The 55,547-nt window shown below is 61.2% G+C and carries 59 protein-coding genes, 1 tRNA gene, 1 pseudogene and 1 riboswitch (2 of these 62 cut by a window edge); of the genes and pseudogenes, 30 read left to right on the forward strand and 31 right to left on the reverse strand.

Features of this window, described 5'->3' with window-relative positions:
* From ehuA to K3724_RS01590, 7 genes are all read right to left on the reverse strand, one after another.
* Window positions 1-463, reverse strand: the 5' portion of a protein-coding gene (gene ehuA, locus K3724_RS01560) for an ectoine/hydroxyectoine ABC transporter ATP-binding protein EhuA (protein WP_311200194.1). It extends 353 nt beyond the left edge of the window; 463 of the gene's 816 nt are visible here — the first part of the coding sequence; it begins with the start codon at window positions 461-463; its stop codon lies beyond the left edge, outside the window.
* Between the two features lie 2 nt (window positions 464-465).
* Complete coding sequence (gene ehuD, locus K3724_RS01565) at window positions 466-1,131, reverse strand: ectoine/hydroxyectoine ABC transporter permease subunit EhuD (protein ID WP_259989423.1); 666 nt, start codon at window positions 1,129-1,131, stop codon at window positions 466-468.
* A 3-nt stretch (window positions 1,132-1,134) separates the two neighbouring features.
* A complete protein-coding gene (gene ehuC, locus K3724_RS01570; RefSeq protein ID WP_259989425.1) occupies window positions 1,135-1,800 on the reverse strand; it encodes an ectoine/hydroxyectoine ABC transporter permease subunit EhuC in 666 nt (221 codons plus the stop codon).
* A gap of 66 nt (window positions 1,801-1,866) precedes the next feature.
* The gene (locus K3724_RS01575) at window positions 1,867-2,709 is read right to left on the reverse strand and encodes a transporter substrate-binding domain-containing protein (RefSeq protein ID WP_259989427.1); all 843 of its coding nucleotides are present in this window, start codon (window positions 2,707-2,709) and stop codon (window positions 1,867-1,869) included.
* Window positions 2,710-2,873: 164 nt separating this feature from the next.
* The gene (locus K3724_RS01580) at window positions 2,874-5,330 is read right to left on the reverse strand and encodes an FAD-dependent oxidoreductase (RefSeq protein WP_259989429.1); all 2,457 of its coding nucleotides are present in this window, start codon (window positions 5,328-5,330) and stop codon (window positions 2,874-2,876) included.
* Between the two features lie 18 nt (window positions 5,331-5,348).
* Window positions 5,349-6,530, reverse strand: a complete 1,182-nt coding sequence (locus K3724_RS01585) for a Xaa-Pro peptidase family protein (protein WP_259989432.1) — start codon at window positions 6,528-6,530, stop codon at window positions 5,349-5,351.
* Between the two features lies 1 nt (window position 6,531).
* On the reverse strand, window positions 6,532-7,314 hold the full coding sequence (locus tag K3724_RS01590) for an Asp/Glu racemase (RefSeq protein WP_259989434.1): 783 nt from the start codon (window positions 7,312-7,314) through the stop codon (window positions 6,532-6,534).
* A 98-nt stretch (window positions 7,315-7,412) separates the two neighbouring features.
* Between K3724_RS01590 and K3724_RS01595 the strand changes: the two genes are divergently transcribed.
* Window positions 7,413-8,240: a GntR family transcriptional regulator gene (locus tag K3724_RS01595; RefSeq protein WP_259989436.1), complete on the forward strand. Its 828-nt coding sequence runs from the start codon at window positions 7,413-7,415 to the stop codon at window positions 8,238-8,240.
* A 5-nt stretch (window positions 8,241-8,245) separates the two neighbouring features.
* Here the strand turns inward: K3724_RS01595 and K3724_RS01600 are convergent, their stop codons facing one another.
* Together K3724_RS01600 and K3724_RS01605 are read right to left on the reverse strand one after the other, a co-directional pair.
* The gene (locus K3724_RS01600) at window positions 8,246-8,662 is read right to left on the reverse strand and encodes a transposase (protein WP_259989438.1); all 417 of its coding nucleotides are present in this window, start codon (window positions 8,660-8,662) and stop codon (window positions 8,246-8,248) included.
* A gap of 340 nt (window positions 8,663-9,002) precedes the next feature.
* Window positions 9,003-9,530, reverse strand: a complete 528-nt coding sequence (locus K3724_RS01605) for a transposase (RefSeq protein WP_259992537.1) — start codon at window positions 9,528-9,530, stop codon at window positions 9,003-9,005.
* Window positions 9,531-9,847: 317 nt separating this feature from the next.
* Between K3724_RS01605 and K3724_RS23900 the strand changes: the two genes are divergently transcribed.
* The 4 genes and pseudogenes from K3724_RS23900 (at window position 9,848) to K3724_RS23915 (ending at window position 12,418) form a co-directional block, all read left to right on the forward strand.
* Window positions 9,848-10,099, forward strand: coding sequence for a hypothetical protein (locus K3724_RS23900; RefSeq protein ID WP_409201396.1), 252 nt, complete (start codon window positions 9,848-9,850; stop codon window positions 10,097-10,099).
* Between the two features lie 89 nt (window positions 10,100-10,188).
* Window positions 10,189-10,320 carry a hypothetical protein gene (locus tag K3724_RS23905; protein ID WP_409201397.1) on the forward strand — a complete coding sequence of 44 codons (132 nt, stop codon included), beginning with the start codon at window positions 10,189-10,191 and terminating at the stop codon, window positions 10,318-10,320.
* Between the two features lie 317 nt (window positions 10,321-10,637).
* Window positions 10,638-10,823: a hypothetical protein gene (locus K3724_RS23910; protein ID WP_409201398.1), complete on the forward strand. Its 186-nt coding sequence runs from the start codon at window positions 10,638-10,640 to the stop codon at window positions 10,821-10,823.
* Window positions 10,824-11,208: 385 nt separating this feature from the next.
* Window positions 11,209-12,418 (forward strand): annotated as a pseudogene (locus tag K3724_RS23915) (DDE-type integrase/transposase/recombinase).
* 112 nt (window positions 12,419-12,530) lie between these two features.
* Here K3724_RS23915 and K3724_RS01630 read toward each other — a convergent pair.
* The 7 genes from K3724_RS01630 to K3724_RS01660 form a co-directional block, all read right to left on the reverse strand.
* Window positions 12,531-12,935 (reverse strand): ThiF family adenylyltransferase, encoded by a 405-nt coding sequence (locus tag K3724_RS01630; RefSeq protein ID WP_259989444.1) that lies wholly within the window; start codon window positions 12,933-12,935, stop codon window positions 12,531-12,533.
* Window positions 12,936-13,217: 282 nt separating this feature from the next.
* Window positions 13,218-14,138: a LysR family transcriptional regulator gene (locus K3724_RS01635; RefSeq protein ID WP_259989446.1), complete on the reverse strand. Its 921-nt coding sequence runs from the start codon at window positions 14,136-14,138 to the stop codon at window positions 13,218-13,220.
* 14 nt (window positions 14,139-14,152) lie between these two features.
* Entirely contained in the window at window positions 14,153-15,196 is a 1,044-nt protein-coding gene (locus tag K3724_RS01640) for an ABC transporter ATP-binding protein (protein WP_259989447.1), read from the reverse strand.
* A complete protein-coding gene (locus tag K3724_RS01645; RefSeq protein ID WP_259989449.1) occupies window positions 15,193-16,188 on the reverse strand; it encodes an ABC transporter ATP-binding protein in 996 nt (331 codons plus the stop codon). The genes K3724_RS01640 and K3724_RS01645 overlap by 4 nt, the downstream gene beginning before the upstream one ends.
* A 4-nt stretch (window positions 16,189-16,192) precedes the next feature.
* A complete protein-coding gene (locus tag K3724_RS01650) occupies window positions 16,193-17,143 on the reverse strand; it encodes an ABC transporter permease (protein WP_259989451.1) in 951 nt (316 codons plus the stop codon).
* A complete protein-coding gene (locus K3724_RS01655) occupies window positions 17,140-18,120 on the reverse strand; it encodes an ABC transporter permease (RefSeq protein WP_259989453.1) in 981 nt (326 codons plus the stop codon). The genes K3724_RS01650 and K3724_RS01655 overlap by 4 nt, the downstream gene beginning before the upstream one ends.
* A gap of 146 nt (window positions 18,121-18,266) precedes the next feature.
* A complete protein-coding gene (locus tag K3724_RS01660; protein WP_259989455.1) occupies window positions 18,267-19,829 on the reverse strand; it encodes an ABC transporter substrate-binding protein in 1,563 nt (520 codons plus the stop codon).
* A gap of 433 nt (window positions 19,830-20,262) precedes the next feature.
* On the opposite strand from K3724_RS01660, the gene K3724_RS01665 reads away from it, so the two are divergent.
* Window positions 20,263-20,886, forward strand: coding sequence for a hypothetical protein (locus K3724_RS01665; protein ID WP_259989457.1), 624 nt, complete (start codon window positions 20,263-20,265; stop codon window positions 20,884-20,886).
* A gap of 134 nt (window positions 20,887-21,020) precedes the next feature.
* Here K3724_RS01665 and K3724_RS01670 read toward each other — a convergent pair whose 3' ends face one another.
* The 9 genes from K3724_RS01670 to K3724_RS01710 all read right to left on the reverse strand — a co-directional run bounded on the left by K3724_RS01670 (window position 21,021) and on the right by K3724_RS01710 (window position 28,311).
* Window positions 21,021-21,269: a transposase domain-containing protein gene (locus tag K3724_RS01670; protein ID WP_259989459.1), complete on the reverse strand. Its 249-nt coding sequence runs from the start codon at window positions 21,267-21,269 to the stop codon at window positions 21,021-21,023.
* A gap of 300 nt (window positions 21,270-21,569) precedes the next feature.
* Window positions 21,570-21,646 (reverse strand) — tRNA-Pro (locus K3724_RS01675).
* Window positions 21,647-21,830: 184 nt separating this feature from the next.
* The gene (gene leuB / locus K3724_RS01680) at window positions 21,831-22,934 is read right to left on the reverse strand and encodes a 3-isopropylmalate dehydrogenase (RefSeq protein WP_259989460.1); all 1,104 of its coding nucleotides are present in this window, start codon (window positions 22,932-22,934) and stop codon (window positions 21,831-21,833) included.
* Between the two features lie 120 nt (window positions 22,935-23,054).
* Window positions 23,055-24,101: an endonuclease/exonuclease/phosphatase family protein gene (locus tag K3724_RS01685; protein ID WP_259989462.1), complete on the reverse strand. Its 1,047-nt coding sequence runs from the start codon at window positions 24,099-24,101 to the stop codon at window positions 23,055-23,057.
* On the reverse strand, window positions 24,098-24,934 hold the full coding sequence (locus tag K3724_RS01690) for a hypothetical protein (RefSeq protein ID WP_259989464.1): 837 nt from the start codon (window positions 24,932-24,934) through the stop codon (window positions 24,098-24,100). The genes K3724_RS01685 and K3724_RS01690 overlap by 4 nt, the downstream gene beginning before the upstream one ends.
* Before the next feature lie 372 nt (window positions 24,935-25,306).
* Window positions 25,307-25,912, reverse strand: coding sequence for a 3-isopropylmalate dehydratase small subunit (gene leuD / locus K3724_RS01695; protein WP_259989466.1), 606 nt, complete (start codon window positions 25,910-25,912; stop codon window positions 25,307-25,309).
* Complete coding sequence (locus K3724_RS01700) at window positions 25,912-26,739, reverse strand: hypothetical protein (protein ID WP_259989467.1); 828 nt, start codon at window positions 26,737-26,739, stop codon at window positions 25,912-25,914. The genes leuD and K3724_RS01700 overlap by 1 nt, the downstream gene beginning before the upstream one ends.
* Window positions 26,740-26,755: 16 nt before the next feature.
* Entirely contained in the window at window positions 26,756-28,159 is a 1,404-nt protein-coding gene (gene leuC, locus K3724_RS01705) for a 3-isopropylmalate dehydratase large subunit (protein ID WP_259989469.1), read from the reverse strand.
* 53 nt (window positions 28,160-28,212) lie between these two features.
* Complete coding sequence (locus K3724_RS01710; protein WP_245602898.1) at window positions 28,213-28,311, reverse strand: isopropylmalate isomerase; 99 nt, start codon at window positions 28,309-28,311, stop codon at window positions 28,213-28,215.
* Between the two features lie 174 nt (window positions 28,312-28,485).
* On the opposite strand from K3724_RS01710, the gene K3724_RS01715 reads away from it, so the two are divergent.
* The 3 genes from K3724_RS01715 (at window position 28,486) to rlmH (ending at window position 30,942) form a co-directional block, all read left to right on the forward strand.
* On the forward strand, window positions 28,486-29,862 hold the full coding sequence (locus K3724_RS01715; RefSeq protein WP_259989474.1) for a mechanosensitive ion channel family protein: 1,377 nt from the start codon (window positions 28,486-28,488) through the stop codon (window positions 29,860-29,862).
* Between the two features lie 167 nt (window positions 29,863-30,029).
* Entirely contained in the window at window positions 30,030-30,410 is a 381-nt protein-coding gene (gene rsfS, locus K3724_RS01720) for a ribosome silencing factor (RefSeq protein WP_259989476.1), read from the forward strand.
* Window positions 30,411-30,471: 61 nt separating this feature from the next.
* Window positions 30,472-30,942 (forward strand): 23S rRNA (pseudouridine(1915)-N(3))-methyltransferase RlmH, encoded by a 471-nt coding sequence (gene rlmH / locus K3724_RS01725; protein WP_259989479.1) that lies wholly within the window; start codon window positions 30,472-30,474, stop codon window positions 30,940-30,942.
* A gap of 70 nt (window positions 30,943-31,012) precedes the next feature.
* Here rlmH and K3724_RS01730 read toward each other — a convergent pair whose 3' ends face one another.
* Both K3724_RS01730 and K3724_RS01735 read right to left on the reverse strand, forming a co-directional pair.
* Window positions 31,013-31,369, reverse strand: coding sequence for a hypothetical protein (locus K3724_RS01730; protein ID WP_259989481.1), 357 nt, complete (start codon window positions 31,367-31,369; stop codon window positions 31,013-31,015).
* A gap of 36 nt (window positions 31,370-31,405) precedes the next feature.
* A complete protein-coding gene (locus K3724_RS01735) occupies window positions 31,406-32,128 on the reverse strand; it encodes a DUF599 domain-containing protein (RefSeq protein ID WP_259989483.1) in 723 nt (240 codons plus the stop codon).
* A 94-nt stretch (window positions 32,129-32,222) separates the two neighbouring features.
* Between K3724_RS01735 and K3724_RS01740 the strand changes: the two genes are divergently transcribed.
* The 7 genes from K3724_RS01740 (at window position 32,223) to K3724_RS01770 (ending at window position 39,042) form a co-directional block, all read left to right on the forward strand.
* Window positions 32,223-33,671, forward strand: a complete 1,449-nt coding sequence (locus tag K3724_RS01740; RefSeq protein ID WP_259989485.1) for an FAD-linked oxidase C-terminal domain-containing protein — start codon at window positions 32,223-32,225, stop codon at window positions 33,669-33,671.
* Window positions 33,672-33,710: 39 nt separating this feature from the next.
* Window positions 33,711-34,817 (forward strand): FAD-binding protein, encoded by a 1,107-nt coding sequence (locus K3724_RS01745; RefSeq protein WP_409201399.1) that lies wholly within the window; start codon window positions 33,711-33,713, stop codon window positions 34,815-34,817.
* Between the two features lie 4 nt (window positions 34,818-34,821).
* Entirely contained in the window at window positions 34,822-36,144 is a 1,323-nt protein-coding gene (gene glcF / locus K3724_RS01750; RefSeq protein ID WP_259989489.1) for a glycolate oxidase subunit GlcF, read from the forward strand.
* 150 nt (window positions 36,145-36,294) lie between these two features.
* Entirely contained in the window at window positions 36,295-37,053 is a 759-nt protein-coding gene (locus K3724_RS01755; RefSeq protein WP_259992538.1) for a serine protease, read from the forward strand.
* Window positions 37,050-37,865 (forward strand): serine protease, encoded by an 816-nt coding sequence (locus K3724_RS01760; protein WP_259989491.1) that lies wholly within the window; start codon window positions 37,050-37,052, stop codon window positions 37,863-37,865. The genes K3724_RS01755 and K3724_RS01760 overlap by 4 nt, the downstream gene beginning before the upstream one ends.
* A 133-nt stretch (window positions 37,866-37,998) precedes the next feature.
* The gene (locus tag K3724_RS01765; protein ID WP_259989493.1) at window positions 37,999-38,463 is read left to right on the forward strand and encodes an Hsp20 family protein; all 465 of its coding nucleotides are present in this window, start codon (window positions 37,999-38,001) and stop codon (window positions 38,461-38,463) included.
* A gap of 180 nt (window positions 38,464-38,643) precedes the next feature.
* On the forward strand, window positions 38,644-39,042 hold the full coding sequence (locus tag K3724_RS01770; RefSeq protein ID WP_259989495.1) for a globin domain-containing protein: 399 nt from the start codon (window positions 38,644-38,646) through the stop codon (window positions 39,040-39,042).
* Window positions 39,043-39,078: 36 nt separating this feature from the next.
* On the opposite strand, the gene K3724_RS01775 is transcribed toward K3724_RS01770, so the two are convergent.
* The gene (locus tag K3724_RS01775; RefSeq protein WP_259989497.1) at window positions 39,079-40,551 is read right to left on the reverse strand and encodes an NAD-dependent succinate-semialdehyde dehydrogenase; all 1,473 of its coding nucleotides are present in this window, start codon (window positions 40,549-40,551) and stop codon (window positions 39,079-39,081) included.
* 196 nt (window positions 40,552-40,747) lie between these two features.
* On the opposite strand from K3724_RS01775, the gene K3724_RS01780 reads away from it, so the two are divergent.
* Together K3724_RS01780 and K3724_RS01785 are read left to right on the forward strand one after the other, a co-directional pair.
* The gene (locus tag K3724_RS01780; RefSeq protein WP_259989499.1) at window positions 40,748-41,533 is read left to right on the forward strand and encodes an alpha/beta hydrolase; all 786 of its coding nucleotides are present in this window, start codon (window positions 40,748-40,750) and stop codon (window positions 41,531-41,533) included.
* A 196-nt stretch (window positions 41,534-41,729) separates the two neighbouring features.
* The gene (locus K3724_RS01785) at window positions 41,730-42,938 is read left to right on the forward strand and encodes an aminopeptidase P family protein (RefSeq protein ID WP_129372141.1); all 1,209 of its coding nucleotides are present in this window, start codon (window positions 41,730-41,732) and stop codon (window positions 42,936-42,938) included.
* Between the two features lie 108 nt (window positions 42,939-43,046).
* On the opposite strand, the gene K3724_RS01790 is transcribed toward K3724_RS01785, so the two are convergent.
* Window positions 43,047-43,541: a heme-binding protein gene (locus tag K3724_RS01790; protein WP_259989501.1), complete on the reverse strand. Its 495-nt coding sequence runs from the start codon at window positions 43,539-43,541 to the stop codon at window positions 43,047-43,049.
* Window positions 43,542-43,621: 80 nt separating this feature from the next.
* On the opposite strand from K3724_RS01790, the gene K3724_RS01795 reads away from it, so the two are divergent.
* The 11 genes from K3724_RS01795 to K3724_RS01845 all read left to right on the forward strand — a co-directional run bounded on the left by K3724_RS01795 (window position 43,622) and on the right by K3724_RS01845 (window position 53,471).
* Window positions 43,622-44,257, forward strand: a complete 636-nt coding sequence (locus tag K3724_RS01795) for a Crp/Fnr family transcriptional regulator (protein WP_259989503.1) — start codon at window positions 43,622-43,624, stop codon at window positions 44,255-44,257.
* 232 nt (window positions 44,258-44,489) lie between these two features.
* A complete protein-coding gene (locus tag K3724_RS01800) occupies window positions 44,490-45,230 on the forward strand; it encodes a phosphatidylcholine/phosphatidylserine synthase (protein WP_259992539.1) in 741 nt (246 codons plus the stop codon).
* 25 nt (window positions 45,231-45,255) lie between these two features.
* The gene (locus tag K3724_RS01805) at window positions 45,256-45,879 is read left to right on the forward strand and encodes a class I SAM-dependent methyltransferase (RefSeq protein WP_259989505.1); all 624 of its coding nucleotides are present in this window, start codon (window positions 45,256-45,258) and stop codon (window positions 45,877-45,879) included.
* Window positions 45,880-46,050: 171 nt separating this feature from the next.
* Window positions 46,051-47,133 carry a hypothetical protein gene (locus K3724_RS01810; protein WP_259989507.1) on the forward strand — a complete coding sequence of 361 codons (1,083 nt, stop codon included), beginning with the start codon at window positions 46,051-46,053 and terminating at the stop codon, window positions 47,131-47,133.
* A complete protein-coding gene (locus K3724_RS01815; RefSeq protein WP_259989509.1) occupies window positions 47,133-47,468 on the forward strand; it encodes a hypothetical protein in 336 nt (111 codons plus the stop codon). Before K3724_RS01810 ends, K3724_RS01815 begins: the two co-directional genes overlap by 1 nt.
* A complete protein-coding gene (locus tag K3724_RS01820; RefSeq protein WP_259989511.1) occupies window positions 47,469-48,590 on the forward strand; it encodes a hypothetical protein in 1,122 nt (373 codons plus the stop codon). It abuts the gene before it with no gap.
* A gap of 103 nt (window positions 48,591-48,693) precedes the next feature.
* On the forward strand, window positions 48,694-50,628 hold the full coding sequence (locus tag K3724_RS01825; RefSeq protein ID WP_259989513.1) for an ATP-binding protein: 1,935 nt from the start codon (window positions 48,694-48,696) through the stop codon (window positions 50,626-50,628).
* A 3-nt stretch (window positions 50,629-50,631) separates the two neighbouring features.
* Window positions 50,632-50,994 carry a hypothetical protein gene (locus K3724_RS01830; protein WP_259989515.1) on the forward strand — a complete coding sequence of 121 codons (363 nt, stop codon included), beginning with the start codon at window positions 50,632-50,634 and terminating at the stop codon, window positions 50,992-50,994.
* 193 nt (window positions 50,995-51,187) lie between these two features.
* Entirely contained in the window at window positions 51,188-52,549 is a 1,362-nt protein-coding gene (locus K3724_RS01835; protein ID WP_259989517.1) for a DUF6638 family protein, read from the forward strand.
* Window positions 52,550-52,816, forward strand: a complete 267-nt coding sequence (locus K3724_RS01840; protein WP_259989519.1) for a hypothetical protein — start codon at window positions 52,550-52,552, stop codon at window positions 52,814-52,816.
* A gap of 10 nt (window positions 52,817-52,826) precedes the next feature.
* On the forward strand, window positions 52,827-53,471 hold the full coding sequence (locus K3724_RS01845) for a DUF1523 family protein (RefSeq protein WP_129372130.1): 645 nt from the start codon (window positions 52,827-52,829) through the stop codon (window positions 53,469-53,471).
* A 73-nt stretch (window positions 53,472-53,544) separates the two neighbouring features.
* On the opposite strand, the gene K3724_RS01850 is transcribed toward K3724_RS01845, so the two are convergent.
* Entirely contained in the window at window positions 53,545-54,084 is a 540-nt protein-coding gene (locus K3724_RS01850) for a TetR/AcrR family transcriptional regulator (protein WP_259989522.1), read from the reverse strand.
* Window positions 54,085-54,099: 15 nt separating this feature from the next.
* Window positions 54,100-54,636: a dihydrofolate reductase family protein gene (locus tag K3724_RS01855; protein ID WP_259989524.1), complete on the reverse strand. Its 537-nt coding sequence runs from the start codon at window positions 54,634-54,636 to the stop codon at window positions 54,100-54,102.
* Between the two features lie 271 nt (window positions 54,637-54,907).
* A riboswitch (cobalamin riboswitch) is annotated at window positions 54,908-55,108 on the forward strand.
* 104 nt (window positions 55,109-55,212) lie between these two features.
* Between K3724_RS01855 and K3724_RS01860 the strand changes: the two genes are divergently transcribed.
* On the forward strand, window positions 55,213-55,547 hold the start of the coding sequence (locus K3724_RS01860; protein ID WP_259992540.1) for an SRPBCC family protein. It continues 901 nt past the right edge of the window; the window shows 335 of its 1,236 coding nt (coding positions 1-335); the start codon lies at window positions 55,213-55,215; its stop codon lies off the right edge, out of view.

A 55,547-nucleotide genomic window follows, 5' to 3' on the forward strand; every position in this document is an offset into this window, starting at 1 on the left:
AGATCATGCCGACCAGTTCCAGCAATTCTTCTGAACGATCACGTGCCTCGGCCTTGGACAGGCCCAGGACCTGCACCGGCCCTTCCATGCAGTTTTCCAACGCTGTCATATGCGGGAACAGGTTGAAGTGCTGAAAGCACATGCCGATGTCGGCGCGGCGGCTGCGCAGGTGGCGTTCGCTGGCAGGCACCAGCTGGCCGCCCTTGGGCATTTGCGTCAGCGGCTTGCCGTCCACATAGATCACCCCGCCGTTGATCTGCTCAAGCGTCATCAGCATCCGCAGCACGGTGGTCTTGCCCGAGCCGGAGGGACCGATGATCGAGACCATTTCCCCTGCCGCGACGTCGAGATCGAGGTCGTCCAGCACAGTGAGCGCCCCATAGGATTTGTTCACCTTGCGAAAGCTCACCATCGGCGTGTCTTCACCGGTGATTTCAAGCGGAAAGCCAGTATTGTCCAGCATCGTTACAGTCCCAGTTTGCGGCGCACATACCCTTCGAACAGCCGGATCAGGCCCGCTGCCGGCAGGGAGATTGCCAGAAAGATGATGCCGACCATCGTGTAAGGCTCCAGAAAGCGGTAGTTTTCCGAACCGATGGCATTGGCGGTATGGATAAGCTCGGCAACCCCGATCACCGACAGCATCGGCGTGTCCTTGAAGATGCCAACCAGGTAGTTGCCCATGCCCGACAGAGCGGGCGGGATGGCCTGCGGAATAATTACCCGGCGGTACTTCTGCGCGGTGGACATGTTGAGCGCGATTGCCGCCTCCCACTGGCCTTTCGGCACGCTTTCAATACCGCCGCGAAAGACCTCAGACAGGTAGCAGGCATAATGCAGGCCGATGGCGATCATGCCGGACATCCACGGGCTGAGCCGGATGCCGAACTGCGGTCCTACATAGAACACAAAGAAGATCTGCAGGATCAGCGGGGTAGAGCGGATGAACTCGACGAATTCCCGCACCGCAAAGGTCACCGCTTTGGAGGGGGTCCGCTGCGCCAGTGCCAGGGCCATGCCCAGCACTACCGCAATCGCATAGCCCGCGAGGGCCGCAACCAGCGTGTTGCCGGTGGCAGTGATCAGGCGGGGTAGAATCTCCCAGGTGAAATCCCATTGCCAGTCAAACATGGCTTACGCCCTCCCCATCTTGCGCGCCATGTGGCGTTCCAGCCAGCGCATGAACGGCGTCACGAAAAAGCGGGCCAGGATGTAATAGATGACCAGTGCCGCGCCAAAGACTTGCGCCGACAGGAAGGTCGAGGCGTTGATCTGGCGGGATTCGAACATAAGGTCGGCAACCGAGATCAGCGAGACCAGCGCGGTGCCTTTCAACAGCTCGATCATCAGGTTGCCCCAGGGCGGCAGCATGCTGACAAGCGCCTGCGGCAGGATAATCCGCCGCATCCGCTGCGCCGGGCTCATGTTAATGGCAAGCGCCGCCTCCCACTGGCCCTTAGGTACCGACAGGATGCCGCCGCGCACCAGTTCCGCCCCGTAAGCGCCGATGTTCATGCCCACCGCCAGATAGCCGGCAGTGAATTTTTCAATCGTCAGGCCGAACAACGGCAGGACAAAGAAGATCCAGTAGAGCTGGACCACAAGCGAGGTGCCGCGGAAGATTTCGATATAGGTGACAGCTGCACCATGCAGCAACCGGTTCTGCGAAAGCTTCATCAGGCCCATGCAGAGCGAGATCGCGATGCCGATTGCAGCAGCAAGCAGGAACTGTACCAAAGTAACGCCCGTTCCAGACAGGAGCCGCGGCCAGTACTGGACCAGGAATTCGTAAAAACCCATCAGTAATCCGTATTGCACGAGGAGAATTTCAGGCGGCGGCACCCAAGGCGCCGCCGCACAGCCGGATCAGCGGTTCGCGCAGGTCCATTCGGTGGTCTTGTCACCGGGCAGGGTGCTTTCGGTGTAGCCGTACTTAGCGACGGTCTGCATCATCTCCTCGGAACCGATGTAGCCTGCCAGCGCTTTGTTGAACTCGGCCAGGAAATCACTATCCGCATCACGGAAGCCAACGCCGACCCAGTTCAGCGTCCATTCCGGCAGCGCGCTGGGATCGGTCACATCGACGGCCTCGTCGCTATCGGCCAGATGCGCGGCTTCGAAATAGGTCATGCCGGCAGCATCCGCGCGGCCGGCCTTAACGGCTGCGAGCATTTCAGTGGGCCCTGGCACCTGCATGATCATCGCGTCGGTCAGTCCTTCCTTCTTGGCGGCCTCCACGGTGTTGTAGCCGGATCCGGCAGCCAGCACCGCTTCGGCGGACAGGATATCCTGATAGGTCTGGATCCCCTTGGGATTGCCGGCCGGAACGATGAAGGCGTCACCGGATTGTGCAATCGGCTCGGAGAAGGCAATGTTCTCGCAGCGGCTGTTGAGGATATAAAGACCGCCGGTGATCATGTCATAGCGGTTCGCCTGCAAGCCAGGGATCAGACCGCCCCAGTCGGTGACGGTGGCCTCGACGTTGTCGTGACCCATCTTTTCCAGGATGCCGACGGCAATCTCGTTCACAAACCCCTTGGCGTCGCCGTTCTCGTCCGGGTAGCCCCAGATTGGGATATTGGAGAAGCCGATGCGGAGCGGCTCACCCGCAGCAATCCGGTCATCAATCGGCCCGGCCAACGCCGCAATCGAGCTGACCACGGTTGCAACTGCCGCTGCGCCCAGAGTGTTGAGTAGTTTGTAAGTCATGGTTTCCTCCCAGAATTTAACCTGTCTTCGATATGGAACCCGCGCCTGTTGTTTGGCTGGGGCGGCATCTCCATTGCCACGGTCCTGAGCTTTAGCCGGTGATGAGAGCGGGACACCGGGGATGTGCATCAGGACCGTGAACTCCTCCTTGGTGCCGGGCGCCCTTAGGCGCCGGACAGCATCCGTTTGCTTTGCGGGTCATAGAACGGGGTCAGGCTGACATCAGCCTCGATGCTTTCGCCCTCCACCAGGACCGTGAATTGGCCGTTCTCCACCGCTGCCTTGTCTGTTTCGCCGTCCGGCAGGTTCAGCAGGCACAGGCCGACAGCCGCCCCGACCGTCTGTCCCCAGGCGCCGGCGGTCACGTAGCCCGCAATCTTGCCGTCCCGTAGAACAGGTTCGTTGTGATGCAGCAGCGGTCCGGGATCGCGCAGTTTGACCGAGCACAGGAACGGCCCCTTGTTTTCCGCCTTGCGCGCCAGATAGGCATCGCGGCCGATAAACGGGATGGGCTTCTTGGCCTTGCAGACAAATTCCATGCCCATCTGATGCGGTGCTTCGGTATAGGCCATATCGTGGCCCCAGTGGACAAAGCCCTTTTCCAGCCGCAGCGCATTCAGCGCCTCGCCGCCGATCAGGCGGAGGCCGAACTGTTCACCGGCCTGCATCAGAACTTCGAACACATGCTCAGCGAAATCCGGGGTGATGAAGATTTCCCAGCCCAACTCGCCGGAATAGGACAGACGCTGCGCAAACACCGACGCGTGGCCAATGTGGAAATGCTGCGAGCTGTTGAACGGGAACGCTTCGTGCGACACGTCGGCATCGCTGACGGCCTGCAGCAGTTCGCGGCTCTTCGGTCCCATGATCCCCAGCACGCCATAGGCAGTTGTCGCATCGCGCAGGCGCACATCTTCGTCCGGCTGGATCAGGTCGCGCAGATGCAGATAGTCGCGCCGGGTGTGCGAGATTGAGCTCATCACCATAAAGCTGTCGCCGCCATGACGCGCAACCGTGACATCGCTTTCGATGCCGCCGCGTTCGTTCAGCATAAGCGTATAGGCAACCCGGCCATTGGCCATTGCCATGTTGTTGGTGCAGACCCGCTGCAGGAAGTTTTCGGCGTCGCGGCCCTCGACCATCAGCTTGCCCAGCATGGTGTAGTCGATCATCGCAACCGCTTCACGCGCGGCTTTCTGTTCCTCCTGCACATGCGGGAACCAGTTCTGGCGTCCAAAGCTGTATTCGTACTTCGGCTCAACCCCTTCGGGCGCGAACCAGCCGGGGCGTTCCCAGCCCTGGGCCTCGGTGAAACAGGCGCCGCGGGCCTTCATCGGGTGATAGAACGGCGTGCGGCGCAGGTTGCGGACGGTCTCGCGCTGGCGGTTCGGCCAATGCATCGCATAGGTCAGCACCAGCGTTTCCGGGCAGCGTTCCTGCAGATAAGGGTCACGCGCCTGGAACTCCTCGCAGCGCTTGGGGTCCATTTCGCTGAGGTCGATCGGCGGATGCCCGTCGATGATCCATTGCGCCAAGGCCCGGCCCGCGCCGGAACCCGACTGGATCCCGGTGGAGTTCACCCCGCCCAGCACAAAATAGTTCGGGATGTCCGGTGCCTGCCCCAGGATGAAACGGCCGTCATAGGAATAGCTTTCCGGCCCGTTAAAGAAGGTGCGGATACCGGTTTCCTGCAGCAGCGGCACCCGGTTCATTGCCAGTTCCAGCACCTCCATCACATCGTCCTCGACAAACGGCAGGCTGTCGAACTCGAAGTCCTCGGAAATGCCTTTCATGCCCCAGGGTTTGGCCTGGAAATGGGCAAAGCCGAACAGCAGCTTGCCGGCGTCTTCCTTCCAATATGTGCCGTCACAGTAGGAGCGCAGCACCGGCAGGTCGCTGGGCAGGTTTTCAATTGCTTCGGTTACCAGATAGTAATGCTCGCAGGCGTGCAGCGGCACGCCAACACCGTTCTGCCGGCCCAATTCCCGCGCCCACATGCCGCCGCAGTTCACCACGTAATCGGCGCTGGTCGTGCCCTGATCGGTGCGCACGCCAACGGCCTTGCTGTCACGGGTCAGAACTTCTTCGACTTTGATGTTCTCAAAGATCTTGGCACCGCGCATCCGCGCGCCCTTGGCCAGCGCCGTGGTCAGATCCACCGGGTTGGCAGAGCCGTCGCTGGGCATATAGATACCGCCCAGCACGCCGTCGGGGTTCATCAGCGGCCAGCGTTCCAGGATTTCGGCGGTTTCCAGATACTGCGCCTCGATCCCGAACAGCGCCGCAAAATCCGCCTTGCGCTTCAGCTCGGCCATCCGTTCATCGTTCACCGCAACCGAGATTGAGCCCGACCGCCGGTAGCCCGGGTTCTGACCGGTTTCCGCCTCGATCTCTTCCAGCAGCTCAATACCGTATTTGGCAAAGGCGGTGGTGGCATGGCTGCCCTGCAGCTGCCCCACAAGGCCAGCTGCGTGCCAAGTGGTGCCGCTGGTCAGCTGCTTGCGCTCCAGCAGCACAACATCGGTCAGCCCCTGTTTGGCCAGATGATAGGCCACCGAGCAGCCGTGAATGCCGCCGCCGATGATGACAACCTGCGCGTGGGACGGGAGTTGTTTGGTCATTCTGGTGAAACCTGTGGCTTATGTGATGATCGGAAGCTCGCGCGCAGCACGGCGCGACAGCAGTTCGGCGCCATCCTCATGGATGACAATGTTTTCCTCGTGCAGCATCATCTTGTTGCCGCCAAAGGCGAAACCGGGCTCAAGCGTCAGCACCATGCCCGCTTCGATAACGGTATCGTCGCCGGGCATCAGCGAGGGCCATTCGGTCACCTGCATCCCCAGCCCGTGGCCCATCCGGCCGATCTGATGGCCGCTGCAGCCGCCCGCCTCCAGCACCTTGGCCATCGCGCCCCACAGATCCGCGGTGGTGATGCCGGGGCGCGCCGCCTGCAGGCCGGCCTCGGTTGCGCGCCAAGCCAGATCATAGGCGGATTTGGCCGCGTCCGAGGCATGGCCAAAGGCATAATTCCGGTCAAAGTCGCAGCTGTAGCCACCCCAAAGGGAACCGGTATCCAGCAGCAGCATGTCGCCGTCTGCGATCACCCGGTCGGTGGGCCGGTTGATCACGTCCGAGAACCCGCCGGGGCCGGAGCTGCCGACCAGATACGGCACGTCATCGGCGCCTTGCTGGAGCAGATCGATCTTGAACTTGGCAAAGGCCTGGCGTTCGGTATCGCCTGCCCGGATATGGTTCCGCAGATCTTCAAAGGCCGAGGAGGCAATACTGCAGATGCGCGCAATCTTGGCGATTTCAGAGGGTGATTTCACCATCCGCAGGCTGCGCACCACATCCGCGCCGTCAGCAATCGAAATGCCGTCCAGCCTGCCCAGTAGCCGCTGAAAGTCAGCGGCGGGCATCCGCACATGGGTTTCATGCCCCATCGGCAGACCCAGGGTGCCGCCGCCGGGCATCACCTCGCGCAGGGTATCGGCCAGCAGGGAAATGCCGTCATCTTCCGGCTGCGGTGCCAGCCAGGTGCGGATATCGGAAACCCAGGTCAGCGACATGCTGGGACCGCCGATTTCCGGGATCACCGCAATGGGTGCGCCGCTGGCCGGGATCACCACAAACCAGGGCCGTGTCGGGCTGAGCCAGAAAATCGTATCGAACCCAGTGAAATAGCGCACTTCCGGCTCGGTGGTCAGCAGCAGCGCATCCAGCCCAAGGCCCGCCATGATCTTCTGGGCGGCTTGCGTGCGCTGTTCGAATTCGCTGGTAGAGAAGCCGCGTTCGGCGGCGGGATGCACATCCGTCATCATTTTAATCCTGAGGCTTCAATTGGGTGTGAAAAAGCATGCCCGCACCGGCGACGCTGTCGCGCAGCCCTGCCAGCCGGGCAAGGTGCCAGGCGGTGACTTGATTGCTGGACAGAACCGGCTTGCCCAGGGCTTCTTCGGCTTCAGCGATAATGGGCAGCGCCCGCAGGCTGGTGCAGGACACAAATACGCCATCGCAATCATCGCGCCGGCCGACTTCCTTGACCGCAGCCAGAATGCTGTCCGAGGAAATCCGGGCGACCTTGAAATCATCCGATTGGTTGAAGGTTCCAATCGCATTCACCTCGAACCCTGCCGCAGCCAGATTGTCCCGCATTTCAGTGGTCACCTCGGGGGCGTAGGGGGTGATCAGTGCGATCTTTTTCACCTTCAGGGCTTGAAGCGCGGCCTTGCAGGCCGTCAGCGGATTGGTGATTTTTGCCTTCGGATGCGCTTTGCTCAGTATGCTGTCCACCCGTGCTTCGCCAATCATCGTAGCGCCGGATGTGCAGCAATACCCAATTGCGCCGAATTCAAACGCCGGCGGCAGCAGCTCAGCCGCAGCCGGAAGATCGGCCTCCATCTTGCGCAGCGTGCCACAGGTGACTTCCATCTCGTTCGGGATCCGCGCGTGATAGACAGCAACATCCTTGCGCCGCAGCAGCGTGGCAAACTCATGCTCAAGCGTCTGATCGGATTGCAGCACGATCAGTCCGATCCGCGCCCTTGCGCCCAGACCGCCGTCCGCTGTGAACCCCAGTGTCTGAATATCCGGCACCACGTTCATAAACCTGCCTCTAGAAAAAACGGGCGTCAGCCCTTCCCCCTGCTCCATCGCCTTGCATTCCATGGGCACTCCATGCAGTCAGGAGATGAAACTCTCGCTTGCTGGTATATACCAATGATCTGGTATATACCAAACATAAAGTTGTGGGAACTGGACACATGGGCGCTAATGATCTGACCTCGGAAAAGAAAATGCCTGCCTTTCAGAAGGTTATCGACCACCTGCGAGATCAGATCCGCAGTGGAAAGCTGCCTGAGCATAGCGCGCTGCCCTCTGAAAGAGCCATCGGCGAGCAATTCGGCATCAGCAGGATGACCGCCCGCCGCGCACTTTTAGCGGTTGAACAGGAAGGTCTCGCCTACAGTTCCGGGCGCCGCGGCCGATTCGTCTCTCCGCAGCGGCTGACCTATGACATCAGCAAGACGGTCAGCTTCTTTGCCCATGCAGAAAGCGGCGAACTTGGCCTTAAGATTGAACTGATCTCTAAACAGCTGACCCAAGCCGACGCCGCCCTGGCGGCCAAGCTTGCAGTGGCCGAGGGCGACACCCTTTACAAGTACACACGGCTGTTTCTGCTCAAAGGGCATCCTGCCTTTGTAGAAGAGGAATTTGCCGTCGCGCATTTGTTTCCGGATCTTTTCAGCCACGACCTGCAGCAATCAACAACGCTGCTCATGGAGCGGGAATACGGTATGCCGCCTCATTCCGGCGACATTTCCATCCGAATGCGCGCATTGAATGAGGAGGAGGCAGGATTGCTCGGGTTGCCGACCTATAATGCAGGGATCGAGCTGGAACAGGTGATCTATGATGCGGGTGGCCGGCCGTTCTGCTTTGACCGCCAAATCTGGCGCGGCGAACTGGCCGAATTCACCGCCCATGCAATCGTGCGGGACCGCCATCTTCCAACTCCAGATATAGCTTAAACAATTCATCGCTTCTTGCGAGCACTGAATCGCATCAAAGGTGGGCCCGGAAGGTTATGTTTCCGCTTCCGGTTCGACGCGACATAGGCAACGGTCGCGGCGATTTCACGGGCCTTCTGTCGGGCTCTTTTGTGCTTGGATAGAGAGATCTTTCGAACAATCCGGCAGGGTGTGCATTTGGGCCTTGGCGGGCAAGCGGCACAGTCCTGTTTTCGGGCCTGATAACGTTTGACCCTATCCTTGTCGAATTTTGGCCTGCCTTGCGGGATGTCGCGCCAGTAGGGACGCAGTTCACGGCCGCCGGGGAATTGATAGGCATCTGTGTCTGGATCATAGATGAACTCAGTGTATGGGAAAGCTCCATCCTTGCGGGCGGGTTTATCAAAAACAGGAATTTGCGGCTCGATACTTTGTTCCTTCATCAGCCAACCGGGCATCCCGGCGGTGCCTTAGGCCGTATCCGTTCAGGAAACAGATCGAAGCGCTCCCGCCTGCGCTCCAGCATCTGGCGTACGGAACTTACTTCGGCCTGGCGGATGGGCACCGTGGCCTCAACATCGACGATGACTGCATGATCCAAGTCGACCAGATAGATTGTGCTGTATTTAAAAAAGGGTCAGTCGCCGTTTGCGCTGGTGTAACGTGAAGCGGGATCTGATGGCGAGATCGCATTGGGCTTCACTGGCGTTGCCGCGCCAAAAGCACTGTCATCGAGTGTATCAGGACATTCTTGGGTTGCTCGGGCAACCGCATCCGGGGCAGTTATTCCTTAAAATCAACCTTGCAGTAGCGGCTGGTATCTGCCTTGACGAGCGATGCATCCGCCCCAATTGCTTCACCGCCGACAAGCCCTTCAGCGATACATCGCGCCACCACATCCTCGATCAGATGACGGGGCAGATCACTGTTGCGGAAACGACCATGGCAGTTCTTGGAAAAGGTGGAATGGTCGGGCACACGATCGCTCAGATCCAGGCGGCAAAACCAGTGGCAAGCCAGGTTCAGATGCACCTCATCACAAAGCCGCCTCTCTGACCGGATGCCAAAGCAATAGCCTACGATCAGCATCCGGATCATCAACTCGGGATCGATGGGTGGGCGGCCTGTATGGCTGTAGTGCTCCGAAAGACGTGAGCGGATGCTGGCCAGATCAACAAATGGATCAATTGCGCGCAGCAGGTGATCCCTGGGCACATGATCTTCCAGGGCGAACCCGTAAAACAACGCGCCTTGTGCCTCTTGTCGCTGCCCCATCATCGCCAAATCCCCCGCCCTATGCAGGAATTGCATCAATTACCTGCAGGCAGATCAAGGAAGACTTTTTCAACGCAATCTGCGTGAAGCGGGCGCGCAAGACTGTTCTGGCTGCGCCTGCAGCGAATGACGGCTCCGTCCCGTAACCTGGGAGTTCGGGGGACAGATCTCGCTGCAGCATGCTTGAACGGCTGGTTTTCACGCCGCGTAGCGGCGCTGAAAAGATGCGTTTGCGGCGATTTTCGTGCTGCGATCGCGCGCAGCAGAAAAATCTAAGGTACAAATAATGGGATGTACCGGCTGCTTCACCCAGCAGGTTCGGCTAGGCCTATTTCTGCACATGGAGAATTAGTATGGCGAAGAATGATCTTGATGAGCCGATGTCTGTCGGCATCGATATCGGTAAGGACGTGTTTCATCTGGTTGGTTTCGATCACGATGGTCAGCTTGTTCTCCGCAAGAAGATCAAACGGCTGGCTCTTGTGGCGGCCTTTGAGCAATTGCCACGCTGTATCGTTGGAATGGAAGCCTTTCAACAAGGGTCAAAAGAACGACTACAACGATGCCGAGGCGATTGCAGAGGCCGCATTGCGCCGCAATCTTAAGACGGTTTTCTGAGAAGACGCAGGACCAGCTTGACCTGCAAGCTCTGCATCGCGTCCGGTCTCGCCTTGTGTCGCGGCGGACGGCCGCGATGAACCAGATCCGGGCCTTTCTGATCGAACAGGATATCACCGCCCGGCGCAGCGTGCCTGCCTTGCGCAACTCGCTTGAAGCTATCCTCGGCAATCGCAGCGGCGAGATGTCCCTGCGCATGCGCAACTGATCTTAGGCCTCCGGCAGGGCTGGATCTGGCTGGACAAACGGATCGAGATGACCACGGCTGAAATCATGGAGGTCAGCGAAACTGAGCCGGGTTGCCAGCGGCTTATGACGATCCCAGGTATTTGGCCCGTTGATCTCAACGGCGATGGCTGCTGCCGTTGGCGAGGGCGAGGCCTATGACCGGGGACGCGACTTTGCAGCCTGGCTCGGATTGGTCCCGAGGCAAAGCAGCACCGGCGGGCGCACGATATTGGGGACATCACAAAACGGGGCAGTCGTTATCTGCGCATGCTCTTTGTGCAGGCCGCACAGGTCATCATGATGCGCCCCAAGAACTGGCACAAGTTCAGCTTTGGTCCGTGGCTGGAAGCAGCGTTAATGCGGATGCAGCACAACAAACTTGGTGCGGCACTGGCCAACAAGCTCGCCCGGATCGCCTGGAGCGTCCTCAGCTCCGGCAAGGACTTTGATTGGAAAGGACAAGAGATAGCGGCTGCGGTCTGATCAGGCCAATGCCGCAAACAACGTTCGTAAACCTCAACTGCATGGAACGGAATTAAGACGCACCCAAAGTCTGAGAGTCCAAATGGTCATCAATGATCTGGCAAGTAATGAGACAGCGGCGCGTGCGCACTCCCAACAGGGCCACGGCAAACAATGAAGCCGATACAAAGACCGGATGCATATCAGCGGCTTCCAGAAGACATGCGATTGATCACTTGCGAACAGCAGCCGGTACATACATTGGGCTCAATGCTGACCTCGAATGCGCTGCAGCATCCACGGGCTCCAGATCGCCCGGCTAGGCGCGACCGGCCCAACTAGAGGTGGTCGCGGGAATTCAGACCAGTTGCCAATATGGATCGCATGATGAAAGTGACGATCCAAAATGACGGAACGCAAGAACCCTTCTCCCGCATTCAAAGCCCAAGTTGCGCTTGAGGCGATCCGCGAGGAGAGGGTACTGGCAGAGTTATCGAAGACGTCCGGCGCGCATCCGAACATGGCCAGCGGCTGGAAACGGGCGGCGATCAAGAACATGGCCTGAGCCTTTTCCAAGAGGACCGGCGCTGCGGCTAAATCCAACGGGGCTGAGATCGGCAAGCTGCATTCCAAGACCGGCCAGCCTGTGGCTGAACGCGGTTTTTTGAAACGCGCCCGGGATCGTTAAGCAAGGATCACAGGCGGATGTGCATTGAAAAGGATCATCCGAAGATCAGCGTTCGCCGTCAGTGCCAGATACTGTCGCCGGCCTGTTCGAACCTTGTTCACACGCCAAAGGGCGAGAGCGCCGGGAACCTGCGGTTCATGACAATCATCCGCTGCCCGGCAGGCGGTTTGCTGCCGCAAATCCGCCGGGAGGGACAGGCCATTTCTTGAGACACCGTGGTACGGCTCCCGCCAGATGGCCCGCTATTTGCAGCGGCAGGGCCAATAATGCGGCCGTCACCCTGCGCGCCGCCTGATGCGGCTCATGCGCCTTGCTCCGGTCTGTCAGACGCCGAAGACCAGCAGGAAACACCCGCAGCACAAGATCTGGCCGTAGCTTTTGAAGGCGCTGGCCATCAGCCGCCCCAGCCAGGTCTGGTGCGCCGGTATCAGCTGTATCCCCCTCTCGGCAGATTGCTTTGCAATCGCCTGCCGGGCAGTGGATGCGCTGGGGCTTTCTCGTATCTGGTAGCGGTCATGGGCTGGGTCAGCCGCAAGGTTCTGGCCTGGCGGCTCTCCAGCATGGAGGCTGGCTTCTGTGCCGGGGCTTTGAAAGAGGCGCTGGCCGGATATGGCGCCCGAGATCATGAACAGCGGCCAGGGCAGCCAGTTCACCGGCTTTGAGTGGACGCAGGCACGGAAAGACGCCGATGTCCGTATCTGCCCTCTCGCGCATGTAAACATGCGCTGCCGGACAGTGAATGGATGGCCGGGGCCGTTGGATCGGCAACCGGACGGTTGAGCGGTTGCGGCGGTCCCTGAAGGGCGAATGTGTCTGCCTAAACACTTTTGAAACCGGCTCTGAAGCCCGTGCGGGGATCAGTACACGGATGGCCTGTTACAACGCCGAACGCCGGCATTCGACCCATGGCATCTTGCCCCCCGGATGAGGCCTGTGAAAGCAAAATAGAACCCATGAGAATGGCAGCCTGATGTGAAACCCTGATCCACCTTAAACGGGCTGCAAACAGGTCAAAAAAGCGGGACCACCTCTACTGATCATCACGGCACTGAAAAGCAAGCCAGACATCGATAACAGCAATCCCGTAAAAAACGGGCAAAGCGGTTCAACAACAGCCGCCCGGCGTGATCATCCGTGCAATAAAAAATGACATCGCGTGCTTCCAATGCGTCCCAGGTGCTGGACTCACCAGTCCAAGCATCGAGGTTCACCAACGACATGCCGAGACCGGCTTTCGCTACAGTGCGCGCATGAATTTCGGCCTTTGGTTCTTTGGCTGACACATCGTCGTATCGCGCACCGTGCAGCCTGTTGAGATTTGTATCTTCGACGCGATCTTTCTCGAACATGACAGCTTCGCGAACACCGAGGCGCATTAGAAGGGGTAACGCTGCGCTCCCGGTGGCCCCCCCACCTGCAATGCCGCACCGGAACTTCGTGATCATCGTCTGCTTCAGCCGTCAGCCTCAAACGCGGTCCCATATACAGAATACAGCCGGGAATGTCTTGCTGCCCGGGTAAAGCGCGAGCTGAACTCAACCGAAGTCGTTGATGCACTAACTTTCAATTTGGACCACTCAAGTGGGGACGCTCACTTTTGCCCTGGGCATTGGTTTCGGGAGGCAGGGGCCGGAGGTTCAAACTCTCTCGCTCCGGCCAATATAACAAGGCGCCTTAGGGCGTCTTGTTATATTGAAGCGGTGCTTAATGCTTCCGGGAAATGAGGGTCAAACCGTTTCCAGCGCCGACATCCGCAGCTTTTTCCACAGAACATCCAGCGTAGGCTTGGTGCTGCGCGGATCGCGGTAAAGGCGGATTTCCAGATCTGTCGCCAGCCGGTCGTCCACCACCGCAAAGCGCCCCTGCTTGATTTCCTCACGGCACAGGCTTAGCGGCAGCCAGCCCATGCCAAAGCCCTCTTGGATCATCGCCTTGACGCTGTTTGCCAGCGCGTTCTGGTTGACGACAAAGACTTTCTGGCCGGGCAACAGCTGCGCCAGCGCAAATTCCTGAACCGAGCGCAGCGCCGAGACCGCGCCATAAGACAACAGCGGCACCGCGTCCTTGCCGCCCTTGGGAAAGGAAAATTCCGGCACGCCGTCAGGGGTTGTGCGGGAAGCCGGCACATAACGGTCGGTGGACAGGGTCAGATGCTCGAAGTTGGCGACCTCCAGAGGCCCAAGGAAATCCATCGACGGATGCCAGTAGGTCAGGATCACATCGCAATAGCCCTGCTGCAGCGCGCTGACGAACTGGTCGGCGGCCCAGGAGGTGGAATTTAGGTCGGTATCCACCCCGCCCTCGCTGGCCAGGGGCGCGATCAGCGTCTTGTAATGCGTCATGTAAAGCGACTGCGAGGCGGCAAAGCGGATCACGTTTTCGCCCGCCGCATCAATCGTTTGGCAGCGTTCGATGGTTTCCTCGTAGGTGCGCAGCATGATGCGGGACTGGGACAGGAACACCTCGCCCGCCGGGGTCAGGGTCAGCGGCAGGGTTTCGCGGTTGATCAGCCGCACGCCGATCTCATTCTCCAGCGCCCGGATGCGGCGGGAGAAGGCCGGCTGGCTGACATTGCGCTCCTCGGCCGCGCGCGAGAAATTCTTGCACGCGACCAAAGCCTCGAAATCCTTAAGCCAGATGATGTCCAACTGGGTGTCCCGTCTTAACCGGCGGCCACCGCATCCAGCCTGTCTTCTTCGACAGCATGGCAGGCGACTGTGCTGCCATCGGGCTGGTGAATGGCTTTTGGCTGTTCACTCTTGCATCGTGCGTCCGCAAAGGCGCAGCGGCTTTGGAAGGGACAGCCTTGCGGCAGATTGATCGGCGTCGGGATCTCGCCCTTGAGGCGGATATGGTTCGGCCGGTCATCCTTCAGCTGCGGTACTGCGGACAGCAAGGCCCGAGTATAGGGGTGTTTGGGGCTGGAGAACAGCGTTGCCGTATCCGCAACTTCGCAAACCGAGCCAAGGTACAGAACCGCAACACGGGTGCCGAAATGCTCCACCACGCTCAAATCATGGGTGATGAACAGATAGGTAAGGCCGCGGCTTTCCTTGGCTTCCAGCATCAGGTTCAGCACCTGCGCCTGGATCGACACGTCCAGCGCGCTGATCGGCTCATCAGCGATGATGAATTCCGGGTCCACCGTCAGCGCACGGGCAATCGCGATCCGCTGGCGCTGGCCACCGGAGAATTCATGCGGATAGCGCTTGGCCCAGCTGGGATCGACGCCCACCGACAGCATCACCTCGGTCACCTTGTCGCGCACCTCGGCGGCCGAAGCATTGGGGTTGTGATGGCGCACCGGTTCTTCCAGCGCTTGCCGGATGGTCATGCGCGGGTTGAGCGAGGCATAGGGGTTCTGGAAGATCATTTGGATCTTCTTGCGCAAGGGCTGCATGGCGCCGCGCGACAGATCGTCAATGCGCTGGCCATCATAGTGGATTTCGCCTGCGGTGGGGGTCAGCAACCCCGCCACCAGCCGCGCCACAGTGGATTTACCGCAGCCCGACTCGCCAACCACACACAGCGCCTCGCCGCGGCCTACCTCCAGCGAGACATTGTTCACCGCATGGACCGCACGGCTTTCCCGCACGATCTTGCCCTGTTTGAACTTCAGCGTCTCAAGGAAGCCCTGATCCAGATCGAACCGCTTTTCAAGGTTCTTGATCTGCAGCAGCGGGCGGTCAGTCTTTGCGTCTTTCATGCCCGTGCCTCCTTACGGTCTTCGTCGCTGTGCAGGCGCTGCACCTCGTGGCAGGCCACCGCGACATCGCCGTATTGCACGATGTCCGGCATCCGGCTGCGGCACAGGTCAGTGGCGTATTTGCAACGCGGATTAAAGGCACAGCCTGCGGGTGCATTGGCAAGCCCGGGCATGTTGCCGGGGATCTGCTTCAGCCGCTGGCCTGGCACAGTCTGCTGCGGCAGCGCGTTGATCAGCCCCTGAGTATAGGGGTGTTGCGGATCATTGATGATTTCCCGCGTGCGCCCCGCCTCGATGATGCGGCCGGCATACATGACCAGCGTGCGCTCGGTCATCTGGCTGACCACGCCCAGATCATGGGTGATCAGGATCAGCCCCACCTGGTTCGACTGGCACAGTTCCAGCAGCAGCTCCATGATATCGGCCTGGATGGTCACATCCAGCGCCGTTGTCGGTTCATCCGCGATGATCAGCTGCGGGTCCAGCAGCAGTGCAATGGCAATGATGATCCGCTGGCGCATGCCACCCGACAGTTCGTGCGGGTATTGCTCCAGCCGTTCTTCCGGCGACGGGATATAGACCTCGCGCAGCTTGACGATGGCAATCTGGCGCGCTTCCTCGCGGCTCAGCTTGCGGTGCGCCAGCAGGGTCTCAACCATCTGCTGGCCGATGGTCAGCACCGGGTTCAGCGTCACCATCGGGTCCTGAAAGATCATCGCCATCCGGTTGCCGCGCATGGTGCGCAGGCGCTTGTCGTTCATCTGCACGACGTCCTCGCCATCGAACAGGATCTGGCCGTTATCGATGTAACCGGGGCGGCTGAGCAGGTTCATCAGCGAAAACCCGGTGATCGACTTGCCCGCACCGCTTTCGCCGACAATGCCGAGGCGTTCGCCCTTGGCCAGGTCAAAGGAAATGCCGTTGAGGGCAGTGACCGTCTCGTCGCGCATGGCGAATTTCACGGTCAGGTCGCGAACGGAAAGAAGGCTCATCGCGTCACCCCTTGTAAAGTTTTGGGTTCAGGACGTCGCGCATCCAGTCGCCCAGCAGGTTAATGACCAGGACCAGCACCACCAGCACCACGCCGGGGATGGCGGTGATCCACCAGCTGCCCGAAAAGATGTAATCAAACCCCGAGGAAATCAGCGAGCCCAGCGACGGCTGGCTGGGCGGCATCCCCAGCCCCAGGAAGGACAGCGAGGCCTCGGAAATGATCGCATTGGCGACCTGCACGGTGGAGATCACAAAAATCGGCGACAGCGAATTCGGCAGGATGTGCCGCACCATGATCCGCATCGGGCCAAAGCCCAGCACGCGGGCGCTGTCGACATATTCCTTTTTCTTCTCAGCCAGAACGGTGGCGCGCACGGTGCGGGCATATTGCGGCCATTCCGCGACGCCAATGACGGCAATCAGGAACACGACAGCATAGCGGTTGAAGGTGTCAGTCCCGAACATCGCCTGGGTCACGGCCAGAAAGATGATCGCAACCATCAAGGTCGAGAACGACAGCTGGATATCGGCCAGACGCATCAGCAGACTGTCCAGGCGGCCGCCGACATAGCCGGCCACCAGCCCGATGGAGATGCCCAGAAAGGCCTGCAACGCAACCGCGCAGATGCCGATCAGCAACGACAGCCGGGTGCCATACAGGATGGTCGACCACAGATCGCGGCCCTGATCATCGGTGCCCAGCATGAATTCCGGCAGTGAACCGCTGACCCAGGCCGGCGGATACTCCGAGTTCATGATATCAATGGACCCCGGATCGTATGGGTCAAAGGGCGCGATCAGCGGTGCCAGAAAGGCGGCTCCGGCAATCAGCAGAAAGATGATCATGCTGACCATCGCCACCGGGTTGCGGCGGAAGCTGTAGCCCATGTTGGAATTCCAGGCCTTGGACCAGCGCGACGGTTCGGATTTCGGGGAAAGCGTTTCGGTGCTCATGCGCCCATCCTCGCAATATTCACGGTCGGGTTCACCAGCCCATAGATCAGGTCAACGATGGTGTTGGTGACCACAAAGATAAAGCCGACAACAATCAGGTAGGCCACGATCAGCGGGGTATCGACGCGGTTTACCGCCTCAAGGAACATGAACCCCATGCCCGGCCACTGGAACACCGTCTCGGTCAGGATGGTATAGGCCACCATGGTACCGATCTGCACACCGCCAACAGTGATCACCGGCAGCAGCGTGTTTTTCAGCGCGTGGACAAAATAGATGCGCCACGGGCTGATGCCCTTGGCCTTGGCGTATTTAACGTATTCGGATTGCAGCACTTCCATCATCTCGGCCCGGATCAGGCGGACAAACAGCGGCAGCATGATCGAGGCCAGCGCAATCGACGGCAGGATGATGTGCAGCCATCCGTCAGCAGTGGCAAAGTTGGTCTGCCAATAGCCCCAGACCTGCACGGTATCACCGCGCCCGTAGGAGGGCAGCCAGCCGTATTCCACCGAGAACACAAAGATCATCAGGATCGCGGTCAGGAACACCGGGATCGAAATGCCAATGATCGACAGGCCCATGATTATGCGGCTCAGGATCGAATTGGGCTTGATCGCGGTGTAGACACCCAGCGGCACCGACAGTCCGACGATGATCAGCGTGGCACCGAACACCAGCTCCAGCGTTGCCGGCAGTTTTTTCAGGATCACGTCCAGCGCCGGCTCCTTGAAGAAATAGGAGGTGCCCAGGTCACCCTGCAGCGCATTGCCCGCAAACCGCAGGTATTGCGTCACAAAGCTGTCGTTCAGACCCAGCTCATCGCGCAGCTGCTGACGTACTTCTTCCGAGACCGACTGCCCGACCAGCTCGCGCAGCGGGTCGCCCAGGTTGCCCTGGATGGCAAAGGCAATCAGCGAGATGACGAACATCACGGCAATCGCCTGGATCACTCGCTTGGCGAGATAGGCAAACATCGTCCTGACCTTTGTAGAGTTTGGTTACAGCGTAAAACACCGTGTTCAAGGGAACCGCGGGTTCTGCATACACGGCTTTGGCGGCCGCTTGTTGTATTGGCGGCCCGGGCCGGCCGGAGGAGACCGGCCCGGGTTAGATCAGCGGCTTAGCTGCCGGTTTCGACGATCAGGTCACCGAAATAGGGGAAGTTCAGCGCATTCACGATGTCGCCTGCGTTCATGCCGGACTTGGCGCCCCATGCCAGGTTCTGCCAGTGCAGCGGAATAAAGGCGGCCTCATCATACAGGATGCCTTCCAGCTTCTGCAGCAGTTCCGTACGCTTGGCCGGGTCTGTTTCCGCGTTGGCGGCGTTCATCAGCGCGTCGGCTTCCGGGTTGCAGTAGTTGCCGGAATTGTACTGGCCATTGCCGGTTGCTTCATCCGGGCAGGCGGTCAGGAACTGGTGGAAGTTGGCGGAATCTTCGGTATCCGCGTGCCAGCCGATCATCATCATGTCTGCTGCGCGCTCGTCAAACGTCGGCCAGTACTGCGCCTTGGGCATGGTTTGCAGGTCAACTTTGATGTTGATCTGCGCCAGCATCGAGGCAACAGCCTGGGCGATTTTGTCGTCGTTCACATAGCGGTTGTTCGGCGCCATCATGGTGATCGAGAATCCGTCAGCATAGCCTGCTTCGGCCATCAGCGACTTGGCTTTTTCCAGGTCAAAGCGCGGCGCATAGCCTTCGCTGTAACCCAGATAGCCGGCCGGGCTGGCCTGGCCGCCCACGGTGCCGAAGCCGCGCATGATGCGGTCAACGATACCTGCGTTGTTCACCGCATAGTCGATCGCCTGGCGGACGCGGGCGTCCTTGAAGGCTTCGACACGGTTCTGGTTCATCTGAAAGGTGATGATACGGGTGCCGGGCATGGTGATCAGGTCAACGCCCTGGGCCTCAGCCACGCGCTTCAGGTCGGTCGGCGGAACCGGCGCAATGAAATCAACATCGCCGGACAGCAGCGCGGCCACGCGTGTCGGGTCTTCCTTGATCGGGGTCAGCACGATCTTGTCGACGTTGCCGGCATCAGTATCCCAGTAGTCGGCGTAGCGGTCGAACACCACGCGCACGCCCTGCTCACGCTCGGAGACGATGAAGGGGCCGGTGCCGGATACATTGCGCGAGGCAAAGCTGTCGCCATGCTTGACGATCTCGGCCTTTTCCTTGCCGTCGGCAGTGGTGCCGGAATAATAGGCGCTGTCCATCGGGAAGATGTAAGTCGCGGAGTGCAGGACCAGCGGATAGGGTTCCGATGTCTTAAGGTCGAAAGTCATCTCATCGACAACTTCAACGTCGGTGAATGGCGCGAAAATCGCTTTGAAGTCGTCGCTTTCCTTCAGGCGGTCAAAGGTCCAGTCGACGTCCTTGGCGGTCAGCGCGTTGCCGCTGTGGAAGGTGACGCCGCTGCGCAGCTTGAAGCGCATGGTGGTGCCGTCGATCTGTTCCCAGCTTTCAGCCAGGCGCGGTTCGAACTGCAGGTCCTGGGTCCAGCGCACCAGCGGGTCAAAGACCATGTGCGACAGTTGCAGCGTGCCGCCGGACAGCTGTTCATGCGGATCCAGCGAGACCGGGTCAGCGTCATAGGCAACGCGTACTGTTGTTTCGGCATAGGCAACCGGTGCCATTGCCGCCACAACGGCCGCGGCCGCCAGGCTTCTGACAAATTTCGTCATTAGGCATACTCCCCTGTGATTATGGCGTGAACGCTATCCGGTGGCGCGGCGTCTGTGAAATGCCGATATCGCATAGGGTATGCAGCTTGCACATTGGAGCTATGCGCATTTGGAATATCTGTTCCTTTGCAAACGCTTAAGGTCAGCAATCGGGCAAGGGCGCAGTGGAGGCCAGCACCTCCGGGGTCAGTTTTCAACGAATCTTGCGTGGTATTGCCCGGCGAAAACGCCCCGAAATTGCTCTGCCCAGCCCGAGAGACCCAGCCTGACCGGCAGCTCCACGCTCTGAACCATACTCAAACGGCCAAGGATGCCACGTTGCAGATACGTCCCTTCCATGTGCTGCCTTACCTTAGGCGCATGACCGCCTGGCCCCGCAGAACCTTGTCTGCCGCGGCTTGAAGGTCAGGCAGCCTTCCATATAACCCGCGCCATGCCTGCACAGATTTTTTCAATGGAGGCGCGGGAGAACGGCGGTGCCCGGCTCGCGCTCAATTACAAGCATATTGGCCGTAGCGGCATCCAGCGCATTTCCTGCGACCTGCCGCAGGCCGGCCTTCTGCAGCTTGTGCTGTTCGCCGAAGCGCTCAGTCTGCGCAAACGCTTCGGGCGCCTAATTGCATCGGATGTGTCAATCGACGGGCTCAAAATATCCTATGACCCGGCGCGGCGGGATCTCCACGTCGAGCGGCAGGCTGGCTACTCCAGGCAGACTGCTGGTTTGCCGATTGCGGATTTTCACTTCGAGATGGCCGGCATGACCGACATCTGCATTGCCTGGGCCGAGGTGACAAAGAATGGACCGGCTCTGAAACGCCTGCTGGCCGAATGCGCCGCGCCGGCTGAGCTTGAAGGGTTGCTGGGGCGGGACGAGGCTGATCTGGCCATGCATCAGCTGCGGGAAATTGCCCTGTTGCTGTTAGCGCAGGAAACCTCAACCCGTGGTTCAGCGCTGGCCCGCAAGCTGCGCGGGAAGAAATCCCAGGACCAAGCCCGGGAAGCGGTTAGCGGGTTTGTACTGGAGCTTGCCGCTGAACTCGTTCCGGTTTCTGCCTAATCCCGAACAGGTCGGCGCAGGGCACCACGGATTAAGGCTATGAAGACTGGCACGTTTCACTCAGAGACTGTCCGGACACGGTTCCGGCTGTGTGAAAATGCTCACCGCCCGGTTTTCGGGGCGGTGATAGCCTGTCAGCCGTCGATCCGGCTGACCGGGCCGTGCCAGGGCATCAGCCGACCATAGTCGATCTCGCCGCGGTTGCGCTCGATTTCCAGCACCACCCAATTCAGATAGCTGCGCGGGTTGATCTTGTTCAGGCGCGCGCTTTCGATGAGCGAAGAGTAGGTTGCCCAGACTTCAGCCGCCTCATGGGACCCGGCGAAAAGGGAGTTCTTCTTCGTCCGAGCGATGCCGCGAATGCCGCGTGCGACTGCGTACAATCGATCTCAAGCCGGCCATCGAACACGAACTGCTGCAGCCCGTCAAAGGCGTTGGGCGTTCATGCGGGGCATGACGCTGGAGGATGCGACAGCTTGCTTCGCTACCTCGCGCGAGACCCTGGAGAATGTCTGCCGATGCTGCAGTCCGGGTGCGCTGAAGAACGCCGCCGGGATCATGGGGTGGAAAATTTGACGTGTCTCGGCAACAAAATATGCACATCCACCGCATGAAACGCCGCGAATAGCGTTGCGGCCGATATGCTGAAAATAAAAAAGACGCCCTAAGGCGCCTTGTTTTATTGGTCGGAGCGAGAGGATTCGAACCTCCGGCCCCTGCCTCCCGAAGACAGTGCTCTACCAGGCTGAGCTACGCTCCGACCGTGGAGGGCGAAATAGCTCAGGGGGCGGGGTTTGACAAGGGCGATTCCGTAGAAAGCTGTGGTTTTCAGGAATTCTTTTTGCGGGCGCCGAAGGGGCCAGCGCGGTCATAGGAGGGGCACAAAAAAGCCCCGCGCTGACAGTCAGGCGGGGCTTTGAAATTTGCTTTGACCTGCCTCAATATCAGAGGCTTGCCTCCAAGGCGGCAAGCACGGCATCGCCCATCTGGCTGGTGGAAACCGGCTCCACGCCGTCTTCGCCCAGCAGGTCAGCAGTGCGCACGCCATCGGCCAGGACCTTCTCAACCGCAGCTTCCAGGCGGTCGGCCTCGGCGCCCTGATCAAAGCTGTAGCGCAACGCCATCGCAAAGCTCAGGATGCAGGCGATCGGGTTGGCCTTGCCCTGGCCGGTGATGTCGGGGGCGGAGCCGTGCACCGGTTCGTACAGCGCCTTGGGGCGGCCGTTTTCCATCGGTGCGCCCAGGCTGGCGGAGGGCAGCATGCCCAAGCTGCCGGTCAGCATCGCCGCACAGTCGGACAGGATGTCGCCGAACAGGTTGTCGGTCAGGATCACGTCGAACTGTTTGGGCGCGCGCACCAGCTGCATCGCACCGTTGTCGGCATACATATGGCTCAGCTCAACCTCGGGGTAGTCAGCCGAGACACGGGTCACCACTTCACGCCACAGAATGCCGGATTCCATCACATTGGCCTTCTCCATCGAGCAGACCTTCTTGTTCCGGCGCATTGCCAGTTCAAACGCGGAGCGGGCGGCGCGTTCGATCTCGCTCTCGGTGTAGCGCTGGGTGTTGATGCCGACGCGCTCGTTGCCTTCTTCAAAAATACCGCGCGGCTCGCCGAAATAGACGCCTGAGGTCAGCTCGCGCACGATCATGATGTCGAGGCCGGCCACGATGTCCTTTTTCAGCGAGGAGAAATCCGCCAGCGCGTCAAAGCACTGCGCCGGGCGCAGGTTGGAATAAAGGTCCATTTCCTTGCGCAGACGCAACAGGCCGCGTTCGGGTTTGACCGAGAAATCCAGGTCGTCATAGGCAGGGCCGCCCACGGCGCCGAGCAGAACAGCGTCGGCTTCCTGGGCCTTGGCCATGGTTTCATCCGCCAGCGGTTTGCCGTGCTTGTCATAGGCCGCGCCGCCGACCAGATCCTCGCTCACATCGAACTGCAGGCCACGCTTGCCGCCGAACCAGGAGATGATCTTGCGCACTTCGGCCATGACTTCGGGGCCGATCCCGTCGCCGGGCAGAATCAAAATCGATGGGTTGGGCATGGGAGTCCTCCTAAAAACAGCTGGCAAGGGCGTAGCGGGACAGCGGGGCAGGGTCAACAATAGGCCCTGAAATTAAAGGGGTTTGGTTGGGATTTGCGCAGGCCGGGCCGGGTCCTGGCCCTAGTCCAGCGCGATATCGGCCCAAACCAGCCGGTGGCGGCTGGCAATGGCGGCTGCTGCACCCGGAGCATCCGGCCAGACAACGCCGCTGCCGGTGACGGTCAGCCCGGCTGAGGGCAGCACATAATCCACCCGCATCCGCCCGGCGCCCTGCCACTCCACGGTTGCGGTTCCGGCTTGCGGGCTAAGCGGCTGCGGGTCCTGCAGCCGGGGATCGCCCAGCAGATGGCGGATGGCGTCCTTGCGGCCTTCACCGCGTTCGGGGTCGAGATTGGCGTCACCGGCAATTACAAAGGGCGCTTGGGGTGCGGCGCCCAGGCGGCCATCCAGCAGCAGCTGCCACAGGCGGATTTCATCGCGGTTGCGCAGCCCGTTGCGGTCTTCCGGCCCGTCAAACACTGGCGGCGTAGCGTGAAATGTCATCACGTTCAGCTGCCCGCCGCCGGGCAAATCCAGCGGCACCAGCCAATGCGCGGTGGCAGGCAGGCGCTGCACGGCCTGCACGGCGCCGGACGGAAACGGGCGCCCGTCCGGGTGCTTGGGCAGCAGCGCGCCGGGCAGGTCCCTCCACAGCAGGGCCGAGAAATCGCGGATCCCGTTACGGTCAACCGGCAGCCGGGACAAAAGCGCAATGCCGCCTTGGCCGCGAAACCGGCCGTAGCCCTGATTGTCACGCGGCCCGCCGGTTCTGCCATTGCCATCCATGTCCAGCAGGGCCGGGGGCGGCAGCCCGGTATTGGGCTGCAGAAAAACACGGTAAGGATAGGCGGCACCGGCCTCTGCCAGCAGCCCGGCCAGGGCGGCAAGGCTGCGGCCTTCATAGTCCCAATCAATCCCCTGCAGTGCCAGCACGTCCGGCTGTGCGGCAGAGATCACCTCCACCACCGCGGCAATTTGCGGATCGCTGCCGCGCTCAATGTCGCGCAGCAGCAGGCCAGGCCCGTCCCGTGACAGCTCTGTGTTGAAGGTCGCGATGCGCAGGGTGCCGGCCTGGCCTGCGCCGGCGGCAAGGATCAGAAGAAGGAGGCTCGCCGCCAGCCGCCTCATGCGGTTTGCAGCGCTTCGTCCGCGGCGCTGCCGGCGGCGCGCCGTTTATGCATGATCAGCCCGGCGATGCGCTGCATTGCCATGCCGCGCATGATCATTGAGGCAGGCACCAGCGCCCAGGCGCTGATCACCCAGATCAGCATATGCGGGGCTGCCAGAATTCCGGGATCGACCAGGCCCGAGGCCATCTTGACCGCGGCGGGCAGGACAAACGGCAGCAGCACGCCGCCGATGATATTGACCCGCGCGTCACGCTGCAGCCGCTGCACCACATCGCCGCCGGTGGTGGGGTCGAACAGCGGCAGGTTGACCCAGACATTAAAAGCGCCGCTGCCGACAGGCCAGTGGCCGACACGGATCACCAGCGCAAAGCCGGCAATCGCGGCGCCCGCGATCGCACAAACCAGCCCGGCGGCATCGCGCACTATCACCATTGTGGCTTCCGGAACCTGCGGCGGCAGCATCAGCACCGTCAGCTGCACCGGCGAATAGGCAAAGTCCAGCTGCCCGCCCAGCCAGCCGCCCAGGCGCTGCACCAGCGCGGTCAGCCCGGTCGGCTCCAGCGGATGCGCCGCCAGCAGGCTCAGCGCGCCGACAGACGCAGCACAGGCGGCAAAACGCATCCGGTTGATCGGCGGCGCATTGCGGAATTCCACAAAGCTGGGGAAGTGCGAGTTGTATTCGGTGAAGGCCAGAGCAGAGCCCAATAGCGCAATGAACAGGATGATTTCCGGAGACTCGGTGGCCGATGCCGGCAGGATCAGCGTCGGCATGGCAAACAGCATAGCCACCAATATGCCGCGGAACGCCGCGCCTGTGATGCGTGCAAACACGTCTCTCAATCCCTTCAAACTGGAACGGGCGTTTTCGCCTCTGGGTCCAGAATTGAAGCCCCCCGGGAATGGCCCAGGGCGCTCTGCCTCATTTTTGCCCCATTGTTGCCGGGCGGCGGCTTTCCGCTCAAGGCCCGGCGGCAGGGCAGGGGCCACTTTCCCCGCGGGACTGGTGCCCGATTGCATCAGGGATTTGGTGAAGAATGAGAGGGGTGGGGGGCGCCTACCAGATGCAGTGGCAGAGCGCGAGGGAAGCACAACGAGACAGCCCGTTCTGAATTGCGGCAGGAATGCGGCGCGAATCTGGCGGGCGAAAATAGAAGAGCCGCCCAGGCCGGGCGACTCTGATGTGGTCTTGGCAGAACGCGGGGGTCAGACCCAGGGACGGGCCTGCGCGGTCTTGTCCTCAAATGTCTTGATGGAGTCCGCTTTCTCCATGGTCAGGCCGATATCGTCCAGACCGTTCAGCAGGCAGTGCTTCTTGAATGCATCCACTTCAAACGCGATCACCTCGCCGTCCGAGGTGGTGATCTCCTGTGCTTCCAGGTCCACGGTCATGCGGGCGTTGGCACCCTTTTCCGCATCGGCCATCAGAATGTCGACCTGCTCCTGCGGCAGCACGATCGGCAGGATGCCGTTCTTGAAGCTGTTGTTGAAGAAGATGTCGGCAAAAGACGTCGACACGATGCATTTGATGCCGAAATCGGCAATTGCCCAGGGCGCGTGCTCGCGCGAGGAACCGCAGCCGAAGTTGTCGCCCGCCACCAGGATCTCGGCCTTGCGGTACTGCGGTTTGTTCAGCACGAAATCCTCAATCTCGGTGCCGTCGCGGTTAAAGCGCATTTCGTCGAACAGGTTCTTGCCGAAGCCGGTGCGCTGAATGGATTTCAGGAACACCTTGGGGATGATCATGTCGGTGTCGATGTTCACCAGCGGCATCGGGGCGGCGATACCCTGCAGTTTCTGGAATTTTTCCATTACTCGTTTCCTTGTTTCTGGTGCTTCAAACCGCTGAGATCAAAGCCGATCTCTTGCGCGTGGCGTGCGATGAAGCTGTGTTTTTCGGGCCGGTGCGTCTTGTGATAGCGGCGCACCATGGATGCGTAGAGATGAACGGCCAGCGTGTTTTCGGTGAGCCAGCCATCTTCCTGGCAGTGGCCGCTGAACAGCACGTCGGTCAGAACTCCGCGGATCGGATAGAACACCTCCGGCTCGCGGACGTGTTCGACCTCGCCGGTCAGGGTCAGCGTGTAGTCCAGCGCCCGGGGGCCAAGCGACGGGCGCTGCAGCTCAAAAGCTGTCAGCAGGCGCTTGCCGGGCGGTGCGGCCTCCACCTCCTTGCGGATCTTGCGGCCCAGCCAGGGCGGCACGAACTCAGGGTCCTCGAACCAATCCAGCAGATGGTTCAGCGCAGCAGAGCCTTTCGGCAGCCGCAGCACCGCGCCGTTGATCGACCGTGTCGGCTCATAGCCGACGTGATAGCCCGCGTCCGGCAACGGCCGGCAGCAGAGCATATCAGTGTCGATCCAGATCATGTCCGTCTGCTTCAGCAGATACAGGCGGAACAGATCAGACAGCATCGAGGCAGGCGCCTCCCCGTGCCCCGCCTGGACCGGGTCCCAGATTTCCGCTGCCGGGCAGGTGCGGACACCTGGCGGCACCGGCGGCGCTGCAGGCCCGGTGTGAAACAGCACAACCTCGTGGCCGCGCTGCACGAAACTGGCCAAAGACAGTTCGTGCAGCCAGTTCAGGCTGTCACCGATCCACAGGCTTGCAACTGCGGGAAGGGAAGGGCTGGATGGCATCGGAGGCCCCTCAGGCTCAGATCAGCTCACGCACATCCGTCAGCCTGCCGGTCAGCGCCGCAGCAGCTGCCATGGCAGGCGACACCAGATGGGTGCGGCCCTTATAGCCCTGGCGGCCCTCGAAATTCCGGTTCGAGGTTGCGGCGCAGCGCTCGCCCTCGGACAGCTGATCGGGGTTCATCGCCAGGCACATGGAGCAACCCGCAAGACGCCACTCGAAACCGGCGGCTTCAAAGATCCCGGCCAGGCCTTCTTCTTCGGCCTGGGCACGTACCAGGCCGGACCCGGGTACGATCATGGCGCGCATGCCGTCCTTGATCTTCTTGCCTTTCACGATCTCGGCCACGGCACGAAGGTCTTCGATGCGGCCGTTGGTGCAGGAGCCGATGAACACGGTGTCGATCTCGATGTCGGTCAGTTTCTGACCGGGGGTCAGGCCCATGTATTCGATCGAACGGCGGGCCGCCTCAACCTTGCCGCCGGTGAAATCCTCAGGTGCAGGCACCACTCCGGTGATCGGCAGCACGTCCTCAGGGCTGGTGCCCCAGGTCACAACCGGCTGGATGTCTTCGCCCTTCAGGGTGACAACCTTGTCGAAATGTGCGCCTTCATCGGTGAACAGGGTCTTCCACCAGGTCAGCGCGGCTTCCCACTGGGCGCCTTTGGGGGCGTGCGGGCGGCCTTTGACATAGTCATAGGTGGTCTGGTCCGGGGCAATCAGGCCGGCGCGGGCGCCGCCTTCGATGGCCATGTTGCAGACCGTCATGCGGCCTTCCATCGTGAGATCCCGGATCGCTTCGCCGCAATACTCAATCACATAGCCGGTGCCGCCGGCGGTGCCGGTCTCGCCGATCACTGCCAGGGTGATGTCCTTGGCGGTCACACCCGGCTTCAGCTTGCCGGTGATTTCCACCTTCATGTTCTTGGATTTCTTCTGGATCAGCGTCTGGGTGGCCAGCACGTGCTCCACCTCCGAGGTGCCGATGCCGTGCGCCAGCGCGCCGAACGCACCGTGGGTGGCAGTGTGGCTGTCGCCGCAGACCACGGTCATGCCGGGCAGGGTCCAGCCCTGTTCCGGGCCGACGATATGCACGATACCCTGGCGGACGTCATCCACCGGGTAGTAATGCACGCCGAATTCGCGGGCGTTTTTGTCAAGCGCTTCGACCTGGATGCGGCTTTCCTCGTTCTCGATGCCTTTGGCACGGTCGAGCGTGGTCGGCACGTTGTGGTCCGGCACCGCGATGGTTTTATCCGGGGCATGCACGCCGCGGCCGGCCATGCGCAGGCCTTCGAACGCCTGCGGGCTGGTCACTTCGTGGACCAGGTGGCGGTCGATATAAAGCAGGCTGGTGCCATCCTCGGCTTCATGCGCAACATGCGCATCCCAGATTTTGTCATAGAGTGTTTTGGGGGACATGGGTCCACTCCCGTATGTATTTGGGTATGCTGGCTTTGGGCTGGGCAACGGCCTTATAGGCGCGCCAGGACCGTGCGGGCGGCGCCATAGAACCGTTCGCGCAGCCGTGCGCGGTCTTGCAGTTCGATCTTTTGCGCCAATACGAGGGTCATGGCTGTCAGATACATCCGCAAGGGCCGGCAATCAAGATTCGTTCTAACGCCGGGGCGAGCGGGTTCTGATCCGGAAATCTCGCGTCCGTCCGCCCCCATGGGCAGGCACTGCCCTTGTCTGTTCTTGATCAAAGCATTCAGGAGCGGCACACTGCCTGAAAAACGGGAGGCTTGATGGAGCCGGAAGAGCAGACCCTGCCAAAAGACGCAATCGCGGAAAGCACCGCAGAGGCGCTGGAGTTCGGGCAGCAGATCTGGGACTTGCTGATGCAGGGGGGCGAGCTTCTGCTCAGGCCCTGGAACGCCTATCAGGTAGGCATTGCGCTGGCGGTGTTCGTGCTGGCTGCGCTGATCGCCAAGCCGTTGGGCAGCGCATTCCATGACTGGCTGCGCGGGCGCGAGGGCTGGCCGCGCTGGCGGATGCGGGTGGGGCTGGTGCTGCACAAGCGGATCCGCGGCATCCTGTTTGTGGTGCTGATCTGGCTGGTGGTGCTGATCATGCAGGAGGCGACCTGGCCCAGCCGCTCGCGGTTGCTCGAGCTGATCGCCAACCTGTCGCTGGCCTGGCTGATTGTCTCTTTTGCGACCAGACTGGTTGGCAATCCCTTGCTGCGGAACCTGGTGAAATACGGCGCCTGGATCTGGATCACCCTGCGTATTCTGGGCATCACCCAAGAGGCAATCCATCTGCTGGACGGCGTCGCCATCGAATTCGGCGACCTTCGGATCTCGCTCTATCTGGTGGTTCAGGCGGCGGTCATTCTTGGCGTCATGCTGACGCTGGCGCGGGTGATTTCATCGGTGGCGGCCAATCGTATCCGCAGCAACGCCGATATCTCCCCGTCTATGCAGGTTCTGGGCGCCAAGATGGCGCAGATCCTGCTGTTCGGCGGCGCCTTCTTCATTGGCCTTAAGGCCATCGGCATCGACCTGACCGGGCTGGCAGTGCTGTCCGGTGCCATCGGTGTGGGTCTTGGTTTCGGCCTGCAAAAAGTGGTGTCGAATCTGGTGTCGGGTCTCATCATCCTGTTGGACAAGTCAATCAAACCCGGCGATGTGATCAGTCTCGGAGACACCTTCGGGTGGATCAATGCGCTGGGTGCGCGCTATGTCTCGGTCGTGACCCGCGACGGCCGGGAATACCTGATTCCAAATGAGGACCTGATCACCTCTCAGGTGGTGAACTGGTCGCATTCCGATAAATTCGTGCGGCTGGATTTGACCTTTGGCACCGGTTACGGCGACGACCCTCACAAGGTGCGCAAGATCGCGATTGACGCCGCATTAGGGGTGAACAGAGTGCTGAGCGCGGGCGGCAAGAAACCGGTCTGCCATATCACCGGTTTTGGCGACAGCAGCGTTGATTATGTTCTCAGAATCTGGATCGACGACCCCACCGGCGGCCTCACCAATATCCGCGGCAATGTCTATCTGGCGCTATGGGATGCGTTCCAGGCTGAAGACATCTCAATCCCCTTCCCGCAGCGCGAGGTGCGGATGCTGAACGACCCGCTGCCGGTCAGGGTTGCACCTGCCGGAAATGAGGGATAAAGCACAGGGCTTGCATCGCCGGAGCGGGGTTTCATTGAAAATTCACCATCTGGTTGCTACATTATTAATAGGCCCGGCGCCGGGGCTTGGCGGCGCGTTGCAAGGAGGACTCTGTCCTGTCACCCGTACCTCAAGCGGCGGATGCCGCTGTCAATGGGGCAGCCGTGATGGCTTCCCAGTCCCAGCCCACCAGCGAACAGCTGCTGGAGCGGATTCTTTCTTCTCTCAGCGATGACAAAGCCGAAGATGTGGTGCAGATCGACCTGCGCGGCAAGACGGCGATTGGCGATTACATGGTGCTGGCCTCGGGCCGTTCCACCCGCCAGGTTGCCGCCATGGCTGAAAAGCTGACCGACCGGCTCAAACAGGAATACCAGCTTGGCTGCAAGGTCGAAGGCAAGGATACCGGCGACTGGGTGCTGATCGACACCGGTGATGTGATTGTCCATATCTTCCGTCCGGAAGTGCGCGAGTTCTATCAGCTCGAGAAGATGTGGATGCCCGCAGGCACCGCGGCAGCCCCGTCAACCCCGGCTGCCGAGGGCTGATCCAAGGCTGATTTGATGCAGGCCCGCGCCTGGGTGCGGGCCGGATTGCTTTTGGAATTTCATGCGACTGCATATCTGTGCGGCCGGCAGGTTGCGGGCTGGCCCTGAAAAATCCCTCATCGACGACTATATTGCCCGGTTCGACCGGACCGGCCGCGCGCTGGGCCTGGGGCCTGCGCGGGTGATAGAGGTCGAGGACAAGAAGAATGGGGGCATGGCGGCGGAGGCCGCGCTTTTGCGCAAAGCACTGCCTAAGGGTGCGGTGATCTGCACCCTGGATGAGCGCGGCAAGGTGATTTCGTCCCCGGATTTCGCGGATAAGCTGGCAGGCTGGCGCGACAGCGGCCGTCAGGATCTGGCGCTGATCATCGGCGGGGCCGACGGGATTGATCCCGGCTTGCGGGCCGAGGCCGATTTCTCGATTTCCTTCGGCAAGATGGTCTGGCCGCATATGCTGGTGCGGGTGATGCTGGCAGAGCAGATCTACCGCGCCGCAACCATCCTGACCGGCAGCCCGTATCACCGGGTGTGAGCCGTCGCGGCAGGTCAGAATGCACCTGCGGCGCATGCCTGCGGCGCGAGTATTTTTTCAAAGAAGAAGATCAGGGCAGGGCGAGGGTGTATGTGTCCTGGCCCCAACCGTCCACAAGGCAGCGGGCCTGGATCTGCACCTGGGTTGTGCCCTCTGGGATCTGCACGCCGTTCAGGGACCGGGTGAAAGGCTGTTCCTGTTCATGCGGATGCGCCAGCACGCGCAGGTCCAGCTCATTGCCCGTCATGTCCAGCACCCGCCAGCCGTCGGCATAGTGATCCCAGCCGGTATCGGGATGGGACAGCGTGACGCTGAAGGTCCAGCTGTTGCCGGATTGGCGGGCGGTGGCGTTTTCGATCACCGGTTCGTCCGCCAGGGCGGGAAGCGCAACGGAGCAGAGTGCGAAAGCGGCAAGGGTCTGTTTCATGGCGCTACCTTAGACGCGTGCCCGCAGGAGGTGCAGTCACGAAACTGTGTCCCCTTTGCTGACTGGCGGAATGCGCAGCAGGATGGTGCGGGAGTGCGAGGCAAATTCCCGCCGGTACAGCACCGCAAAGGTGATCACCGCGGCGCCTGCCAGCGGCAGCGCGCCCGCCAGCCAGGCCACGGCAGCCAGAGCAAAATACGTCGCCCGCATACCGCGGTTGAAGCTGCGCGCGGCGGTGATGCTGATTTCAGCGGCCTGTGCGGCGCGGGGGTAGGCAAGCGGATCCTTGCGGTCATTCGGAACTGCGGCCATCAGCACCGCGCAATAGCCGAACAGCCGGTGCGACCAGACAAATTTCAAAAACGCATTTGACAGAAACAGCAGCACCACCAGGATCTTAACCTCCCAGACAAAGGCCGGGGCGCTGTCCTGGATCAGGTCCTCGGCCACTCCGGCCAACTGCTCGGTATTGCCGATCAGGGCCAGCCCGCCGCCAATCGCAATCATCGCGGCAGAGGCAAAGAAGGCCGTGGCCTGGCGCAGGTTGCCCGCCAGCTGCGCATCAAAGATCCGCGGATCGCGTTCGACCATCTGTTTCATCCAGTCGCGCCGGAAATCCGCCATCAGCCAGGACACCGAAGGCCGCCCCGCGGGCGGGTTCTCGATCCGCCAGCCGATCCACAACCAGCCTGCAATCAGCAGGGCAAGTGCGGCGAGGTCGTATAGTGAAAACTGCGCAAGGCGGGTGGTCCAGATCATGGGCCGACACTAGGCGGCTGATCCTGGCGCGGCAATCCGTCTCTTGCCAGATGGGGAGTATTGGTAATATTACTTTACCAAATAGGAGAGCGCCATGGAGATGCCATCCCCGAACCCCGCCATTTTGGCCCGCAAGGCGCGGCTTGCCGAGCGGCTGCTGGCTGTGCTGCCTGGTGATGCGGTGATCCAGGACGAGGCCGAGACCCGCGTCTATGAATGCGACGCGCTGACGGCCTATAAATGCCCACCGCTGCTGGCGGTGCTGCCGCGCAGCACGCAGGAGGTCTCGGACGTTCTGCGGATCTGCCACGCGGAAGGCGTGCCGGTGGTGCCGCGCGGTGCTGGCACCTCGCTGGCGGGCGGGGCGCTGCCGACAGCGGATTGCGTCATCCTTGGCGTGGCGCGGATGAACGGGGTTCTGGAAACCGATTACGGCAACCGCATCATCCGGGTGCAGACCGGGCGCACCAACCTGAGTGTTTCCGGCGCGGTCGAGGAGGAGGACTTCTTCTATGCGCCCGATCCGTCCTCGCAGCTGGCCTGTGCCATTGCCGGTAATATCGCAATGAACTCGGGCGGGGCGCATTGCCTTAAGTATGGCGTGACGACGAACAACCTGCTGGGCGTCACCATGGTGATGATGGACGGCACGGTGGTGGAAATCGGCGGAGCGCATCTGGATGCCGGGGGCTTGGACCTCCTGGGGGTGATCTGCGGCAGCGAAGGCCAGCTGGGTGTGGTGACCGAGGCCACCCTGCGCATCCTGCGCAAGCCCGAAGGTGCGCGGCCGGTACTGATCGGCTATGACAGCAATGAGGTGGCCGGTGCCTGTGTCTCGGACATCATCAAGGCGGGTGTCTTGCCGGTGGCGATCGAATTCATGGACCGCCCCTGCATCGAGGCCTGCGAGGCCTTTGCCAAGGCCGGCTACCCGATGTGCGAGGCGCTGCTGATCGTCGAGGTGGAGGGCAGTCCCGAGGAAATTGATCACCAGCTGGGGCTGATTATTGAAATCGCCCGGTCCCACAATCCGGTAGAGCTGCGCGAGGCCGGCGATGCGGAAGAGGCCGGCCGGATCTGGCTGGGCCGCAAGTCGGCCTTTGGCGCCATGGGGCAGATCAATGACTACATGTGTCTCGATGGCACAATTCCGGTGTCCTCGCTGCCGTATGTGCTGCGCCGGATCGGCGAGATGAGCCGGGAATTCGGATTGGATGTGGCCAATGTGTTCCATGCCGGGGACGGCAATATGCATCCGCTGATCCTGTTTGATGCCAACAAGCCCGGCGATTTGGAAACCTGCGAGGCTTTCGGGGCAGAGATCCTGAAGCTTTGCGTCGAGGCCGGCGGCTGTTTGACCGGCGAGCACGGGGTCGGGATCGAAAAACGCGATCTGATGCTGCATCAGTACACGGCGGCGGACCTTGAGGCGCAGTTGAAGGTCAAGGATGTGTTTGACCCCAAGTGGCTGCTCAATCCGGCCAAGGTGTTTCCGCTATCGGTGAGCGAGGGCCGCCGGGCGGCGGCATTGGCGGCTGAATGATTGGGGCTTTGCCCCAAATCCCAGAGTACTTTTGGAAAGATGAAAATGCTGACACCTCAGAGCGAGGCCGAACTGGCCGAAATGCTAGCGGGAGCAAGCGGACCGCTGTGCATCCAGGGCAGCGGCACCCGAGGGCTGGCCATTGACGGCGAAGGGCTGAGTACCAGAGGCCTGTCCGGCGTGGAGCTTTATGAGCCCGGTGCGCTGACGCTTGTGGTCAGGGCGGGCACGCCGGTGGCTGAGGTTGCGGCACTGCTGGCCGCGGAAAATCAGCAGCTGGCCTTTGAACCGATGGACCACCGCGGGCTGCTGGGCACCGAGGGCGAACCGACCATTGGCGGGGTGATCGCCGCAGGCGTCTCCGGTCCCCGCCGTATCCAGGCGGGTGCGGCGCGCGATCACCTCTTGGGGGTGCGCTTTGTGGATGGCTCCGGCCAGGTGGTGAAGAACGGCGGCCGGGTGATGAAAAATGTGACCGGATATGATCTGGTCAAACTGATGTGCGGCGCCCATGGCACGTTGGGGGTGCTGAGCGAAGTGTCGCTGAAGGTTCTGCCGCGGGCGGAGGCATGTGCGACGGTTGCCATTGAAGGCGCTGATCTGGCAGATGCAGTGGCGGCGATGTCCGCGGCCCTGGGATCCCCCTATGACGTGACCGGGGCGGCCTATGATCCAGAGAAGCAGACTGCCTTTGTCAGGGTCGAGGGGTTTGCAGATTCAACGGCCTACCGGTGCCGCAAGCTGGTTTCGGAATTGGGTGGCTTTGGCAGTCCGCAGATCGAAAACGAGGACGCCGGCCTGTGGCACGGCATCCGCGATGCCGCGGGTTTTCACGGGCGGGCAGGCGATGTTTGGCGGATTTCGGTAAAGCCTTCCGATGCCGTTGCGCTGGCACCGCGGCTGCAGGCCGAGGCGCTGCAGTTCGACTGGGGCGGCGGGCTGATCTGGGCACTGGTGCCTGCGGGCACCGATCTGCGTGCGCAGATCGGCGTGCGGGGCCATGCCACGCTGGTGCGGGCCGGCGCGGACACCCGCAAGCGGCTTGGCGTGTTCCAGCCGCAGCCCGGCCCCCTTGCAGCAATCTCCGAGGGGCTGCGGCGCCAGTTCGACCCGAAGGGAATCCTCAACCCCGGATTGATGGGATAAGCACATGCAGACCACCTTTACCGATGCGCAGCTGCAGGACCCGGGCACCCGGCGCGCCAACGAGATCCTGCGCTCTTGTGTGCATTGCGGCTTTTGCACGGCGACCTGCCCGACATATCAGGTGCTGGGTGATGAGCTCGACAGCCCGCGGGGCCGCATTTACCTGATCAAGGATATGCTGGAGAACGCGCGGGTGCCGGACGAAAAGACGGTCAAGCACATCGACCGCTGCCTGTCCTGCCTGGCCTGTATGACGACCTGCCCCTCGGGGGTGCATTACATGCATCTGGTCGACCACGCCCGCGCCTATATCGAAAAACACTATGACCGCCCGTGGAGCGACCGTGCCCTGCGCTGGCTGCTGTCCCGGATCCTGCCCTATCCGGGCCGGTTCCGCCTGGCGCTGTTTGGCGCGAAACTGGCTAAGCCTTTGAAGGGGCTGATGCCGGACGCGCGGCTGCGGGCGATGCTGGACATGGCGCCGGGGGTAATCCCGCCGGTCAGCCGCAACGACGATCCGCAAAGCTTTGCCGCTGCCGCGCCGCAGAAGAAGCGCGTGGCGCTGATGACCGGCTGCGCGCAAAAGGCACTGAACACTGATATCAACGACGCCACCATCCGGCTGCTGACCCGGCTGGGCTGCGAGGTGGTGGTGGCCAAAGGCGCGGGCTGCTGCGGGGCGCTGACACATCACATGGGGCGCGAGGATGAAAGCCACGCCACGGCGGCAAAAAACATCCGCGCCTGGGCGGCCGAGATGGACGGTCATGGGCTGGACGCCATCGTGATAAACACCTCGGGCTGCGGCACCACGGTCAAGGACTACGGCCATATGTTCCGCAACAACCCGCTGGCCGCGGATGCTGAGCGGGTGTCGGACCGCACCATGGATATCTCTGAACTGCTGATGCAGCTGGAGTTCCCTGAGGGTGCGGACAAAGGGCTGACCGTCGCCTACCACGCCGCCTGTTCGCTGCAGCATGGCCAGCAGATCAAGACCCACCCCAAGACGCTCTTGAGGCGCGCAGGGTTCACGGTGGTGGAGCCTGCCGACAGCCATCTGTGCTGCGGATCGGCGGGCACTTACAACCTGATGCAACCGGAGATTTCCACCGAACTGAAGGCCCGCAAGGTCAAGACACTGGAAGCCAAGCAGCCCGATCTGATCGCGGCGGGCAATATCGGCTGCATGATGCAGATCGGCTCCGGCACAGAACTGCCTATCGTGCACACGGTGGAACTGCTGGACTGGGCCACCGGCGGCCCGCAGCCGCCTGCACTGACCGCCTCTGGCAAACCTGCGCCGGACGTGCCGGTCCTGCGTTAAAGCGCGTAAAAGGAATCGGGCTGCATATACTGCGCATTTGCCCTAATTTTGCCTGAACGGACCCGTAATCTCCCAACTGGCGGATAAGAGGAGAGACATGTGAGGCAATGGATTCTGGCGGTTCTGGCAGCCGTGCTGCCGGCGGCGGTGATGGCGCAGGACAGCCTTTTGCAGCGGATGGACACAATGGATGCGGGCCGCAAATGGGAAGCGGTCGGGCGCCTTGATGTGAACGGCGAGGGGTTTTGCACCGGTGCGCTGATTGCGCCGGATCTGGTGCTGACCGCGGCCCATTGCCTCTATGACAGCCAGACCAAGGCGCGCATCGACCCTGCCACCATCGAATTCCTGGCCGGCTGGCGCAACGGGCGCGCCTCGGCTTACCGCAGCGTGCGGCGGGCGGTTGAACATCCCTCCTATGTCTATGACGGCGAACTGTCGACCGACCGGGTCCGCAACGACATAGCCCTGCTGCAATTGCAGCGCCCGATCCGCAACACCACCGTGACACCCTTTGAAACCGACGAACGCCCGCGCAAGGGGGCCAGCATCGGTGTGGTGTCTTATGCGCATGACCGGTCCGAGGCGCCGTCCCTGCAAGAGGTCTGCGCAGTGATGGCGCGCCAGCAGGGCGTGCTGGTGATGTCCTGCGACGTCGATTTCGGCTCCTCCGGGGCGCCGGTGTTCTCTTTCGAGGACGGCACCCCGCGGATTGTCTCGGTGATCTCCGCCAAGGCCGAAGTCAGCGGCGAGCGGGTCTCGCTTGGTTCTGCCCTGGCCGAGGAACTGACCCTGCTGCAGGCGCAGCTGACGGGTGTGAACACCCGTGGCCGCCTGCCGCCAGGCGTGGGCCGGGTGAAGGTAGGGGAGGGGCGCAGCTCCTCCGGTGCGAAGTTCATCCGGCAATGATGTTCCGCGCATTGATACTGGCCGTTGCCACCCTGGCGTACGCAGGCAGCGCAACGGCCCAGAACACCGGTCTGCGGCGGCTGACTGACCGCGATGACCTGCTGGGCTGGGAGGCCGTTGGACGGCTTGAGCTGAACGGCCAGGGCTTTTGCACCGGCACGCTGATCGCACCGGAACTGGTGCTGACCGCAGCCCATTGCGTCTATGACCGCAACAGGAATTTGCGTGCGGCGGAGCAGATCACCTTCCGCGCGGGTTTGCGCGACGGGACAGCCATAGCTGAACGCCGGGGGCTGCAGATTGCCGCGCATCCGGGGTTCAACCCGCGGGGACGGCTTGATCTGGATAACATCCGTCACGACGTGGCGCTGATCCGGATTGCCGCGCCGGTGCTCAGCGGTCAGGCAGATGCTTTTGCGCTGCACTCGGGACGCGAATACGGCAGCGATATCTCTGTCACATCTTACGGGCGGGGCCGCGCCGAGGCGTTGTCGCGGCAACGCCAGTGCAACCTGATGGGGGAAAGCGGTGACGTTCTGATGATCGACTGCAATGTCACTTTCGGCTCTTCCGGGGCGCCGGTGTTTTCCCAGGTGGGCGGGCGCGGACGCATCCTGGCGCTGGTGTCCGGCGGCGGCAATTACCGCGGCAAGCAGGTCGCCTTTGGCATGAAACTGCCGCAGCGGGTGGCAGAGCTGAAGGCACAGCTGCGCCGCAATCCGGTGGCCGCACCGGACCGGCGGATCAAGCGCATCCGGGTAGGCGGCGGCGCATCGGCGGGCGGTGCAAAATTTGTGACGGTGGGGGACTGATCCCCCTCTTGAAGCCGCATTTTGCGTTCTTATCTCAGGTCTATCCGGGCAGCCGCTGATTGGGGCCCGGAAAAGACCAGCCTGTCCCCGCGGGGAAGGCGCCCTGAAATCGCTCATGTATGAGGATGACACTATGCGTACGTTTGATTTTGCACCGCTGCACCGCGCCACCATCGGTTTCGACCAGATCGCCAGCCTGATGGACCGCGCCCTTAGCGCGGATGCCGCCCAGTCCAGCTACCCGCCCTATAACATCGAAAAGACCGACGCCGACAGCTATCGCATTTCGATTGCGGTTGCCGGTTTTGCCGATGACGATCTGAACGTCGAGGTTAAGGAAAACGCGTTGGTGGTGACCGCCAAAAAGGCCGAGGACAGCGACGGCCGCTCCTTCCTGCACCGGGGCATTGCCACCCGCGCCTTTGAACGCCGCTTCACCCTGGCCGACCACGTCCGCGTGACTGGCGCCAGCCATGAAAACGGCATGCTGCATATCGATCTGCACCGCGAGGTGCCCGAGGCGCTGAAACCGCGCCGGATCGAAATCTCCTCCTCCCGCCCGAACCGTGCCGAGATCGAGGCCACTGCGGTCAACTGATCCCGCGATCAAGGTTCGAGTGCTTCAGCCCCCTGGTTCTGCCAGGGGGTTTTTTCGTTTCACCGGGTTGTCCCCGCGGGGACAGTTGCGGGTTATGGTTGCGCGCGTAAATGTTTCTTTAGGTATTGGAAGGCAAGATCGGAGGCAGAGTAATTGGTGCCGCAGCGCAAAGGCGGATTGATGAACCCTCAGGAAGTCCAGCATGTTCAGCAAAGCTTTGCCGGGATCTTTGCCCGCAAGGCGGATCTGGCGGAACGGTTTTATGTGCATCTGTTCACCCGCCTGCCAGAGGCGCGCGGTATGTTCCGGGGGAATTTCGTAAAACAGAAAGCAATGCTGACAGCGATGATTGCTGCCTGCGTGCGCAATCTGGACGATCCGCGCACATTGGAAGACCTGGGCGGGCAACTGCTCCAGGCCCATGCCCATCTGCAGCTTGGCACGCAGGAGACCGAGGCGGCAAAGCGGGCGTTGATTGCCGCTTTGCGCGATGTTTTAGGCCCGGCGCTGGACACAGAGACGGAAACCGCCTGGGCCAGCGCCATCAGCCAGGTGGCCGGGACGATGACCCGGCACTGACACGGTATTGACCCCCTGCACCAGTCCGGTGGCGGATCAGACCGCCATGCAGATGTATTTCATCTCCAGATAATCCTCGATGCCGTGGTGGCTGCCTTCGCGGCCCAGGCCCGATTGCTTGACACCGCCGAACGGCGCCACCTCGGTGGAGATGATGCCGGTGTTCACACCCACAATCCCGTATTCCAGCGCTTCGGCAACCTTGTACACGCGGCTGAGATCCTTGGCATAGAAATAGGACGCCAAGCCAAAGATGGTGTCATTGGCCATCGCGATCACCTCGTCCTCGTCCTCGAACTTGAACAGCGGCGCGAGGGGGCCGAAAGTCTCATCCTTGGCAAAGGCCATGTCCGGGGTTGCGCCCTTGACGATGGTCGGCTGGAAGAAGCTGCCGCCCAGTTCCGACGGGTTGCCGCCCAGGATCACTTCGCCGCCTTTCGAGGTTGCATCGGCAATATGCTCCTGCACCTTCTCAACCGCTTCCATGTTGATCAGCGGGCCGAAGTGGATGCCGTCGTTCAGGCCGTCACCAACGTTCATCTTCTCGACCGCAGCTTTCAGCTTCTCCGCAAAGGCATCGTAAACGCCGGCCTGCACATAGATCCGGTTGGCGCAGACGCAGGTCTGGCCGTTGTTGCGGAACTTGCACATGATGGCGCCCTCAACCGCGGCGTCCAGATCAGCGTCGTCAAACACGATGAACGGCGCATTGCCGCCCAGCTCCATCGAGCATTTCATCACCGTGTCGGCGGCCTGGCGCATCAGGATGCGGCCGACCTCAGTCGAGCCGGTAAAGGTCAGCTTGCGCACGGCGTCGTTCTCGCAGAACTCCTTGCCAATTTCAGACGCGCGAGAGGAGGGCACGACGTTGAATACGCCCGCCGGAATGCCTGCGCGATCCGCCAGAACTGCCAGCACGGTGGCGGACAGCGGGGTCTCGGCGGCGGGGCGGGCGACAAAGGCACAGCCTGCGGCCAGCGCCGGGCCGGCCTTGCGGGTGATCATCGCATTGGGGAAATTCCACGGTGTGATCGAGGCGGCCACACCGATCGGCTGCTTCAGCACGGTGATGCGCTTGTCGCGCTGGTGGCCGGGGATGGTCTCGCCGTAGATCCGCTTGGCCTCTTCGGCGAAGAATTCAATGAACGACGCGCCATAGGCGATCTCGCCGCGGGATTCCGCCAGCGGCTTGCCCATCTCGGCGGTCAGAATCACTGCCAGGTCTTCCTGGTTTTCCATCATCAGGTCGTACCACTTGCGCAAGCAGTTGGCGCGTTCCTTGCCGGTCCATTTGGCCCAGTCTTTTTGCGCGGCTTCGGCCTGGGCGATGGCGCCGGCCACCTGGGCGCGGCTGATATCGGCCATGCTGGCAATCACGTCGCCGCGGGCGGGGTTTTTCACGTCAAAGGTGCTTTCGCCCTCAGCGAATTGACCGCCGATATAGCCGCGGGTTTCCAGCAGGCTGGGATCTTTGAGCAGGGATTTCAGGTCTGTGGTTGCGTCGAGCATTGCGGGCCTCCCGGATGTTTTGTCGCTGGAATGCAAATCAGCTGTGCTTAAATAAGTCCAGAATCATCGATGAGTCCAGAATTTGATCAAATCCGCCTCCGCGCGGTGTGGCTGGAGTTTTTCAGACGGGCAATTTGACATGTGCTGTGGCAGACTGTCAGGTAGCCGCAAAGAATAAGAACAGGGGAGACCGGGCATGGAATTGGATGATGCCTATGCCAACGGGGCATATATCGAGAATGCGGACAGCTACCCGCCGCGCTGGGCGGCCTCGGCAGAGGATTTCCGCAACAGCCTGCATGAGCGCGCCCGGCTGGACATTCCCTATGGCGAGGGCGCGCGGCAACACTTCGACCTGTTCCTGCCGGAGGGCACGCCCAAGGGCGTGTTTGTCTTTGTCCATGGCGGCTATTGGCTGGCCTTCGACAAAAGCACCTGGTCGCATCTGGCCCGCGGCGCGATGGCGCATGGCTGGGCGGTGGCAATGCCGTCGTATGATCTGTGCCCCGAGGTGCGGATTTCTGATATTACCCGGCAGGTTGCGGCGGCGGTGACCCGGATTGCTGCTGAGGTTGCGGGGCCGATTGCGCTGGCCGGCCATTCGGCGGGCGGCCATCTGGTGGCGCGGATGCTGGACCGCGCGCTGCTGCCGGCAGATGTGGGTGCTCGGATCAAGACGGTGATCCCGATTTCGCCGTTGTCGGATTTGCGCCCCTTGCTGCGCACCACGATGAACCAGAAATTCCAGATGGATTCCGCGGCTGCAATTGCCGAAAGCCCGGTGGACATGCAAGACCGCTACCCCGCAGACGTGACGGTCTGGGTTGGCGGCGAGGAACGCCCGGCGTTTTTGGACCAGGCGATCTGGCTGGTGGAGGCCTGGGAGGCCGATCACGTGATCGCCTTTGGCAAGCATCATTTCAATGTGATCGAGCCGCTGGCGGACCCGGAAAGCGATCTGGTGATGCAGATCGTGAATTGACCGCAGCTCGGTGGGCGAATTCGTCCACCCAACGGGCGCCCCCCTCCAAAAAAACCTCTTGCCAGAATCCCGTTTCCGCCGCATCTTCTGCGCAAGGGCCAGGCGATGGCGTCGCCGCATGGAATACATGCCGCCCCCAGCATTCAAAAACCGTCCTGAACGCCGGGACCTTTCTTGTAAGAAGGAAGGGTCTGATATGACTTCACGTCCTGAAATGTACCGTTTTCACAATGGTGAAAAAGCACCGCTGCAATTTGCCGTCTCCGAATACGAGGCGCGCATTGCCGGCCTGCGCAAGATCATGGCTGAGACTGGCGTAACTGCCGCTGTCTTCACCTCGATGCACAACATCTCGTATTATTCGGGCTTCACCTACTGCGCCTTTGGCCGCCCTTATGGCATGGTGGTGACCGCATCCGAGGCGGTGACCATCTCGGCCGGCATCGACGCGGGCCAGCCCTGGCGCCGGTCGTTCTGCGACAACATCACCTATACCGATTGGCAGCGCGACAACTTCTGGCGTGCAATCAAGTCGGTCAGCGGTGCGGGCGCGGTTGTCGGTTTTGAAAGCGATCACCTGACCCTGATGCAGAAGGCCAAACTGGAGAGCTTCCTGGAGCCGTCCAGCCTGGTTGATCTGTACCACCCCACCATGGTTCAGCGGATGGGCAAGTCGGCTGCGGAGCTGGACATGATCCGCGCAGGTGCCGCGGTGGCAGACGTCGGCGGCTTTGCAATCCGTGACGCAGTCAAGGAAGGCGCGCGCGAGATTGATGTGGCGATGGCCGGCCGGGATGCGATGGAACTGGAGATTGCCAAGCGATTTCCGGATGCCGAATACCGTGACAGCTGGGTCTGGTTCCAGTCCGGCATCAACACCGATGGCGCCCATAACCCGGTGACGGGCCGCACCCTGCAGCGTGGCGATATCCTGTCGCTGAACACCTTCCCGATGATCTCGGGCTATTACACCGCGCTGGAACGGACCATGTTCGTGAAAGAAGTGGATGCCGAGTCGCTGCGGATCTGGGAGGCCAATGTGGCGGCGCATGAGCTGGGCATCTCGCTGCTGAAGCCGGGCGCAAGCTGTGCAGAAATTACCCATCAGATCAACGCCTTCTTTGAAGAGCAGGATCTGCTGCAATACCGCACCTTCGGCTATGGCCACTCCTTTGGTGTGCTGTCCCACTACTATGGCCGCGAGGCCGGGCTGGAGCTGCGCGAGGATATCGATACGGTGCTGGAGCCGGGCATGGTGATCTCGATGGAGCCGATGCTGACCATCGCTGACGGCCAACCCGGTGCCGGCGGCTACCGTGAGCACGACATCCTGATCATTCACGAGGATGGCAACGAGAATATCACCAAATACCCCTATGGGCCGGAGTTCAACGTCGTCGGCTGAGGCAGGCTGATAGAGAAAAAGCAGGGGGTGCCATGCGTGCACCCCCTGTGTACCGGTCAGGCACCTGCGGGGTTGAGCCAGACTGGTTGCAGGTCTGGAAGCGGGCCGTCAGCCGTTCTTGCTGTTCAGAACCTTTGCGATTGCGGATTCACCGCAGGCCTCTTCAATGTTCGGGTCTGGCGCACCCGAAAGACCGATTGCGCCGATCAACGTGCCCTCGTGGAACAGCGGCAGACCTCCGGTTAGCAGCAGGATGTCGTCTTCCATTTTTCCCAGCTGGCTGTATCCGTCCGCCTGGGGTGCCATATTGAGAACAGATGTTGATACCTTCAGGGACGCGGCCGTATAGGCCTTCCGGAAGCTGGTATGAATGGTGTTTGCACCAGTGCCTTCTCCCCGGAAGAAATAGAGCAGCCGGCCTTGGTCATTCACGACAGAGACCGATACTGCCGTCTCTTGTGCACGGCAATCTGCAAGCGCCTCTTTGGCGACCGCTTCGGCAATTTCGGTTGTCAGAGCCGGGCGGCTCGGAATTTCGACCGCTGAGGCAGTAGCGGCCGCGAGCAATCCGGTCGCAGCCGCGCCGAAGATTACCATTTTCATCTTTTGGACTCCCTTGTAGCAAATGCTGCGGAGACTACGTGTAGGGCCGGAATGAAAAGACAATCTGGATTGTTTTCCCGATGAAAAATGTGAACTTTCGGAATTGGCTTGACCATTGCTCTGACGAAACCAGGCAAGCGGTGCATGGCAAGGCACGGGGGAGGTGCATCTCCAAAGGAGGCTTGGTTCACGAAATCGCAGATTCGGCGCAGGAATTGTACTTTATTGAAACTGGCGCGGTACGGTTCGGGGCGACACATGAGGGCGGCAAAGAGCTGATCGTCCGCGATCTTGATGCGGGGGACTGGTTTGGTTTCATCGGGTGCCTTGGGTCCGGTCAGAGGCCGAATGCGGCCTATACGGTAACGGAGACCCGGTTGCAGGTAGTCGACTGGAAAGACATCGAGGAAATAGGTCAGGCAGATCCAAGTCTATGGCAGGCGATTGCAGCTGTCCTGGCTGGGCTTGCTGGTCATTTTTATAAGAATTACGAGAATACGGTTTTTCTCTCGCTGGAACAAAGACTGAAAACCACGCTGCAACAGATTTCCATTTGGCAGAACTCGCGAAAGCTGCAAATCAGCCAGGAAGAACTGGCTGCCATCTTGGGCGTGACCAAAGAAGCTGTGGGCCTTCATCTGAACGGCTTGAAGGCCAAAGGCCAAGTGCAGCTGGGATACAGGAGCATTCACTTGCTGGAGAAGACTGGACCTTAGCCGGATGGCGGCGCGTCAGGCTAACGCCGGCATATAGTAAGACCGGCAGACGCCGGGCGCCTGAATGAAAAAAGTGTTGGCTTGGTTTTCCGGCAAGTGGCCTTCTGGCACGGACGTTGCGCCGGGGCGGGTCTTGGGGCATATGTTCCGCCACGGCATCGCCAGCCTGTATGTTACCCTCTTGCAGACGGCGCACGCTCGTGCGCCCCGCGAGGAAGAAAGAGCCACCGCCATGTATGACGCCCCGGAAAAAAAGAAATCCGAATTTGCGCTGATCCAGCTGATGCCGAACATGATGACCATTGGCGCCATCTGTGCCGGCCTGACGGCGATTCGCTTTGCGGTGTTCGGGAACTACACCCTGGCGGTGATGATGATCATCCTCGCTGCGATTCTGGACGGGCTGGACGGGCGGCTTGCCCGCGCCTTGCACAGCGAAAGCAAGATGGGCGCCGAGCTGGATTCGCTGGCGGATTTTCTGAACTTCGGCGTGGCGACACCGCTGGTGATCTATTTCTGGGCCTTGCAGGACGTGCGCGGCGCCGGGTGGATTTCGGTGCTGGTGTTTTCGGTCTGCTGCGTGGTGCGGCTGGCGCGGTTCAATGTCAGCACCAAGTCCGAGGAGGCGCCAAAGGGGCGCAGCGGCTATTTCGACGGCATCCCGTCGCCTGCCGGCGCGTTGCTGGCATTGCTGCCGATGTTTGTCGCCTTTGCCTTTGACGGCAAGGTCGTGCTGCCGGAGCTGCTGATCTGCCTGCATATGGTGGTGATCGGATTGGCAATGATCAGCCACATTCAGACCTGGTCGCCAAAGGCGGTTAAAATCTCCCGCGAGAATGTTAAGTATCTGCTTGTCGGCTTTGCCTTCATGGCTGCGGCATTACTGACCTATGCATGGACCGTGCTGGTTGTGCTATGCCTTGGCTACGTAGTGATGGTGATTTGGGGGCTGGTTTCAAAGCCAAAGGACTAGCCCATGACGTCCGGGGAGGGACGAATTGGATATCAAGGCAGTTGAAGAATCTTACGCGCGCTGGGCGCCGGTCTATGACAAGACTTTTGGCGCGGTGACGCGCTCGGGCCGCCGCCGCGCGGCCCGCTACATCAACACCCGTCAGGGCAGCGTGCTGGAGGTTGGCGTCGGCACCGGGCTGTCGCTGAAGCATTACGCACCGCATCTGCAGGTGACTGGCATCGATTTCAGCCATGATATGCTGAAGAAGGCGCAAAGAAAGGTGCAGGAACTGGGCCTGAACCAGGTCAAGGAGCTGCGCCAGATGGATGCGCGCAGCTTGGATTTTCCGGACAATTCCTTTGACACCGTGGCTGCGATGCATGTGCTTTCGGTGGTGCCGGATCCGGACCAGGTGATGCGCGAGATAACGCGCATTCTGAAACCCGGCGGCGAGGTGGTGATCACGAACCACTTCAAAAGCGGCAAAGGGGTGCGGGCGTCGCTGGAGAAACTCTCGGCGCCGCTGGCCAATGTGATCGGCTGGCATTCGGATTTTGCGCTGGAGACGGTGCTGCAGGAGGACCGGCTGAGCATCAAGCAGCAAGAAAGCATTCCGCCCTTCGGGATGATGACTTTTCTGGTTTTGGGCAAGCAGCAAACCATGTGAAACGGCACAATTCAGCGAAGCGGCCCCGGAGTGTTCTCCGGGGCTTTTCTTTGTGCGGCCTCTCTGCAACAGTGCGTCTGAACCGGGTGGAATTGCACCACCCCAGGGGATGTAAATCGTCTTTACATCCCTATATCCAGATCAAGTATTTCAGGGGAAGGAACGGATACTATGAGTGTTTCCCAATTTGAGAAGATGGTGGCGGAGAGCCAGGAGAAAGTCCGGGAGTCCCAGGCCAAGATCGGGGCGCTGACGTCACGCATTGAGACCGCGCGCAACAAGATCGAGGCGGGCGAGGATGCCAGCATCGACATCGAGAACGCGACGCTGGAGGATGTGCACGCCCACACCGACGTGATGAACGCCAACATCGCCGAGTTGATCATGGGGCTGGATGATGTGACGGCGGCGTTCTCGAAAGATTTTGACGAGATGCGGGGCAAGACCGGCTGGGAGAGCTTTGTTGGTTTTTTCAGCCGCGGCAAGTCGGACTCGATGCGGCAGGAACGTATGCGCACCGCCAGTATCGACGACAAGCTGCAGGACCTGATTGCCAAATCCGACGTGATCGTGAAGCTGCTGGAGGGCCAGCTGGCCACCCTGGAAGAGCAGCGTGAGAAGGTGCAGGCGAACCTGACGGCGACGCTGGACGACCGCGAATTCACCGTGCAGGAGCTGGAAACGGTGCGCGCTGGAATTGTGGCGCTGGACCCGGAGATCATTGCGCTGGAGAACAAGATCGCGGTTGAGCAGGACGCCGCCGCGCGTACCAAGCTGGAGACCGAGCTGGCGGATCTGAATGCCAAGTACAATGCGATGGTGCAGGACGAGCAGGTCAAGCTTGCCAAGTCCCAGACGCTGGAGCGCTATATCGAGAAGGGCAAGACCTGGGTCGACTCGTTGCAGAACCAGGCGGCGACGCAGATGGTGCTGATCAACAAGCTGCAGACGGACACGGCGCAGCGGGTTGTGCTGTATGACGCGCTGACCAAATCGCTGAAGACCGCACAGCAGCAGGATGTGGCGCACCGGATCAACGAGATCGGCGTGCAGACCGACAAGGAAGCCCAGACCGCGATGGCCGCAATCGGCACCGCCACCAATCAGAAGATGGCCGACATGCTGGAAAGCCATGAGGACAACATGGTGTTCGCCCGCGACGTGCTGGAGAAGAAGGCCAAGGCGGATGAACGCTTTGCCCGCCGGTTTGCGGCGATTGTCGAGAAGCACGACAAGAACCTGTATGGTGGGTGATGTTTCGCTTATTCGAGCAACAACACCGGCCTATTAAGATCAAAAGCCTGAAGGAGCTTGAGCCTGGTTTTAAGCCCCGGTGGTTCCGAATTTCGTTTCGCTTGATCCTGGTGGGCTTTTTGTCAATGCCAGTGATAGTGGCTGGCAGCGTGTTGAAGGTTTCACTACTAATCTGGCTGGGAGTTGCGATTTTTCACTTTGTGATGTTTGCGTTGATCGCCTTGTCAGTGGTTCCGAGGGGCATGAGGTTTGTCGGGTTCTGGTGGCCCTGGGTGGGTCTGAAAGCGGCGCAATTGGATAGTTGGCTTGAGCGCGACTTGGACTGGGGCAACTAAATGACCGATCCCTCGCATGATCACGCCGGCCTCAGCGATACCTTCGCCTCACGCCGGTATTTCAAGAAGTTCGAGACCATCATCCGGCACCTAACCCGGGTGTCGGCAGCGATGCAGGCGGAGGGGCGGCTGTCGAAATCAGATGTGAAGGTGCTGACTGCTTACCTCATGCGGCTCAATTTCACCTTCCGCGCGCTTTCCATGAAATACCTGATGGCGGGGCGGGACACCGGGCGGTTCTTTGGCAGCCTGGCGATGGACAAGCGCGACAGCGGCTTTCCGGTCGCGGCGGAGCTGATGACCATGGCCAACGATGCCCAGCAGGCAGAGCGGCATCTGGGCAATATGGCCAGCGAAGAGCAACTGAAGGACGACATGGTCCGCACCATCATCGCTGACCGCACGGTGCCGTCAAAGCTGCAATTCGCCCTGTCGCAACGGCTTTATTATCAGGAGCTTTTGAAAGGGCAGCTGTTCTGGACCCAGAATGATCCGGAATGCGAATGGCTGGAAAACCTTGGCCCGCGCCGCCGGCGCTTCCTGCTGCATTGGGCCGCCTATGACAGCCAGGTGAACCTGCCCGTGATCTACCTGATGGAGCTGGAAGACAGCGGCAAAGTGTCCTTGCCCAAGGACGAGCGCCGCTGGCCCGAGGTGCAGGCGCATCTGATGGCGCAGGCGCTGGCGGGCCTGAAGCTGGTGACCATTGCCAAGGGGTTTGACGAGGATTTCGACGATCTGCATCCCAAGCAACTGCGTCGCTATCACGTGGGGCCGATGTATTCCTCGGCCTATACCGAGCAGTCCGGCCCGTTGCACCAAGTGCTGGAGGAAGCGGAGGCGCCGGCGGGCCAGGACTGGGCGCTGGCCTGGACGCTGGAAGAGCTGGAAAGCGAAGAGGTGCGTGAAGATCGCGCTGGCTGGTTCGGCACCGTGGAGCGGGAGATATTCGCGCTTGATCCCTTTGGCGGGCGTGGTGCGGATACCGGGGCGACCCGCACCCAGCGCGCCATTATCCTGCCGCAGCGCCCGTTTCAGGTGCTGGCAGAGCTGGACCCGCCGGGGTTTGGCGATGTGCAGAAGTTCGTGGTGAGCGAGGCAGGGCAGGTGCTGCGGTATTGAGCTGCGTGCCTGCCGAGAGCGCGGGAGCCTCCGGCGGGGATATTTTTGGCAAGAGGAAAAGCGGGGTGAATTATGCCCGCAGGAGTCGGATTGAGAGGGTGAGATGAGCATTTCAGGCAATCAGATGGAGTTGCGGGAAGAGGATATCCGCAAGCATTACGCCGCTGCGGCGGCGCTGCTGGAGGGGTTTGATCACACCCCGCGGATTGCCAGGCCGGCCGTGGAGAGAAAGGCGCCGGAGCGCTCGGCGGGGATTGGCACGCGGCGGCGGTTCCGCTCGACCACGCCGGGGCTGGTGACGCGCTCCACCGCGCGGCCCGAAGGCGTGCATCTGATCGCCCGTATCGAGGCGGCGGATGAGGATGATCCGCTGACCTCGCCGCTGCAGGCGACCTTGCAGCACGCCCTGCGGCGGGCCCTGGCGATCTCATTGGCGATGGGGGAGGCTTATGCGGATGTGTCCGGTCTGGGTGAATTGAAGCGGGCCAATCTGGCCGGGTCTTTGGATGCGGCCCGCAAAGGTGAGTTTACCGATTTGCTGGCGGCGGAGGCGCTGGTGTCGGCGCATGTCTTTGCCAATGCCGCGGCGTTTTTGCTGGCGCCGCACGGGTCCGAAGCGCAGGCTGAGGTGGGCGAGGCGGAGGAGCTGCTAACGGATAATGCGCCGCTTGCCTTGCATGGGGTGCTGTGGGAGCTGGATCAGAAGCTGGCGCTGTATGCCCCCGACGATGCGCATCTGATCGCTGCCACCGCAGCTTATGCCGAGCAGCTGCTGGAGAAGGCGGCGCTCAGGGCGCAGAATGCAGGCCGGCTGGAAGCCTTCACGTCCGCTGCCTGGCGGGTGGAGGCGGATGATCTGACCATCAGCGGCTTTGACGCCGCGGCCAAGGCGAAATCCACCACCCTCACCATGGCGTTCAAGAAGCCGCATGAGGTGGTCGGCAACCATATCGCCAAATATCAGGCCCTGCGGCTGGCTAAAATGCTGATGGCCTATGATTTCGACCGCCGCCTGAACCCCTTTGCCGAGATGGGCGGGTTCATCTTTACCTTCATGGGGGACGGGAAGCCGGGGACGGGCAAGACGACGCTGATCCAGATGATGGCGGGGCTGATGCATGATTATTGCCAGAATGCGGGCTATGCCTTTCGTTACCAAAACTTTGGCATCGACAATATCGACAGCTATCAGGGCAAATCAGGCCAGAACGCCAAATCGTTCATTCAGAACGTGATCGACCCCGGCGTCATCGGCTTTGGCACCATCGACGATATCGACCAGATTGCGGGCAAGCGCGGCGACCGGCAGTCCAGCGCCGGCCAGCAGGAGGTGACGGCGGTGTTCATGGAGGCCTTTGCCGGCGCCAATACCGTGGTGCGCGGCAATTGCACCTTTGGCATGTTCTCCAACTACCCGGAGAATGTGGACGACGCGCTGCGCCAGCGGGCGGGTGCGCGGTTCCTGGTGGACGGGCCGCAGACGCGGGAGGATTACATCGACATCCTGACGCTGCTGATGGGCAAGAACCATGCGATCCCGCTGGGGGAGCATGATCTGTACGGTGCGCAGGAAATCAGGAAGGCCGTCGCGCGGTCCTTCGAGGCCTACAACCGCCCGCAGGAACCGGGGCTGGCGGAGGTATTCGGCCGGGTGCAGGATCAGCTTGGAGAGCTGGATGATCTGGCCAAGCTCGGCACCTATCTGAAGGCGATCCAAGCGGCGGATGAACGGTTCACCGGCCGCGCGATCAAGAACATCACCGATGCGGTCAAGGTGCGGGCGATGGATTTTGAGCTGCCGGATGAGTGGATGGAGAACCCGGAGCTGTTCCTGTTCAAGGATTACGACACCAAATCCGCAATGATTGCCGAACTGCGGGTGCCGATCACGGTCGATATGGTGGTGCAGGAGATCAACCGCTACGCCGATAGCGAGTTCCGCTATGCCGACAAGTCGGATGAGGTGGCGATTGAAAACATGGTGCGCGATTTCGGACGGCAGGAAGAGGCCAAGCGGCGGTATCTGGAGGGGAAGTGATCTGTGGGGATTGTTTTCGGATATGTTGCCCTTGTGGTTTCGGTCCTCACTGCGGTTTACTCAGTGGTTGCCGGGATCGCGATGGGAGGTCGGCTTGGAAGGAAAGAAGTTCCGGTGAAGCAGGCCCTTTCCGTGACATTCCTTCCTGTTCTCCTTGTTCCAATGGTGATTTTTCTAATCGTGGCAGCTTTTCAGGTTGGTGAAATGGGGCAGGGAGTACTTACCCTTTCAGGCATTCTTAGCGCTGCCATCTTTATGGAACGGATCTCAATGTCCTTTCTGATGCCGTTTACTGCCGCTGTTTTTGCGATTGCCATGACCATCGCAAGGCTACGCCCGCAAAATTCGCAAAGGGGGCTACGATGAATGTTTCGCGCAACATGAGAGCAGAGCCTGTCCGCGGGCGGAAGCGGAGCGCCCGCCCGTTTTGCCGGAGGCAAACCTTCGGTTTGACGGGGCGGACAGGCGCTGCCCGAGCCGCAAACGCCTCGGGCGGGGGGTATTCGCAACTGCTCTGGAAGGGAGTGCATCGCTTACGTGATGCGGACAGGAGGAACATATGAAACGCCTCATCCAGCATGGCCTGATGTTCGGCAACCTCTTCCATGTGGCCTCGCCTGCGCTGGTGGAGCGGTATAACCGCGCGCTGAAGCATCTGACCGGCAAGACCACGGCCCTTACAGATTTCCATGTCGATATCTCGGGGTTCTCGCCCGAGATCGGCGATGAGCTGGGGGATGATCACTATCTGAACCATGCGGGCGTGAACCGGCAGTTCATCCTGCTGTCGACCGAGCAGAAACGCTGCCCGCTCTTGCATGTGAAATTCTCCACCAGCCGGGACATTCTGCGCCGGTTTATTGAGGTCAACGAACGCCAGCTGTTTGCGCTGACGGCGACCGATGCCGTTGCCGGCGAGCTGGTGAATTCGGTGTTTGAGGTCTCGACCCCCGCCAGGCTGTTCGACATCCAGCAGGTGCGGATCGATGCGGATACCACCAAGGGCACCTTGCGCCATGCGGACCACCTGGCGCAGCTGGTGGAACGGTTCAAGACGCATGAGGATGCCTGGTTTGACGATACGCTGATCGGGGAGATGATTGCGACAGCGGAAAAGACCGGCGATGTCACCCGCAATCCGGTGCATCTGGAGCATGAGGTGTTTGAGCAGTCGAACTTCTGGACCGCGCATTTCGGCGGGTTGTATGTGTTTCAGGGCGTCGCGCATCCGGCGGTGATTGCCAGCGGGGCAAAGCCCGAGGGCGTGCCGCTGAAACATGTGTTTGATCTGAGCGAGCGCAATGCGATTGCCAAGTTTCTGGAACTGAACGGGCTGGCGGAACCGGTGATCCGGTCGCGCGGCGTCGATGGCGCGGCGATCCTGCGGCAGAAGATGGGGTTCCTGGCCGTCAGCGTGCTGACCGGGAAGGGCCGGGACCTCACTGGCCTGTCGCGCGGTGACCTGCGGCGGATGGCGGCGCGGCATGCGGATGAGCTGCCGGAGGAGTTCGAGGGGCTGGCGGCGCTGGTGCGCTGGGCCGAGGGGGGCGGCAAATGGCCGAAGATCCGCTCGGACCATCCGGCCTATTTCTATTCCTTGCGGGCGTCGGACACTGCCCAGCGGGACTTGGTGAATATGCTGCTGGCGGAGCTGTGCCCGCATGACTTCCGCCAGATGTTCATCTGCCACAAAGAAGAATTCTACCGCCAGTACCGGGGCTGGCCGGAGACGAAAAAGGCCTATGCGGCAGAGTTCCTGGCGCGGGAGTATGCGGTGGACAAAGCCGGCGCGCGCGCCGCGCTGTTCGGGCATGAGCCGGATATGGAAGGACGCACGCCCAGCCTGCCGCGAGTGCGGCGCAAGGGGATGGTTGACCGGGTCGGCCCCTGGGGCGCGGTCAGCCGGGTGAGGGACCGCTGAATGTTCGGGTTTTTTCGCCTGATCCTGATCCTGCTGGTGGTGCTGACCGTGGCCTATGGCACGGTGTCGCTTTATTCGCGTGAGATGCGGCGGGCGAAACTGAAACGCCGCTGGCAAGAGAAGGGGTTGACCGGCGACCGCTCCGCCTTCATCCAGCGGGGGCTGAAACAATACGACCGCTCGTTCCGGCGCAAGCTGATCCTGCTGGTCTATATCATTCCGCTAGGGGCGCTGGCGTTTCTGGTCTATGTCATTAACTTCATGTGAGGTGCAGCAGATGCGTTTCATCAAATGGGCTTTCCTGATTACCATCTGGGTGCTGTTCGGCGCCTTCCTGCATTATACGCTGCCGCAGTACGATGTGGTGCGGATCGTCAATACCTATGAGGAGCGGCAGGAGCTGAACGACTGGACGAGGGTTTTCTGGTCGCAGCCGGATGATCAGTCGGCGGAGCTGATCAACCGCGATGTGCAGTTCATCCAGGCGGTGCGCCCCAATGGCCGCAATATCGTGTACCGGAATGAGGATACCGGTTGGAATTGGCCGCCTTATTTCAAGTTCGATACCGCCAATCTGTATACTGATGCCAATGACAGCATCTCAACCAAGGCGAACCCGGAGTGGGTAGCGGTGATGCACTACGGCTGGCGCAATGAATTCCTGTCGGTCTTCCCCAACGCGGTGACGATCAACCCGGTTGCGGGACCGGAGGACAAGCCAACCAACTGGTTCACGATCATTGTTCTGGTGCTTCTGGCGGCGGTGTTCTGGGCCGTCTATGTGCGCTGGCGCCGCTTCCGCCGGGCGCGGATCGACCCGATGGTCGAGAATGTCGAAGACAGCCTGTATGCCGCGGGCGATGCGCTTGCCGAGCGCAGGGGGCGGTTCCGGCGCTGGCTGGACAGCTGGAAGTCGAAGTGACGAGAGGGGCCGCGGGCGGGGCGGCTCTGAAATATGCAAACGGATGCGCGGGCCCGAACGGGCCCGCATTTTTTTATTCGATACGGTCGAGCACCCAGTCCAGCGCCGGGGTGAAATCGCCAGCCGAAAGCGCCCCGCGTGGTGCCGCGGCGGCAGCAAAGGCGAAGCCGTGTGTGTAATCCACCAGCAGGCAGAGAATGGTGCGGGCCTCTGCGCCAGATACGTCTGCGGCGGTGATTTCCGTCTCGATCAGCCGGGTCAGCCCGGTCAGGGAGGAGCCGATCAGGGCCGGGTTTTCCAGGATACACTTTGCAAGCTCCGGATGCTTGGTCACCTGGGCGCAATAGCGGGACATCAGATCGCGCAGCCGCAGTTTGGGCGTTGCCGCTTCAGACGGGGTGTCTGAACCTGCAAATGCAATGGCGACGAGGGATGCAATCATCTCGTCCTTGGTTCCGGCGTGATGGGCAACGGCCATCGGGGTGACGCCAAGCGCCTCTGCCAGTGCTTTGAAGGTGAGGGCCTTGCTGCCGCCCTCATCGAGCAGCTGCAGGGCCGTTTTCAGCACATCATCCTTGCTGAGGGTCCGGCTGCCCCTGGGCGGGCGGCCCATGCGCGGGGGCATCGGTCAGGCTACCCGGAACGTGGCCTGGACCATGCCGGTGGGCAGGATGCGGGAGCTTGCCACCTGGAGGTCGATGTCCCGGTCCAGGCTGCCGAACAGCGGAATGCCGCTGCCGATCAGAATCGGGACCGTTGTGATGGTCAGATCGGCGATCAGCCCCTGGCGCAGGAAGGACTGCACCATCCGTCCGCCGTCGATATAGGCGCGGGTCCAGCCCTCTTCTTGCAGCTCCTGCATAAGGTCTGCGGGTGCGGCGGTGCTGAGGCGCACCTTGTCCTTCAGCTCATCGGGAATGTCCTGTTTGGTCAGGCTGCTGCTGAGGACCACAACGGGTTTGCTGTAGGGCCATTGGCCGAACCCGAGCAGGGTGCGGAACGATCCGGTTCCCATGACCAGCCCGTCGACACTGTCCATGAAGGCGGCAAAGCCGCCATCGTCATCTTCGGCAACAGGCTGTTTGTGCAGCCAATCCAGCGAATGGTCCTGGCGGGCCACAAAGCCGTCGAGGCTGGTGGCGATGAAGACGTGGCCGGTGGTCATCGGTTTCTCCTGTGCATGCGTTTAATTATACGGAATATAATTAAGCGCATGCCGCGTTCCAAGGGGCCGGCGCAAGATTCACTGCGTGCGAATCGATTCGGTGGATCAGCAGCGGGTAACCGCATGAAAGATAAGCGCTTGCCGCAAACGGGCTGGCGGATGCCGGTTTGAGTTTCTGGACATCCCTGTCCCGCCCGGCTCGGCAAACATGCATGTCTTTTTCCGGTTTTTGCGGGTCGGTTTTGTTTCCGATGGCGGGAAATTTTTCAGGCAATACCGCAGATAGCAAGGTGCCGTCCTTCGGGGCGGAGAATTGGGAAGCTGGTGAAACTCCGGCACTGCCCCCGCAACGGTGACCCCGGGCAAGGCATGGCAATGACCACTGAAGCCAATGGCTTCGGGAAGGTGCCAGGCCCCGCCGCCGAATGGCCCCGGGACAGTCCGGAAACCAGCCTTGCCATGAAAACGTCAACCGCGGACGGCGGCGGGGCGGTTGCGGCGCGTGTCCGCAATCCCTTTGCCTATGCCTGCGACCAAGCCAACACGCCGCGGGGATGCGGCAGAGGAGAGAAGCAGATGCTTCACGACAGCGAAATTCTGGCCAAGCTGATGGCGCGGCAGAAAAACTATTCTCTGGAACAGGCGTTCTATACCGATCCGGGTGTTCTGGACCTGGACCTGCGGCAGATCTTCTACCGCGAGTGGCTGTTTGCCATTCCCGCCTGCGAAGTGCCGAAACCGGGCAACTATGTGACCCATCAGGTGGGGTCGTATAACGTCATCATCGTGCGTGGCACTGATGGCGAAGTGCGTGCTTTCCACAACGCCTGCCGCCACCGCGGTTCGGTTGTGTGCAAGGCGAAGAAAGGCAATTCGCCCAAGCTGGTCTGCCCCTACCACCAGTGGACCTA

The sequence above is a fragment of the Leisingera sp. M658 genome (assembly GCF_025144145.1).
Taxonomy (GTDB): Bacteria; Pseudomonadota; Alphaproteobacteria; order Rhodobacterales; family Rhodobacteraceae; genus Leisingera.

Bases quoted from the DNA above. Each gene is read 5' to 3' on its own strand.
- K3724_RS23910 (WP_409201398.1), top strand. From the start codon at position 10,638: ATGATGCGCCCCAAGAACTGGCACAAGTTCAGCTTTGGTCCGTGGCTG.
- K3724_RS01585 (WP_259989432.1), bottom strand. From the start codon at position 6,530: ATGATGACGGATGTGCATCCCGCCGCCGAACGCGGCTTCTCTACCAGC.
- K3724_RS01655 (WP_259989453.1), bottom strand. From the start codon at position 18,120: ATGTTTGCCTATCTCGCCAAGCGAGTGATCCAGGCGATTGCCGTGATG.
- K3724_RS01650 (WP_259989451.1), bottom strand. From the start codon at position 17,143: ATGAGCACCGAAACGCTTTCCCCGAAATCCGAACCGTCGCGCTGGTCC.
- K3724_RS23905 (WP_409201397.1), top strand. From the start codon at position 10,189: ATGAACCAGATCCGGGCCTTTCTGATCGAACAGGATATCACCGCCCGG.
- ehuC (WP_259989425.1), bottom strand. From the start codon at position 1,800: ATGGGTTTTTACGAATTCCTGGTCCAGTACTGGCCGCGGCTCCTGTCT.
- K3724_RS01645 (WP_259989449.1), bottom strand. From the start codon at position 16,188: ATGAGCCTTCTTTCCGTTCGCGACCTGACCGTGAAATTCGCCATGCGC.
- K3724_RS01840 (WP_259989519.1), top strand. From the start codon at position 52,550: ATGTTCGGGTTTTTTCGCCTGATCCTGATCCTGCTGGTGGTGCTGACC.
- K3724_RS01855 (WP_259989524.1), bottom strand. From the start codon at position 54,636: ATGACCACCGGCCACGTCTTCATCGCCACCAGCCTCGACGGCTTTGTG.
- K3724_RS01580 (WP_259989429.1), bottom strand. From the start codon at position 5,330: ATGACCAAACAACTCCCGTCCCACGCGCAGGTTGTCATCATCGGCGGC.
- K3724_RS01710 (WP_245602898.1), bottom strand. From the start codon at position 28,311: ATGACCCTCGTATTGGCGCAAAAGATCGAACTGCAAGACCGCGCACGG.
- rsfS (WP_259989476.1), top strand. From the start codon at position 30,030: ATGGCTTCCCAGTCCCAGCCCACCAGCGAACAGCTGCTGGAGCGGATT.
- K3724_RS01820 (WP_259989511.1), top strand. From the start codon at position 47,469: ATGACCGATCCCTCGCATGATCACGCCGGCCTCAGCGATACCTTCGCC.
- K3724_RS01685 (WP_259989462.1), bottom strand. From the start codon at position 24,101: ATGAGGCGGCTGGCGGCGAGCCTCCTTCTTCTGATCCTTGCCGCCGGC.
- K3724_RS01660 (WP_259989455.1), bottom strand. From the start codon at position 19,829: ATGACGAAATTTGTCAGAAGCCTGGCGGCCGCGGCCGTTGTGGCGGCA.
- K3724_RS01665 (WP_259989457.1), top strand. From the start codon at position 20,263: ATGCCTGCACAGATTTTTTCAATGGAGGCGCGGGAGAACGGCGGTGCC.
- K3724_RS01810 (WP_259989507.1), top strand. From the start codon at position 46,051: ATGAGTGTTTCCCAATTTGAGAAGATGGTGGCGGAGAGCCAGGAGAAA.
- K3724_RS01575 (WP_259989427.1), bottom strand. From the start codon at position 2,709: ATGACTTACAAACTACTCAACACTCTGGGCGCAGCGGCAGTTGCAACC.
- K3724_RS01755 (WP_259992538.1), top strand. From the start codon at position 36,295: ATGGCGCAGGACAGCCTTTTGCAGCGGATGGACACAATGGATGCGGGC.
- K3724_RS01800 (WP_259992539.1), top strand. From the start codon at position 44,490: ATGTATGACGCCCCGGAAAAAAAGAAATCCGAATTTGCGCTGATCCAG.
- K3724_RS01745 (WP_409201399.1), top strand. From the start codon at position 33,711: ATGAAAATGCTGACACCTCAGAGCGAGGCCGAACTGGCCGAAATGCTA.
- K3724_RS01775 (WP_259989497.1), bottom strand. From the start codon at position 40,551: ATGCTCGACGCAACCACAGACCTGAAATCCCTGCTCAAAGATCCCAGC.
- K3724_RS01700 (WP_259989467.1), bottom strand. From the start codon at position 26,739: ATGCCATCCAGCCCTTCCCTTCCCGCAGTTGCAAGCCTGTGGATCGGT.
- K3724_RS01740 (WP_259989485.1), top strand. From the start codon at position 32,223: ATGGAGATGCCATCCCCGAACCCCGCCATTTTGGCCCGCAAGGCGCGG.
- K3724_RS23900 (WP_409201396.1), top strand. From the start codon at position 9,848: ATGGCGAAGAATGATCTTGATGAGCCGATGTCTGTCGGCATCGATATC.
- leuD (WP_259989466.1), bottom strand. From the start codon at position 25,912: ATGGAAAAATTCCAGAAACTGCAGGGTATCGCCGCCCCGATGCCGCTG.
- K3724_RS01780 (WP_259989499.1), top strand. From the start codon at position 40,748: ATGGAATTGGATGATGCCTATGCCAACGGGGCATATATCGAGAATGCG.
- K3724_RS01590 (WP_259989434.1), bottom strand. From the start codon at position 7,314: ATGAACGTGGTGCCGGATATTCAGACACTGGGGTTCACAGCGGACGGC.
- K3724_RS01605 (WP_259992537.1), bottom strand. From the start codon at position 9,530: ATGCAATTCCTGCATAGGGCGGGGGATTTGGCGATGATGGGGCAGCGA.
- K3724_RS01640 (WP_259989447.1), bottom strand. From the start codon at position 15,196: ATGAAAGACGCAAAGACTGACCGCCCGCTGCTGCAGATCAAGAACCTT.
- K3724_RS01600 (WP_259989438.1), bottom strand. From the start codon at position 8,662: ATGAAGGAACAAAGTATCGAGCCGCAAATTCCTGTTTTTGATAAACCC.
- K3724_RS01845 (WP_129372130.1), top strand. From the start codon at position 52,827: ATGCGTTTCATCAAATGGGCTTTCCTGATTACCATCTGGGTGCTGTTC.
- K3724_RS01795 (WP_259989503.1), top strand. From the start codon at position 43,622: ATGAAAAATGTGAACTTTCGGAATTGGCTTGACCATTGCTCTGACGAA.
- K3724_RS01735 (WP_259989483.1), bottom strand. From the start codon at position 32,128: ATGATCTGGACCACCCGCCTTGCGCAGTTTTCACTATACGACCTCGCC.
- K3724_RS01790 (WP_259989501.1), bottom strand. From the start codon at position 43,541: ATGAAAATGGTAATCTTCGGCGCGGCTGCGACCGGATTGCTCGCGGCC.
- K3724_RS01785 (WP_129372141.1), top strand. From the start codon at position 41,730: ATGACTTCACGTCCTGAAATGTACCGTTTTCACAATGGTGAAAAAGCA.
- K3724_RS01850 (WP_259989522.1), bottom strand. From the start codon at position 54,084: ATGGGCCGCCCGCCCAGGGGCAGCCGGACCCTCAGCAAGGATGATGTG.
- K3724_RS01630 (WP_259989444.1), bottom strand. From the start codon at position 12,935: ATGATCACGAAGTTCCGGTGCGGCATTGCAGGTGGGGGGGCCACCGGG.
- leuC (WP_259989469.1), bottom strand. From the start codon at position 28,159: ATGTCCCCCAAAACACTCTATGACAAAATCTGGGATGCGCATGTTGCG.
- ehuD (WP_259989423.1), bottom strand. From the start codon at position 1,131: ATGTTTGACTGGCAATGGGATTTCACCTGGGAGATTCTACCCCGCCTG.
- K3724_RS01815 (WP_259989509.1), top strand. From the start codon at position 47,133: ATGTTTCGCTTATTCGAGCAACAACACCGGCCTATTAAGATCAAAAGC.
- rlmH (WP_259989479.1), top strand. From the start codon at position 30,472: ATGCGACTGCATATCTGTGCGGCCGGCAGGTTGCGGGCTGGCCCTGAA.
- K3724_RS01825 (WP_259989513.1), top strand. From the start codon at position 48,694: ATGAGCATTTCAGGCAATCAGATGGAGTTGCGGGAAGAGGATATCCGC.
- K3724_RS01730 (WP_259989481.1), bottom strand. From the start codon at position 31,369: ATGAAACAGACCCTTGCCGCTTTCGCACTCTGCTCCGTTGCGCTTCCC.
- glcF (WP_259989489.1), top strand. From the start codon at position 34,822: ATGCAGACCACCTTTACCGATGCGCAGCTGCAGGACCCGGGCACCCGG.
- K3724_RS01760 (WP_259989491.1), top strand. From the start codon at position 37,050: ATGATGTTCCGCGCATTGATACTGGCCGTTGCCACCCTGGCGTACGCA.
- K3724_RS01770 (WP_259989495.1), top strand. From the start codon at position 38,644: ATGAACCCTCAGGAAGTCCAGCATGTTCAGCAAAGCTTTGCCGGGATC.
- K3724_RS01835 (WP_259989517.1), top strand. From the start codon at position 51,188: ATGAAACGCCTCATCCAGCATGGCCTGATGTTCGGCAACCTCTTCCAT.
- leuB (WP_259989460.1), bottom strand. From the start codon at position 22,934: ATGCCCAACCCATCGATTTTGATTCTGCCCGGCGACGGGATCGGCCCC.
- K3724_RS01765 (WP_259989493.1), top strand. From the start codon at position 37,999: ATGCGTACGTTTGATTTTGCACCGCTGCACCGCGCCACCATCGGTTTC.
- K3724_RS01715 (WP_259989474.1), top strand. From the start codon at position 28,486: ATGGAGCCGGAAGAGCAGACCCTGCCAAAAGACGCAATCGCGGAAAGC.